This window comes from Mycobacterium sp. pW045, from assembly GCF_041287085.1.
Taxonomy (GTDB): Bacteria; Actinomycetota; Actinomycetes; order Mycobacteriales; family Mycobacteriaceae; genus Mycobacterium; species Mycobacterium algericum_A.
This window is the reverse complement of the sequence record NZ_JBGGKU010000017.1, coordinates 1-54,455: the sequence shown is the minus strand read 5'-3', so window position 1 is coordinate 54,455 and position 54,455 is coordinate 1. Positions and strand designations below refer to the sequence as shown.

Genomic DNA, 54,455 nt, shown 5'->3' with positions numbered 1-54,455 from the left:
AACGTCGAAACGCCCCGCCATCGCCCGCATCGCATCCGGGTCGGTCATAAAACGTGCTGCCACTTGTCTCTCCTTGTCTTGAAGTTCGTTGATCGGTTGGTTGACGTCGTTGTCTTAGGTCGCCGGCATGCCCGTCACCCCTGCTCGTTCAATCCGCTCAGCCGGCCGAAGCCGCGTTGGCCGCCTCGGTGGCTGCATAAGAGGTGGCGCTGTTGTTGAGCGTGGCGACGAACATCTCGTGGATCGCCGCGGCCTGAGCGCTCACCTGCTGGTACATCGTCGCGTGGGCGGCGAACTGCGCAGCGGTCAACGCCGAGACCTCGTCGGCGGCGGCCGGAACCACACCGGTGGTCGGAGCCGCAGCAGCGGCGTTCTGCGCGTTGAGCGCTGCTCCGATACCGCTGAGGTTCCCCGCAGCGGCGGCGAGCGCCTCCGGTTGCGTGTTCACGAACGACATTGACGTCCCTCCTCGGATCGCTGTCAGCAATCTTTCCGCCCCAAAGCCTAAGCGCTCGGAAAGGCCGAAACGGCCGATTATGCCTACTGTTCACCTGCCGACAGCAACTGTTCATCTGGTGACGCCCGCGAGGCGTGGCGCGGCCCACAAAACAGGGACGACCTGCCGAAACACGAGACTGTAATTCACCTGCGGGGTGGGTCTGCGGGCGTTTCGCCGGAGTAGCTGCAACGAGGCGCGCCGTTTAAATCTGGCCGCGGCGAATTGCCGGCGACGCCGCTGAAAGTTCCGCCGCCAGCAACCGCCGCGGCGCCGTTACTCGACGCCACGGCGGTTGTCGCGACGGGGCGGCTCAGCGCACCGGCGCAGCGGTACGTTCCTGGGTCGGTGCCCGCCGCAGCTCCGTGGCGGCGACCTGCACGAACACCCCGGTGTCCTCGGCCATCAGCAGGCCACGTCCGCGGGGCAGCGGACCGCCCTTCATCTTGCCGCGAATGAAGCCCTCGTCGGGGTCGGCGTCCATCACCAGCAGCGGCGCATTGGCCTGGTGGAGCGCCCGCAGCAGCGGATCGCTGCCCGCCGACGACCAGCCGCCGAAGCTGCGGGTGGCGATGACGTGCAGGCCGACGTCGGCCGCGCGGGTCACCCAGGGCGCGGCCTTCTGGAACGGCGAGTCGAAGCCCGGCGGGAACTGCTGGATGTCGTCGATGATCAAGAAGATGTCCGGCCCGCTCCACCAGGTACGCGACAGCAGTTCCTCGGCCGACAGACCCGGCGGTGGCTCACGGTTGGCCAACGTGGCGGCCAGCTCGTTGACGAGTGCCACCGCCCCGTCCATGTTGTAGGCGAACTTCTCCACGTAGTCCGAGCCCAGGGTGGTCAACAGCTGCCGACGGGGGTCGATCAGCCACACCTGCGCCGACCGCTGCGTGGTGGGCGGCGCGGTACTGGAGCCGGGCGCGTACAGCCGCTCGATCTCACTCATGATGGTGGCCAGCGTGGTGGTCTTGCCGGACTCGCGGCGCCCGGTCACCATCAGGTGCCCGTTCTCGGCGAAGTTCAGATAGACCGGCTGCAGGTCGAGTTCGGAGATGGCCCACGCGATGCCGCCGGCCCCCACGCCCTCGCGCTGGTCGTTGACCGCGACGGCCCGCACCTCGTCCAGCCCGAACCGCGCCGGCAGCCGCCGCACCGGGCGCACCCGGCCCACCGCCACCTGGCTGACCGCGGCACCCACGCTGTCGGACTCGAACACCTCATCGTCGGTGTCGGCCATCGCGGGCCGGGCGATCAACGTGTGCAGACCGGACTGGGGATCGCTGTCCAGGCGCACGTAGTTGACCGCGACCATGCCCCGGCCCGGTTTGACCGGGACGTCCTTGGCGAACCGGGAACGCACCAACTTGGCGTCCTCCACCGCGGCCAGCCGCAGCTCGACCCGGGATCCGAAGCCACTTCGGACCGGGGGCCGCAACTCCGACTCGCGGTCGGCGGTCACGACCACGTGCACGCCGAACGAGGGGCCCTGGTTGATGATCTGGTTGATCTGTTCGACGAGCACCTCGTTGTCCTCGGACAGCGCACGGTAGTTGTCGACCACCAGGTAGACGTCGCCGAAACCGTCGTTGGGCACGCTTCCGGGGGCGCCGTCGAACTTGCGGCGCCGGAAGACCTCCATCGAGGCCACATCGTTCTCGAGGAAGCTGCGTTTGCGGGTGCGCACCAGCGCCAGCAGTTCGGCCACCGTACGACGGACCCCGTCGGGGTCGGTCGGCCCGCAGACACTGCCCACGTGCGGCAGGCTGGCGACCGTGGTCAGCGAGGTGCCGCTGTAGGCCAGGCAGTAGAACTGGACCTGTTCGGGGGTGTGAGTCAGCGCCGCCGCAGAGATCAGCGTCTGCAGCGCGATCGTCTTGCCCGCACCGCCGGCCCCCAGGATCAGCACGTTGGCGCCGGGCCCGGAGGTGTCCACCGTCCACGGTGGCTGGTCGTGCTTGTAGGGCCGGTCGATGAGACCGATCGGGAACACCAGGTCGCGCCGGGTGCCGTAGTTCTCCTGCCACGGGTGGCCCAGGTAGCGGTTCACCAGCTCATCGATGGCCACCGGTTCGTCCAACGGCGGCTGCCACAACCGATACGGCTCGAAGTCGATCTGGCGCAGCTGATCGATGATCACCGTGCCCACCTTGGGAATCCGGATCCAGTCCTCTTCCTCGGCCGGGGGCTCCTCGGCGGGGGTGGCGGTGATGGCCGGCATCTCGTCGGCCGCTTCGATCTCGGTGCCGCTGACGCTCACCTCCAGCGGGGTGAACGCGGTGGTGAACAGCTGCGGCCGGATGTAGTCGATGGAGTGCACCTGCGGCAACTGTTCGTCGTCGAGCATGCCGCCACGCTGATAGTCGCGCCACAGGAACTCGGCCTGGAAGCGGATGACCTCTTCGCCGCTCTTGCGGAAATAGCCGAGGCCGGCCTTGGCGGGCAGGTTCACCGCGTTCGGCACGCCGGCGGCCTGTGCCGCACCGGCCGTCTGCGCCTTGAGCACCAGCCGGTAGCCCATGTTCTCCATCAGCTTCTCGGCGCGGCTCTCGATGGTTTGCGACGCCATCATCAGGTGCACCCAGTAGGCGCGGCCCTGCCGGCCGATCGAGTCCAGCACCTCCACCGCAGTCGGCATGATGCGGAACCACTCGTAGAACTCGTCGATCACCACCACGAGCATCGGCAGCGGCGGCAGACTGTGGTCCCCACGCGCGGCCATCCGGGACCGGATCTCGTTGTACTCCTTGGCGCCGTCAACGCCCGCGCTGTCACACATCGACTTGCGGCGGGCGATCTCGCCCCACATGGCTTCCAGGAAGCGCTCCATCAGCGCCTGGTCGTCTTCCAGGTCGGTGATGATCCGCGACACGTGCGGCACCCCGGAGAACGGCTTGACCGCCGAACCACCCTTGAGGTCGGCAAGCACGAATTGCAGCTCGTCGGGCGAATGGCCCAACAGCAGCGACTCGATCACGGTGCGCACCAGCGTCGACTTACCCGAGCCGGTGGTTCCCGACATGACGCCGTGCGGGCCGTCGCCGCCCTCGTCCAGTGACTTCATGTCGAGGAACAGCAGCTCGCCGTTATCGGAGCGGTTGCCGAACGGGACGCGCAGCCGAGCCCGGCTGCCCTCGTTCTGCCGGCTCGTCCACAACTGGTTGAAGTCGATGCGTCCGGCATCCTCGATGCCGTAGTAGGAAAGGATGTCGCGAGCCCCGATGTGGTGCGTCACGCGCTGGCCGATCTCTTCGTAGGCCTCGGCGAGCCGCCAGTGCGCCATCCGCTGCGCGAACTGCTCGGCGTCGGTCAGGCTGAGCTGATCGGCCAGGGCGAAGAACCACTCGTTGTCGTCGATGACCATCCAGGTGTCGCGGTCGCGCGGCAGGGCGTTGATGATGCCCTTGTCGTCGAAGCGCAGTACCCGCTGTGACACCCCGCGCCACTCCGGGGCGCCGGTCAGGTCGAAGAATGTGACCCCGTCGATGCCCTCGGTGGTGTTGACGTACTCCCACTGCGGATCGACGCCGTCGACGACGATCAGGTGGTGCGGCGTCGGCGTCTCCGCCGACGAGCTGGCGTGGCGCGGCATGAAGGAGCCGCGCCCGGAGAACAGGTCGCCGTGTTCGGCGGCGAAGTCGCGCACCGAGCCGTACACCATGCGGGCGTTACCGGCGGCGTCCTGCCGGCGGGGGTCGCCGAAGTGCGGCAGCCATTTCACCCAATCCCACTGCTCCACATCGGAAGTGACGACGACCATCCGCAGGTGGTCGGGCCCGTGGGAGAAGGCGAACTGGCAGATGATGGCACGCATCAGCCCGAGCACGTGCTCGCGGTCGCCGACCAGTGAATACCACGGCTCGACCAACAGCGAGACCATCTTCGGCAGGTTGTAGACCACGCTTTGGTAGCGCCCGAACTCCTGCAGCGCCTTGCCGGTCACCGGTTCCAGCTCGATGTCGGTCGGCATGTTCTGCGGCTCACCCCAGGTGACCTCCGGCCGCGTCATGCCCACCCCGACCCGGGCCAGCCCGAAGTTGAGGTCCTTGCCGTTGGGTTGACGCTCCCACATCCGCGACGACCCGACCGCCGCGGACAGCGTGGACGGCGCCGGGTGGTACCACCGGTAGTTGGCGTCCATGCTGTCTGCGGACTCCGCGGCCGACTCGCGCAGCCGGTCCAGCATGAGCATGAACTGGGCGCGCATCGCGTCGAGCTTGGGGCGGCTCAGTTGCTGGGCGCCACCGCCGAAGCGGCCGCCGAACATCATCATCGCGATGCCGCCGATCATGAAGATCGGGAAGATGGCGCCGGCGCCCAGGAACATCCGGGAGCCGTTGGCCACGGTCATCGAGACCATGCCGACCAGCAGGCCGACGACCAACACTCCGACCACCACCAGCCACCACGGCTTGCCCTCCGGCGGCGGCACGCTCAGCGGCGTGGGCAAGACGATGTTCTCCGGCTTGACCACTGGGGCGCGTTCCGGCGTCGGCCGGGCGAATCCACGTTTCACTTGGGCACCGCCAATTCTGCAGGGCTCATATCGGTCGGCAGGGTGTCATGACGTACCAAGGCGTCCTCGCGGGACAGCGTCGGGCCGTGCGCCAGCAGCCGCAACGCCACCGACGGCGCCAGTGCCGGTTCGCTGACCAGCCCCAGCGCCTTGCGCTCATCGTCGCCGGGCACCCCGAAGCGCACCCCCGACGCGGACAGCCACCACAGCGATTCCCGCGTGGAGGCGTCCGGATCGTTGCCGGTCACCGCGACGAAGTTGCCGTAGCCCGGACCGAAGTAGACCCGGTCGGCCTGCGGCATGTTGTTGTTATTGGTCTTCACCAGTGATACCACCCGGTTGAGTTGCTTCTGCGGCACGGGAATCGTGGGGCCGGACACCACCTGGATCCGGGCCCGACTGTCACCGTTGGACCGCTCCCACCACCAACAGGTGGACGGGTTCTCCTTCATGTCGACGACCTTGAGCGGTCCTTCGGGGTAGGCCGACAGGTCCAGCCCGGTGACCACGGGCATCTTCGCCAGCTCCGGCGGCGCCACCACCACTGGCGCGCCGCCGGCGGTCGCCCCGGCGTTCTGCAGGATGCGTGCCACCACCGGCGACACCGTCTGCACGCCGTTCATCAGCACCACCGAATATTGCTGCGGCCCAGCCAATTGCGGAGTGGTGAAGACGGTTCCAACCGGCCCGGGGGCGTTGGGGAAGGCCGGCGGACGGCCGGCCTCCGGGACGAACGGCACCGCCAGCTCCGGGCCGACCGGCAACGCGTCGAAAAGCGCCTGGCTCATCGGCCGTGCATGCTCGACCTGTTCGGGGGTGAGGCCCAGCGGCAACAGCACCGCCCGGTCGGCGGCATCGATACGCGACCTCCGGCCCTGCCGAACCACCCACGACTCATCGTTGTAGCGCAGCACGACGGCGTCCGGGCCGTCGAGCACCCGGCGGCGGGAGTTGAGGTCCGGGCTGCCGTCGATGACCGTCACCGTGACCGGCGACGGCGCTCCGACCCCCTGCACGTTGGCCACGGTGTCGCAGATCAACCACGACGACGACGACGGTGAGGTCGGCAGAATGTCCGAAGGCGCGCCCGGGATACCGACCAGCGGGCCGTGCGGCTGCTCGGCGATCTGCGCCGAGCGCACTTTGTGCGGATTGTCGGCGCGGCCCGCGATCAGCCGGGCCGATGCCAAATTCAGTGCCGGATATAAGGTGTCGCCGACCCGCACATACAGCGCCCCGGAGTCGCGGTCGGCGATGATCGGCGATTCATTCAGCTGACCCGATGGGCTCAGAAACGACCACAGCAGCGCACCCAGACAGATGACCGAGGCCGCCGATACCGAGGCGACCACGGCCAGCGCCTGGCGCCGGCCGGGTTCGACTTCCATCCGCACCTGCCAGCGGGTCAACGCCATCGCGGTCCGCCGCGCCAGGAATTGGTACCCGGTCATCTGGGTGCGTGTCGACAGCCCCAGGCCGTAACCGGGCCCCCGCTGTTCGTCAGCCACGGTGCGCCCCAGCCCCCGCCGGCCGGACTGGCCGGCGACGAAGCCGTTCCGGTGCCATATAGGTCGTCATTTACCCCTGCCTGATCACAAGTTTCTCCACTGCGCATGCTAGCCGTGTTGCGCAGTGACCGCCGTCCGCGCAGATTGCAATCCGGCGGCGATGGCGAATCCAGGTCCGCGATTCTGACTCGAATTATGAGGGCGTCAGGTGAACGGTCAGTTACGTGCGAGATACACCTGAGCGCAACGGCGCGCCGCTTGGCGGGATCCGGATCCCCGTCCGGAAAAAATCGTGCCGATCGAAAGCCGCCGGTCGGCGAATCCGGGCCGGTGACCGACTCGCGGACCAAAACCGCATCCGCGGCCGCGGCACCCGCTGCGCAGGACGAATCTGCAGGTCAGAGGTTGCTGCTAAGAACCTGTGCATTTGGTGTCAGACCGGCGGCCCGCGGCCCCGACGGCTGTACTGTCGCGAGCGTGACGACGTTCGACGGACAGGGCGCTGAAGGCCAGCTCGACCCTCGGGGGCCGGCCACTTCACCAGCGACGCAAGAGACCACTCACCGTGTGAACTACTCCACCGACGTCGTGGACGTCGAGCTGGAACTGGAGCAGGGCTACCGCACCGAGATTCACAAGAATCACGACGACACCGTCGACGTCGAGACATACGGGGGTGGTTTCGACCTGTCCCGGCGGGCGATCGCCCCGCACCTGCGGATCGGCCGTGACAGGTGGCTGAACCTGTTGTGGCTGATTCCGATCGGGTTCGTCGGGCTGGTCGCGGCGATCGCGGCCGGCAAGGGTATCCGCAACATCCCCGGTGTGGAGGAGTTCATCGCCGAATACCCCGGCAGCATGCCGTCCACGAAGGTCGAAAGCGGGCTGCCCGCGTGGCTGGGCTGGTCGCATTTTTTCAACCTGTTCATGATGATGTTCATCATCCGATCCGGAATCCAAATTCTCTGCGATCACCCGCGGCTGTACTTCAGCCGTAACTCGACGCCCGGTAAAGACGAATGGTTGCGGGTGGGCCCCCCGGTCCCGGACGACCCGTACTGGACGGCCAACGCCGATACCGTCGCGCTGCCGCGGCACTTCGGGCTGCCGGGCTTCCGGCATTCGATCGGGCTGGCCCGCTGGTGGCACCTGGGCCTGGACGTGCTGTGGCTGCTCAACGGTGCGGTGTTCTACGTCCTGCTGTTCAGCACCGACCAATGGCGCCGGATCATCCCCACCAGCTGGGACGTCTTCCCGCACGCCGCCTCGGTGATGATCCAGTACATGTCGTTGAACTGGCCCGACGACCACACCTGGACCAATTACAACGCGCTGCAGTTGATCTCCTACTTCGTCACGGTGTTCATCGCCGCACCGGCCGCGGTGATCACCGGCCTGGGTATGTCGCCGGCGCTGTCCCAGCGCCTCGGGCTGATCAGCAAGCACCTGCGCCTCAACATCCAGGTGGCACGCTCACTGCACTTCCTGGTGCTGGTCTACTTCCTGATGTTCATCCTGGTCCACGTCACGATGGTGTTCGCCACCGACGCGTTCGACAATCTCAACCACATGTTCGCAGCGCGCGGATGTGTCGAAGGCGCCGAGCCGGGATGCCACAGCGCCACGGGCTTCTATGTCTTCTGCGCGGCCGCCGCGGTGTGCATCGTCGCCTGGTTAGCCGCGACCCCGCTCACGATCAAATACCCGCGGGTGGTGCAGAAGGTGGGGTTCGCCCTGATCGGGCCCTTCCAGCGTTCGCTGGAGAAGCTCAACCCCGAGCCCGGCACCTTCACCGAGGACGACATCTCACCGTTCCACTGGCGCAACGGCCGGCTGCCCGAGACCGTCGAGTACAAGGAACACGAGGCCAGCGACTTCAAGGACTGGCGGCTCAAGGTGTACGGGCTGGTCGAGAACCCGATGGAATTCAGCCTGGAAGACCTCAAGGCGCTGCCCTACCACGACCAGATCACCCAGCACTTCTGCGTGCAGGCCTGGTCCGGGGTGGCCAAGTGGGGTGGCGTGCAGATGTCGACGATCATGGAGATCGTCAAGCCACTACCCGAGGCGAAATGGGTGGTGTTCTACTCGATGGGCCTGGGCGCCACCGGCGGGATCTACTACAACGCGCACCCGGTGGACCAGATGTGGCATCACATGTCGATGCTCGCCTACAACATGAACGACGAGCCGCTGCCGTACATGCACGGTCGCCCGCTGCGGCTACGCAACGAGTTGCAGCACGGCTACAAGCTGGTCAAGTGGATCAAGGGCATCGAGTTCGTGGCGTCCTACAAAGAGATCGGCAGTGGTCACGGCGGCTACAGCGAAGACCACAAGTTCTTCGGTCGCCACCAGACGATCTGACGTTCCCCAGCGCACGGAAGGGGCCGGCCCGTCGGGGTGCGGCCCCTTCCGTGCGTTCGACGCCGGTTCGCCGACGCCTTCAGGGACCCGGCATCGAATCCCCATCCGGCTCGCAGCCCCGCCGACTAATATTCCGCACCGTAATCCTTTTTATTGATGGGATCGGGCGAGGAATCGGGTTATGGCAGACATTGACGAGAACCACCGTCGCACGGCACTGGTGAGCCACCGCGACGAGCTCACACCGGCACACCATGTCGTCGACCACGAGACCTGGGCGGGCGGCCTGGGCGAGAAGATGGCCACCGCTCCGCGGCTGCGCGTCGGCAAAAACCGATGGTTCAACCTATTGTGGTTGCTCCCAATTGGTTTCGCGGCACTGGTTATCGCTGTCGCGGTAGCGAGGTATCTGGTGGGCTTCCCGGCGGTCGCCGCCTTCGTCCACCGGTACCCGGGTACCGTCGCGACCGGCGGAACCGCCGGAATACCCGCCTGGGCCGGCTGGCAGCACTTCTTCAATCTTTTCCTGATGACGTTCATCGTCCGGTCAGGCATCCAGATCCTGGCCGACCATCCGCGGTTGTACTTCAGCCGCAACGCCACCCCGGACACCGACGAGTGGTTCCGCATCGCCGGGCCGGTCCCGAAGGACCCAATGTGGACCGCCAAACAGGACTCGGTGGGCCTGCCCGACCAACTCGGCCTGCCCGGGATCCGGCACGCCATCGGGCTGGCCCGCTGGTGGCATCTCGGTGCGGACGTGTTGTGGCTGGCCAACGGTGCGGTGTTCTACGTGCTGCTGTTCACCACCGGGCATTGGCGCCACCTCGTGCCGACCAGTTGGGCCGTCTTCCCCAACGCCTTGTCGGTGGGCATGCAGTACCTGTCGCTGGACTGGCCCGACGACAACGGCTGGGTGGCCTACAACGGCCTGCAGCAGCTCGCGTACTTCACCACCGTGTTCATCGCCGCCCCGGCAGCGGTGATCACCGGGATCGGGATGAGCCCGGCGGTGTCCATGCGGCTGACCCGCATCAGCAAGCGGCTGAGCATACAGCTGGCCCGTTCGCTGCATTTCTTGGTGATGGCCTACTTCCTGGTGTTCATCCTGGTGCACGTGACGTTGGTGTTCGCCACCGACGCGGTGCGCAACTTCAATCACATGTTCGCCGCTCGGGACGGTTCCGGTCTCGCCGGCTTCTGGGTCTTCGCCGCGGCGATGGCGGTGACCGCCCTCGCCTGGGTGTGGGCGACCCCGTTCACCTACCGGCATCCGCGGGTGGTGCAGCGCGTCGGCTACGCACTGATCGGCCCGCTGCAGCGACTGTTCGAGCACGTCAACCCCGAACCCGGCGGTTTCACCGAGGAACACATCTCCCCGCACTTCTGGCACAACGGGACCTACCCCGAGACCGTCGAGTACAAGGAGATGTTCGCCGGGGATTTCGCCGACTGGCGGCTGCACGTCTACGGATTGGTGGAGCACCCGAGGGATTTCTCGCTGGACGAGCTGAAGGCCCTGCCCTACCACGAGCAGATCACCCAGCACTTCTGCATCCAGGGGTGGTCGGGGGTGGCCAAGTGGGGCGGGGTGGCGATGAAGACCGTCCTCGACATCGTCAGACCACTGCCGGAGGCCAAGTGGGTGGTGTTCTACTCCATGGCGCCCGGTTCCGAGGGCGGGCTCTACTACGACGCCCACGCCATCGAGCAGATGGACCACCATCTGACGATGCTGGCCTACCGAATGAACGACGAACCGCTCAGCTACGGCCACGGCGCGCCGCTGCGGCTCCGCAACGAATTGCAGCACGGCTTCAAAATGGTCAAGTGGCTCAAGGGAATCGAGTTCGTCGAACACTTCCGCGAGGTGGGCGGCGGCTACGGCGGCTACAACGAGGATCACGAGTTCTTCGGGTACCGGCAGACGCTGTAACTCGCGCGCCCGCCGGGCCGTCGTAGGGTAGATCCAGTCAACCGAGCGACGGGAGCGTCCATGCGGAATCGCGGTATCGGAAAGTCAGTCCTGTCGGTGGTGGCGGCCGGGATCGCGGTGGGCGCGATGGCGACCGGCTGCGGTGACTGCGAGAACGATTCAGACGACGCGGGCTACGGCGAGGTCACCACCGCGCCCGGCGCCCCGCTGGCCCCGATGACACCGATTGCCCCCGACGAAGCCGTGCCGGAGCAGACCGTCGGCCCAGAGGCCCCGCTGACCAGCGCGGCACCTGCCGTCGAGCACCCCGCGCCGCAGGGCGGAGCGACGCCCCAACCCGCGCCGGCGGCACCCCGGGTTCCGTCAGCGCCTGCGGTTCCCGCCATCCCCGCCATCCCCGCCATTCCGGCGATCCCGGCGATCCCGGCGATTCCTGCCATCCCCGCGATCCCCCACCCGTAGCCGGCCGGCCCGCGGCCTCGGTGACACTCGTCACCCGGTCAGATGCCCGTCCAGGCCGAGTCCAGCCGCTCGGCGACGTCGATGACCTGTGCTTGCTGCGACTGCGGGCTCTCGATTTCGTCGGCGACATAGCTGGCGATGAACCGTCGGATCTCCCCGTCGACCCCGGCGAAGATCCGCAGCAGCTCACCTCGGATGGACGTCGACGACACCTCCACGGTGATGTCGGACGGCCGCGGTTTCGGCACGTCGATGATCAGCAGCAACGGTTCGGCGGCCCGCGCCGTGGCCCGCAGCGCGATGTCACCGGCCACGGTGAACCGCTGCTTGTCCAGGCGCAGGTCGATAAGCAGGTCGATCTCCAGCGGAATGTGGATGGCGAACGTGAGCAGATCACCCAGGCCGCGAGTCACCCGGGGCTGTTGAATCCGCACCTTCGCGCTGACCCGGGCGATCCCGCCCGGCCCCTGCCGCATCGGGGGCATCTCGAACTCATCACCGGCGATCGCGGCGAACGCCGCTGCCACCCGCTCTTCGGTGACCGCGATCTCGAAGAACTTCCGCCCGAACTCTTCGTAAGTCAGGTAGCTGAGGTTCTGCATAGCTTGATACCGTCTCACGTCCACATCGGCAACGGCCGCTGATCGGCGTGCGCGTCGCCATCTTCTCACCCGGGCGCCTCGCGGCGCGCGGAACCGGGTCGGCGCGCCGATGCCGGCCGGGGGCGTGGCCGTCGCCGGACCGGCTCGGACGAGCATCGCGCCGGCGGTCGCCGGCAGGCCCGGATTTCCCCGCTTTGACGCCGTTCGGCTCCCGCGTACCGGCCGTGATCACCACCGCGACGGCTCAGGCCAAGCACCGCGCGGCGCCGAGCTGGCCATCGTTTCGAAAATCATTGAATAATGATGGATGGCAAGCAGTTTCATTGACACTGTGGGCCGAGAAATCGATACACGTTGCGCTGCAGATCTTCTCAATGCTTTTACCGGTATAACCAACGTAGTCGCCTGTCCACCAAGGCGATTGGTCGCGCAACATGAATCAAATTTACTAGCAACAACTCTCAACAGGCCGCCTACACCGCATCTACCAGTACTTCAACGTCGAAATCCGGTCTGCACGGCTTATTTTCGCCCCGCTACCTGGTGTTTTACGTTGTGGCGTAATGCCTAACAACTTCAACGTCAAACGTGATGCCTGCCACAGATTTTGGTTCGCTCAGTTAGCCATTGTTAATGTGCCTGGTCATGTTTGGTCTCGAAGCGCTGATGGCGCTCATCCAGCAGGTTTCGGGCACGCCGTACATCTCCGGTGGGGACAGCCCCGCCGGGACGGACTGCTCGGGTCTGGCGTCGTGGGTGTCGAACGTCGCCACCGGCCGGCCGGCATTCGGTGACCGGTTTCACACCGCCAACGAGGAGTCGGCTCTGCTGGCGCGCGGCTTCCAGTACGGCACCGCGCCGGGTGCACTGGTGGTGGGCTGGAACAGGAGCCACACTGCGGTGACGCTGCCCGACGGCACTCCGGTGTCCAGCGGCGAGCGCGGCGGCGTGAAGATCGGTGGTGGCGGCGCCTACCAGCCGCAGTTCACCCACCACATGTACCTGCCGATGCCTACCGAGGCACCCGCCGACGAAGCGGCGCCGGTGCAGTTCGCAGCCATGGTGGAGCCAGCTCCCGCCCCCGAGCCGGCCGCCGAGCCGATGGGCATGGAGATGGCCCCGCCGTTCGACGCACCGCCCCCGTTCGAAGCACCGCCCCCGTTCGAAGCACCGCCTCCCGAGGCGCCGCCCTTCGAGGCCCCGCCTGCCGAGGCGCCGCCGATGGACGCCCCGGCGTTCGGCGAGCCGCCGACCGAGCCCGGCCCCGAGCCAATCGAGCGCGACGCGCCGCCGCAGCCCTAACCCGCGCCGTCGACTCGGCGTCGTGCCAGCAACCACGCCAGCCCCTGCCCTTCGCCGTCCGCGATCACCTCGAGACCGGCGAATGCCTCGCGGAGCTCACCGGGCGCGGCACGGAACCGCCCGGCGACGCTGCCGACCTGGCTGAGCGCGGTCACGGCCAGCAGCCCGCCCGGTGTCAGGCGCTCCAGCATCGGTGCGTCCAGCCGGCGGTCCCGGAACCGGGCGCAGTAGATCACGTCAGCCGGCGGCCCGTCGGGCAGCCCACCGTCGAGGTCCACGACCTCGAAGCGGCACCGGTCGCCGACGCCGCTGCCTGCCGCCAGGGCGCGCGCCTGCTCGATCGCAACCGGGGACACATCGAAGCCCCGCACCGCTAGCCCCCTGCGGGCGAGCCAGACCGCAGCGGTGCCCTGCCCGCAGGCGACGTCAACCGCATGGCCCGCGGTCGGGAACTCGTGGCGGAACGCCGTGAAGACCGCTGCCGGGCCGAGCGCGTCCGGCGACGGCAGATCCCGGTCCGCGTATGTCGCATCCCAGCGGGTCCGGTCATCGTCGCTCACTCGATGGACGATACTGCGGTGGTGAAACTGCACCCCTGGATTGCGTTACTGCTGTTCGCGGTGGGCGCAGCGGCAGGCTTGGTCGGTGATCACTCCCATGTGGTCACCGGAACCACTGAATACCTTCCGCCGTCGCGTGCGGTGCCGTTCGTGTGGAGCAGCCCGATCTGGTTCGCGGTCATGGTCGGTGCCGGCACCGTGATCCTGGCGGAGCTGCGGCTACATCTGCCCGCGGTGCGGACCGAGGTCACGGTGCGCCAGGGAGTCGCCGGCGTCGCCGCCGTGTTGGGCAGCTACGTCGTGACCGCCATCGCGCACGCCGCACCGCAAGTGCCGATCACGACGCTGATCTGCGCATTCGCGGTGCTCACCTACTGCGCCCTGGGGGATCGTCCCGCCATGGTGTGCGGTGTGCTGGCCGCGGTGTGCGGCCCGGCCATCGAGATCGCGATCGCCGCGGCGGGCCAGTTCCGCTACGCCACAGATTCCGATGCGTTGTTCGGGGTGGCCCCATGGCTGGTTCCGCTGTACTTCGCCTTCGGGATCGTCGCTGCATTGATCGGCGAAATCGCCGCCGCCACAAGAGCGCCGAGGCCCTAGGATCTAGAGGCTGTGGACCCGCTCACACTCGGTGGATATCACGCCCAGCAGTGTGCCCGCGTCACCCACAACCTGTTCTCCCCCGTCGTCGTGGAACCGGTGGCACTCTCGCCGGAGCGGGTGGCATTGCGCGAGGCCGGCATCGCCTTCGAAGCGGCCGTCTTCGATGAGTTGCGGTCGCAGTACCACGATTCGGGGGCGCTGCTGGTGCTCGACGCCGACGTCGGCCGAAGCGAGCAGCAACGGGCGACCCGGGCGGCAATGGATGCCGGTGTCGATGTGATCGCCGGCGCGTGGCTGCCGGAGGTGAACAGCCGCGTCGGGCGGCCCGATGTGCTGATCCGTTACCGGAACGGCTATCTGCCCGTGGACATCAAGAACCACCGCACGCTGAGCGCCGCGAAAACCTCCGAAGTGCAGGTGTCGACGCTATCGGCGCCGGATCAGCTGCACACCTTCCCCGGTTACAGCGATCACGGCGCGCGCTGGCGCGACGACGTCATGCAACTGGCGCACTACACCCGGATGCTGCAGGAGTTGGGGTATCACCCGGGCCTGAACCGCGGCGGCATCATCGGCAGCTCCGATCTCACCGAGGTCATCGGGCAGGAGCATGCCATCACGTGGTACGACCTCGATGCCGAAGCCTTCCTCACCTACTCCGCCAGCGACCCCGAACACCGCAAGAAGCGCTCTGCTCTGCAGCGGTACGACCATGAGTTCACCTTCCGGCTGGACGTCGCGCGCGCCGCGGCGTCCGGGCGCGAACTGGTGCGGCCCTACCGGATCGCTGACTGCGATTCCTGTGATTGGTTCGAGCACTGCGCCACCGTGGCCGGCGAGGACGACGCATCGTTCGCCCTCGAGACCGGCCACCTCAACGTCCGGGAGTGGCAGTACCTCTACCGGCACTGCGGCGACGGCACGACGTTGAGCGTCGCGCAGTTGGCCCGGGTCGACCCGGACCACCACGCCGAGGCATTCCGCATCCAATCGGTGCGCACCCAGAAGCCGGAAGAGCGGCTGGCCAAGGCCGTGCGGCGTGCCCGGATGAGCTGCGCCGGCATCGATTACGAACAACACCGCCCCGGGCACCCGACGGTGCCGTCCGCCGACATCGAGGTTGACTTCGACATCGAGTGGGATGCCGACTCCCGGATCTACCAGTGGGGTCTGCGCATCCGGGATGGCCAGGACGACGCCACCGCGCACTACGACCCGGTGGTGTCGTTCGAGCCGCTCGACGAACACGGCGAAGCGCAGCTCGCCGACGAATTCGTCTCCCGCATACGGCAACTGCGTGAGCAGGCCGCACGGGAGGATAAATCGCTGGCCGTCTTCCACTGGCATCACGCCGAGCGGTCGAGGACCCGCAGGTTTCCCGGCGTCGTCGAAGTCCTCGACGGACTCACCCACGACCTGCATCAATGGTTCGAGGCCGAGTACTTCGCGCGCACCTCCTCGTCGATCAAAAGCGTCGCCGGGTATTTCGGCTTCGAGTGGGACGTCGACGACGCAGGCGGGCTCGCGTCCCAGCTGGCGATCGACGTCGCCCGCGGGTGTGGACCGGAGGCCGACATCGCGCGGCAGTGGTGTCTGCGATACAACGAGTGCGATGTCGCGGCGCAGGCGGCGATTCGCGACGGGTTGCGCTCCGCCTCCCGGTGAACCAGCTCAGCTTCGCTGCACCGACGGGCAAATTTCAGCGTGTGCGGCGTCGACGACCTGGCTGGCCGTCTGCTTGGGAACCTGAAGGTAGACCGAGATCTGTTCGACGATCAGGCTGGTCGGGTGCTTCGGGAACTCCAGGCACGCGGTCCGCCCGGCGGCCAGCCGCGGCGCTTCGCTGCCGGGCGGGAACTGCCCGCGGATGGCGTTGAGGTAGGCCATCTCCCCCGCGTTCGGGTAGGTCGACTGTTGCTCGGCGCAGAGCAGGATGTCGGCGCTGTTACCGCAGTAATCGGGATCGCGGGGATTGAGCGGGTCGGCGTGGGCCGACGACGCGGCACCGATCAGTCCGGCCAGCGCGGCGGCCGCCAGGGTCGGCAGCAGGGTGGTTGCGTTCACGTCCAGCGCCTTTCTGTTTCTCGCCGCTGACGCTAGCAGCTGTTCGGCCGCTATCGGGAGCTCTTGCTCCTCGCCAACCAAGCGGCCAAACCCCGTAACATCGCCACCATGAGTTGGGTCTCCCGGATCACCGCACCCCTGGCCGCCGGCTGCGTCTCGGCGGTGGCCTGGGTGCTCCCTGCCCCTGCCCACGCCGACGACAGCGGCTTCATGAAATACCTCAACAGCCACGGCTACACCGCTCGCTACGCCGGCGACGAACCGATATCCGAGCCGAGCGTGCGCGCGCTCGGGCACATGATCTGCGAGAACCTGCGCGTCGGCCGGAGCGTGGAAGCCCAGCAGCCGAATTATCCGGCGTGGCCGCAGTTCACCCTCATCGCCGAGGCCGCCCAGCACGAGCTGTGCCCGGGCGTGTAGACCACGCGGGATCCCGGCCCGGGTGTCAGCCGGGCGCGCCGGGGGTAATTCGGTGGCATGAGGTTGCGCAGGAGCCAGATCGGCGCCTCCGGAATCCGCCGGATCAAACGGGGCCGCGGCTTTTCCTACACCGACGGAAACGAGCCTGTCGACGACCCGGCGGTGCTCGCTCGGATCAAGGAACTGGCCATCCCCCCGGCCTGGCGAAACGTATGGATCTGCCCGCACCCCAACGGTCACATCCAGGCCGTCGGGACCGATGCCGCCGGGCGGCGCCAGTATCTGTACCACCAGCAGTGGCAGGCAGAGCGAGCCGAAGAGAAGTACGACCGGGTGCTGAACCTGGCCAAGATGCTGCCGCAGTGGCGCGCCGACCTCCTGACCGACCTGGGCGGCCGCGGGCTGACTCGCGGCCGGGTGCTGGCCATCGCCCAGCAGCTGATCGACCGGGGTTATTTCCGGGCCGGCGGCGAGGAATACGCCCAGGAGAACGGCAGCTTCGGGCTGGCGACCCTGCTACGTGACCACGTCCGGATACGCAGCGGTGGCGTGGACTTCGACTACCCGGCCAAGAGCGGCGTACGGCGGACGGTGTCCGTCGACGATCCGCTGGTGGTGCGGGCGGTGCGCGCGTTGTTGCGCGCCCCCACCGAGATTCCCCGGTTATTGGTGTACCGCACGCCCGAGGGCTGGTGCGAGGTGCGCGCCGACGACCTCAACGAGCGGTTCCGGGAACTGACCGATGAGCAGTTCAGCGTCAAGGATCTTCGGACCTGGCATGGCACCGTGCTGGCAGCCGAGAACTTCGCCACTGCTCGCGAGCCGACATCGAAAACCGTACGCCGACGGGAGATCGCCGCGGTAATGCGTTGCGTCTCCGAGGAGTTGGGCAACACGCCGGCGGTGGCCCGTGGTTCCTACGTGGACCCGCGCGTGGTGGAGGCCTACGAGCAGGGCATGACCATCCGCGCGGCGCTGAAGCGGGTGAAGCCCCGCGGGAAGGAGTCCGCCCGCCGGGCCGCCGCGGAGAACGCGACCGCCCGATTGATCCGGCGTATCGACCGGGCGCGGCGCTGAATTGCGCCGCCGGTTGCGGCTTTCGGCGGTTAGGATCGGTTGATGCGTCACGCGATCCACGTGCCCCTGTTCGGCACGCTCGCCGACCCGTGTGCGATCACCGATATCGCCTGCGCCGCTGAGCAGAACGGTTGGGACGCGCTGTTCGTATGGGATCACGTCCTGAGTCCGGTTGCCGGTGAATGGGATATCGCCGACCCCTGGATCACGCTGGCTGCCGCGGCGACGTCGACCGAGCGCATCCGGCTGGGACCGATGGTGACTCCGCTGCCCCGCCGCCGGGTGGTCAACGTGGCCCGCGAGACCGTCACCCTGGACCGGCTCAGCGGTGGCCGGGTGACTCTGGGGCTGGGCACCGGCCGTGACGTCTGGCGCGAGTATTCGGCCTTCGGCGACGACGGTGACCCGCGGCGGCTGGCCCGCGTCCTCGACGAGGCCACCGCGGTGCTGACCGCGTTGTGGTCCGGTGAAACGGTGACCCACCGCGGCGAGATCGTCGTCGACGGTGTCCGCCTCGCTCCGGGCTCGGTCCAGCAGCCGCGAATACCGGTGTGGTTCGGCACCAATCGGAGCGGTGGCGCGCCGATCGAGCGTGCCGCCCGCTATGACGGCATCTTTCCGCTGGGAATGGGTCCCGACGGGATCGCCCGCATCGCCGAGACGGTTGCGGCTACCCGCGGCGGTCTGGCCGGTTTCGACATCGCGGTGGCCGCCGGCCCGGACGCCGATCTCGATCGGCTGCGCGCGCTCGGCGCGACCTGGGCGGTGCGCGAATTCTGGCCGGGCGACTGTCCCGACAAGATCGTACGGGTCATCGAGCGGTGCGCCCCATGAGCAGCTGAGGAGGCCGGCGTGCAGATCCATCGCGGCAACATCGTGTTCACCCCGACGCCGCAGGACTTCGTCACGCTCGCCGACGGTTACGTCATCGTCGGCGACGACGGTCTCATCGCCGAGTGCGTTGCCGAACTGCCGGACCGGTACGCCGATGCGCCGGTCACCGACCACGGCGACCGGCTGATGCTGCCGGGCTTCACCGATGCGCATGTGCACGCCTGCCAACTGCCGATCACCGGATTGCAGGGCAGCACCGAGCTGATCGACTGGCTCCACACCCTGACCTTCCCTCAGGAGGCCGCGTTGCGCGACGCCGGCTATGCGGAAGCCGTCTACGGTGAGTTCGTCGAATGCCTGCTGCGCAACGGCATCACCAGTTCGATCGTGATGGGCACCATCCACGCCGACAGCACCGGCATTCTCGTCGACAAGCTCGTCGCGGCGGGACTGCGATCGTGTGTGGCCAAGGTGTCCCGGGACCGCAACGCACCGGCTGACTCCCGGGTGGACACCGCACAAGAGATCGCCGACTCCCGGCATTTCATCAAGCAGACGCTGTCCAAGTCGCCGCTGATCACTCCGGCCGTCGGCCCGAGTGTGGCCATGGTCTGCTCGCGCGAGCTGATGGCCGCCCTGGCGCAGCAGGCCGGCGAGTTCGGCATCCCGTGTCACATGCATCTGGCGGAGAACCGCACCGAGATCGAGAAGACCCTGCAGATGTTCCCGGACAGCGCCGACTTCGTCGACATCTATCAGCGCGCCGGTCTGATGGGCACGGCCGACACCGTGGTGGCCCATGCGATTCATCTCAACGACCGCGAAAAACGGGTGCTGCGTGACACCGGCATCCTGGTCGCACACTGCCCGCACTCGAATCTGAATCTGCTCAGCGGCGTGATGCCGCTGGCCGACTACCACGACATGGGTATCCGCGTCGGGCTCGGCAGCGACATCTCGGCCGGACATGCGCTGAACATGTTCCAAAACATCGTCGGCGCAATTCAATCCGGTGCCGTGAGCTATCTGGCCGAGCGCACCACACGGCCGGTGCGGGCCGCCGAGGCGTTCTACTGCGCGACCAAGGGCGGCGGCGGTTTCTTCGGCAAGGTCGGCAGTTTCGAGCCGGGTTTCGCGTTCGACGCGCTCGTCGTCGATGACTCGATGTGGACGCGGTTCAAGCGCATGACGCTGGCGCAGCGTGTCGAGAAGCTCATCTACTGCGGCGATGACCGCAACATCGAACGCGTCTACGTCTACGGTCGGCAGGTGAGATGAGTGAGGTGACGCGGTGACACCGCAGCAGCGCCGGGGTCAGGATCTGCTCTTCGATGCCCTGACCACCAAGGGGACCGCATTCAGCCACGAGGAGCGCCGTGAGCACGGCCTGCTGGGCCTGCTGCCCGTCGCGGTGAAAACCATTGCCGAACAGGCCGCGCACACCTACACCGAGTTCTCCACCCGCCGTGACGATCTGGACAAGCACATCTACCTGCGGGCGCTGCAGGACCGTAACGAGACGTTGTTCTATCGACTGCTCAGTGAACACATCGAGGAGATGCTGCCGATCGTCTACACCCCGACGGTCGGCGAGGCTTGTCGACAGTTCAGCGAGATCTACCGGCGACCGCGCGGGCTGTTCGTGTCGTATCCGGATCGGCAACAGCTACGGGAGGTGTTGCGCAACCGGCGAGAGCAGCAGATCAACGTCATCGTCGTCACCGACGGCCAGCGCATTCTCGGGCTGGGCGATCAGGGCATCGGCGGCATGGGCATCCCGATCGGCAAGCTCTCGCTGTACACCCTGATCGGTGGCATCGCGCCCGCCCGCACCTTGCCGATCATCCTCGATGTCGGCACCGACAATGTCGAATTGCTCGACGATCCGCAGTACCTCGGCTGGCGCCATCGCCGCATCAGCGACGAGGAGTACTACGCGTTCGTCGATGACTTCGTCGCGGTGGTGCACGAGGAACTGCCCGATGTGCTGCTGCAGTGGGAGGATTTCGCCACCACGCATGCACTTCCGCTGTTGGAGCGCTACCGCGACCGGTTACTGACGTTCAACGACGACATCCAGGGCACCGCCGCGGTGGCTCTCGGCGCACTGCACGGCGCCGTCCGGGCTGCCGGCCGGCCGCTGTCGCGGCAGCAGGTGGTGATGTTGGGTGCCGGTTCGGCCGGCATCGGCGTGCTGGAGATGATCCGCCAGGAGATGGTGGCGGAGGGGCTGACCGATGCGCAGGCCGCCGAAAGGATCTGGGCCGTTGATGTCGAGGGGCTGCTGACCGACGATCGCACCGATCTGTCCGACAGTCAGCGCCGGTTCGCGCAGCCCGCTTCCCGCCTGGCGGGTTGGGACGGCCGGGGCCTGGCCGATGTGGTGCGCCACGTCGACGTGGGGATCCTGCTGGGGCTGTCGACGGCGGCCGGCGCCTTCACCGAGGACATCGTGCGCGCGTTGGCGGCGAAGACCGACCACCCGATCATCTTCCCGCTGTCCAATCCGACGAGCCGCGCCGAGGCGCACCCCGCCGAGCTCGACGCGTGGACCGACGGACGCGCACTGATCGCTACCGGTTCGCCGTTCGCCCCGGTGCGCCGCGGCGGGCGGACCCGCCACATCGCGCAGTGCAACAACGTCTACATCTTCCCGGCGATCGGGCTGGCGGTGACCGCGGCGCGGGCGATCCGCGTCACCGACGCCATGATGCGGGTGGCGGCCACCACCCTCGGCGACACCTCCCCGGTGCTGTCCGACCCCGACCAGCCGCTGTTGCCGTCCTTCGCGGACCTGCCGGAGATCACCACCCGCATCGCGGCCGCCGTGGCGATCCAGGCGGTGCGCGACGGGGTCGCGCCGGGGGCCTCCGACGATGAGCTGGCAGCCGCCGTCCGACGGACACGCTGGGAACCGGAGTATGCGACTCGCTAACCGAGCTGGGCCACAGTCCTGCAATATGCGAGGTCAGTTCACTAAAGTGCTCGGGGTGGACAGAGGGAAGATCGCCCGGCAATGCGGTCGCGGCCTCGCCATCGTGGCGTCGCTGGCGGTCTCCGCCGCCCTCATCCATGCCCAGGGCACCCAGGATGCGGCGCCGAAACCCACCGAGACCGCCGAAGCGGCCCCGCCGCCCGCACCGCCGCCGCCCGCCGGCAAGATCCGCCTCGCCGACCCCGCCGAAGCCGCCGCGCTGGCCGCCAACGTGCCGATGCCGACCGAAGGCCAGCAGTTCACCTTCCCGCTGCCCGCCGGTGTCGCCCCCGAGAACGGACTGCAGGTCAAGACCATCTGGGCGGCCCGCACCATCGGCGTGCTGTTCCAGGAGATCAAGACCATCTACGGTTACCGGCAGGACCCGTTGCGATGGCATCCCGACGGGCTGGCCATCGACGTGATGATCCCGAACTATCACAGCGACGCCGGCATCCTGCTCGGCGATCAGATCGCCGGCTACGCGCTGGCCAACGCCAAGCGCTGGGGTGTCAACCATGTGATTTGGCGGCAGAAGATCTACCCGGGCGTCGGGGGCGGGAACTGGACGTCGGATTACGGCAACGAGACCGCCAACCACTACGACCACGTCCACATCGCCACCAACGGCGGCGGCTACCCGACCGGGCAGGAGACGTACTTCATCACCTCGATGACGCCGGCGCCGCCGGACTGAGTGCCGGCCAGCATCGGCGCGATCTCCCAGGATTGCGCTGGCTCCCCCGGCCGCGCTGGAATTGGTCCGCCGCACTCTTAGGGTGAACCCATGCAGATGTCCGCGCCGAAAGCGCATCAACCCGGTTCGCGGCATCTCGCCGCGCTGGTGGTCTCACTGGTCGCCGTCATCATCGTCGCGACGCTGGGAGGGCTGGCGTCCGCCGATGCCGCAGCCGACTACGGCAAGCTCGCCCAGCCCGGCTGGGCGCCGCCCAGCTACCTGTTCGGGCCGGTGTGGAGTGCCCTCTATCTGCTGATGGCGGTCGCGGCGTGGCTGGTCTGGCGCGTGAGCCCTCGGTGGACCAACCCGGCAGTCATCGCCTACGGCGTACAGCTGGCGCTGAACCTGGCATGGTCCCCACTGTTCTTCGGACTCGGCTGGCGGGGTCTGGCCCTCGTCGACATCCTGGTGCTGGACGTCGTCGTGGTGGTCACCATCGTCGCGTTCTGGAAGCTCCATCGCGTCGCGGCGCTGCTGATGCTGCCGTATCTCGGGTGGATCCTGTTCGCAACCGCGTTGAACTACTCGGTGTGGTCGCTGAACAGCTGAGAGGTGCGTGCAGGAGCGCTAACGGTGACGAACGTCGACGTATTCGGCGTACCCGCGGCTGTGCAAAGTGGTGTCGGCCGTGGTGATCTCGGCCCGATAGCCGAGAATGTGGCCGTGCCCGACGCCGACGCGTAGCGGGGTGCCGACGTGACCGCGCACCGTGATGCGACCGGGTGAGTCGATCGTGAAACCGGAGACGGCACCGTCAGCGCCGGTGTCGGCCGCGAACTCGACCGGTGAGCCACCGAATCCGGGCACATGCGATGTGCGCTCACTGGGGTGCCCGGAATAGGAGCGCAGGTCGAGGAATTCGCCGAGCAATTCCCCGGCCATCCCCACCCGCGCGAACAGCGCAAGACCGAAGCCGGGAACGTCGATCACGTGGTAGGTGAAGAAGTCGACGGGCAGCGCAGGCATCGGGCGACCCAAGCCCAAGCTGTTCGTTCCGACGCAGCGGGCGTATTCGAAGGTCCCGTTGCCCTCGAGGTCCACGGTGGTGCCGGCCGCGGTGAGCCGGCCGGTGAGTTGGCCGGGCAAGCTGAGATGGTGATAGCCCGGAATCCGCACAAACCACGAGGCGGCCCGCGGCTGCAGGTCGTAGCGCACCGATCCGGCCAGCTCCGGGGTGGCGATCCTGACCTCGACGCGCGGACGGGCGATACGCACCCGCACCTCGTCACCGAAGTGCAGCTCGGATCCGTCCGGACTCAACCGAAAGTCTCGGGAAGCAGAGCCGATCCGATAGAACGATCCGGCAGCGGTGGACACCGAAACGGTGCACACCTCGCGCGGCGCCGAGACCCCGGGCCCGTCAACGTCGAAGGCGGCCAGCCCCGGGCGTCCACGCATCACCATCAGTGACAGGTACCGGTGCGGCTCGGGCAAATTGGGCACCATCACGCCGTAGTGCGTCCAGCCGAACCGGCGTGAGTCGAGCAAGGGACGCAACCGGTAGGAGTCGGCGATGTTGTCCCGGTGCCCACGCCGTGACCCGCCGAGTAGACCCACCTGCGTCACCGCACGCGCCGCGCCCAGAAACGTCGAACCAACCAGCGCCACCGCCCCGCCCTCTCGAGATCGCTTCGATCGGTAATCGATTATCGCGGGCAGTCAGTGTAACCGGCGGTTCAGTCGACCTTCGGGCAGTAGAAGTGGGGGCTGTCGCGGTATTCGACCGGTGGCAGATTGCGCGCGGGGGTCTGCACCAGCGGGGCGTCGACGGGAAGCCGGCCCGAGGCACGGTCTAACGCCGAGCGCTTACGCGGGTGCATCAGTGCGCGCTTCGGCCCGTACTTGGAGACCAGCGTGATCGCCCTGCACAGATACCCGTGCAGCCGCTCCTGTCGCGCCGACCAGGTGTAGCCCATGAGTTCGCGCACCGGCGGGTCGTAGAGGGCCACCGTCATGAACGTCAGGAAGCGCTGCATCACCTTGAGGTTCAGCGCCCACAGCCAGTCGGGAATCCACTGCAGCGACGGGTGTTTGGGCATAGTCGACAGATCCATGACCTCGCGGGCGGCCCAGGTGTTCTCCAGCACGTTGGTACACATGTGGTCCCAGTACTCGCAGAACTCCTCCCAGGTCTTGGGCACCGGACGCATGCTCATGCCGTACATCCGGTACCAGGTGACGTGTTCGTCGAAGAGCTGGCGTTTGTCGTCCTCGCTGAGTCCGCCGGCGAACTTCTCGGCGGCCAACAGCGTCGACTTGAAGAACGTGGCGTGCGCCCAGTAGAAGACATCCGGGTTCAGCGCGTTGTAGCGGCGGCCCTGCTCGTCGACGCCCTTGATTCCGATGTGGTAGTCGCGGACCTCGGCGCCGGTCTGCGGGGCGCGGTAGCCGTCGAACACCACGCCGCCGATCGGGTAGATCGACCGCATCAGCCGCGGGATGCGCTCCATGAAGAAGATCGAGTGATCCTTGACCGCCGCGCCCAGCTGCGGGTGCATGTTCTGCATCGAGCCCGCCCAGGTCCCCTGAAACAGGCCCGTCCATTGACCGAAGTACTTCCAGGTCAGCGAGTCGGGGCCGAGTGGAACCGGTGGCGTGTCGTAGCCGCCGGTGCTCACCGGACAGCCCGGGGCCATCGCCGCATCGTCGGCCGCCGGACGGGTTTCCGACATGTCTTGAGTCACGAGCGCGCACTCCCAGTCAGTTTTGGACCATTTTGGACAACATGTGTTGTCAGTATCGACAGCTTAAAACGAGCCGGTGACCGCGGTCAACGGTCGGTCCGGCACGGTTGGCGGTCAGGGCGCGCGCGGTGTACCGCTTACCAGCGCATTTCCGTTGCCGCACGCGACTAGAACCGCCACAGGAACTGCGGGCACTGGCCCGCAACCACCGATCGGATGTACACCCGCGCGTCGGCGGCGGTGGCGTCCGGCCCGAGCACCTGCCGCACGGTCACCGAGTTCTCCAGTCCCTGGGGCGTATTGCCGGCGGCCAGCAGGCGGCAGATCGCGCTACCGGCCGGGTCAGCGGCCGCCGGGGCGGCGAACACGGTGATGCTCAGGGCCGTCAAGAGCACAACGTGACGGGCCAGTTTCCGCGATCTGGCGATGTGGTGACCGGTCCGCCGGACGACCGCGGTGTCCGATTTCCTCGGGTCTCCGACATACGGTCTGAATCTCGTGACGGCGTCCATATAGATAGCGTGGCAGCACTGTCCGACAGGCTCGCGAATACGGCCAGGCAAACCAACGCCGCGCTCACCCGTTCACCCCACGACAACGGACGCATCAGTCGCGCGCTGGTCCAAGCGAGTTGCGCAACAAGGGATTACGCGGAGGTTATCGTTCCGGTTTCGGCCGGGTTGTTGGCTGACACCGCGGGATACTCGCTGAACAGCAAGGCCGCGGCGACTGGCATGGGCGTCCGAATGGAGCCGGTGGTCAAGGTGATGATCGATCGGTGACGCGTTCGACGTTACCGCCGGGATCGACCTGCCATCGACGCCCGCGTTGGTCCGTGTACCGCAACGTGACCGATACCGCCTCGGCCCATGGGTTCAGCCTGGATGTGATGTAGAGCTTGTCATCAGAAGCGATGGAGCATTTCCGTGGATCATCCTCGGCATCAGGGTCGTTCAGGTCTGTCTTCGTCCATAGCTGCTTGACGGCCACCGGATTCGGCGCATCACCTTCTGCTGGCGGAGCCGCAACGACTCTCAGATCCAGGTCGGAGATTCGGTCCACTCGGTGGTTTCGGACCGTGACAGAGACTTCTCCGCCAGTAGGCGGTGGCTGACTGTGGTCGGGCGCCAGCGCTTGAGCCGCCGCCATGTACGGAACCTAGCCGAGACCCCGCAGGAGCCGCACTCGCGCCGCACTCGCGCCGCACTGGCCGTCGCACTGCGCTGGTCGCTCATCACATCATCTGAACCGTCCCCGACGCTTCTCGTCGCCGGCTTGCCATCCACCATGTCGTACCCCGCTGTCAGAATTTGGTCCGTGTTGCCGATCGCCCACAGCCCCTACGCGCGCGACGTCGCGCTGTGGGTCGCCGGTGGTGACCAGACGTCATTCACGTCGGCTCTGGCCGCGTACGAGAACGCCTCCTGGACGGGTAAATACACCGGCGGCGTCGACCAATCCTTGGCACGCTTCGACCACCAAGAGTGCTGGATCGCCCGCCGCCTCGCCCTGCAGGGACACAACGTCATCGCCCTACCTACACGACACCTCGCCGGTCTGCGCTCACCCGACGCTGCGGTGAGCGGTCTGCTGGTCGAGTTCAAGACATACACCGGTACGAATCCCAGGCAGTTGCTCAGCAGGGTCAGCCGCGCCCGGTTGCAGGCTGACCGGGTCGTGGTCAGCGTCGAGGCATCATGGGATCTGACGCAGGTGCGGCGTGTGTTCAGCGTGGCCATCGACTCGGCCCTCAGGTGCGGAATGCGGGCGGTGATGTTCATCGGCAACAACTTCCAGTTCGAGTGGGGCGATTGGAACGGGTACCTCGCGTCGTTCGAAAGCAGCCCAGCCGACTGCGGGAGTCGACTTCTAAGTGGTTGGCGATCACTCAGCATTCGACCCGACGCGGCGCTAAACCGATGGTGGTGCGTCCCTTGCTGAACACTTGTCCCCCATCCGTGCGAAGCTGGCTTCCATGACCCACACCGCCGAGCAAATGCAAGCCCTGATCACCAGCTGCGAGCAGTTCCGCGGCGCCAAGGCGCCGGCAGGCTACCGCGACGGCCTCGCCCTCTGCATCATCGACAGTGTGCAGTCCACCGGCGTCACGTACTCCAGCGTCGAAAGGGTCGTCGCCCGGTACCGGGCCTACCGCCGCGGCCGGAGCGGCGACCCGAACAGCGACGGCGTGCCCGAACTGCTCGCCACGTTCGAGGAACTGGACGGTCCTGACGGCTGGGCAGCGCAGATCGGCAACCGGAACCGGACCTCCACCCGCAACGGTGTGTTGAAGGCCGAGGCGATCCGGGACGCGGCGCAGACGCTCGCAACCGAGGGCATCAAAACGACTGCTGCCCTTCGTGACGCGGCCGGCGACGAGGACCGTCTCGCACGAGTGGGGGCGGCGTGGCGAGCCGTTACCGGTCAAATCTCCGGCATCACCTGGCACTACCTGCAAATGCTCGCCGGGATCCAAGGGGTGAAACCCGACCGGATGATCTGCCGGTTCGTGGCGGATTCGCTGGGGCTTCCGCGCAAGGATGTCACCACGGAGTTCGCCGGCGTGATCATCACGGCGGCGGCCACCGAGATGGGCATGTTGCCTACCGATCTTGACCATGCGATCTGGCAGTGGCAGCGGGTGCCGAAGTAGGTGCGGTGGGGCTTCGACTCGCGCGGTCGCGAGGTCTTGTCGTAGAGCTCTGCAATTCTGTTATCAGGTGGTCATCAACCGTTGGCTGTCAATGAATCGTCAGGTGTGCGGGGAAGGTCGATATGGCGTCAGATTTCGAATACACGGGTGTGGCCAACCAGCAGGCGGGCTTTCGGGAGAAGAACTCCGGCGTTCAGCACTGGCTCCAGACGGGCGGTGATATTGACGTGGAGCTGCGCGACGGGGACGAGGTCGTCATCACCTCCGGTGGGCAGCGGAACGTCTGGTCGATCCGGCAACAGCGCATCATCGGCTACGCCTAAACCGCAGCGCATTGCCCGATCAAAACTCGGAGCCACCCGGGGCGGTGCTCGCATCGCTTGATGCGATCGAGCCCGACAGCTTCCATGTCGCGGAACGCACGACTCGAGTTGATGTGGTCGCCCTGCTTACGCTCGCCCGTTTCGTGGTCGCCATGACGGCCGGTGCAGATGAGTCGTTGCCACCCCCGCCGCGGGCGCCCAGCAAGACGCGTGACGCGGCAATGCCAGCAGGCCCGCCCGACGGCGCCGGCGATGCGATCCGTCATTGCTGCGAGTTATTGACCGCACTTCGCGAGCGGGAGTGCAGTCGAAGTGATTGGCCAGACTCCGAACTGGGCCGCGCCGTTGCCGCCGCCGAGAACCTTCTCACACTGGCCACTGATGCATTCCCCTTTGGGAGCCGCTGGAACATAGCGCGGTTGCCGGAACCCTCGGTGGTCCCGGCGACCATAAAGCGTGGTGGACAGTCCGACGCGCAGCTGTGGTCAACGGTGTTCCATCTCGCGTCAATGCATACCCGCGCGAAGGCGCTGCTTGATCTCGGCCTCCTGGCGGAGGCGTAGGAGACGCGCAATCAGGTCTTCGCTGAGTATCGGGTTTTCGTTCAGCGGTTCCCGGATATCGAACTCCGGCAGGAATACCTCACCGTCGTATTGAGGTTGTGCGAGGTTCTGATCAAGCAGGACGGAGGCCAACAGGCGTCGGCCGTGCTGTCGGACCTCACCCACCGCTGTTGGCAGCATCCCGAACTGGGCGCGATCGCACGGCGGGCGGTCGAGTTACAGGACGAACTAACTTTCGACCGGGACGGCTTCCTGGACGAAATGGACGTGCTTGAAAGAGAACTCGACGTCGAGTTCTTGATCGGTGTCGTCCACGACATCTGGGACGCAACGACCGAGGCAGCGACCTTGACTATGAGTTGGTCCGGACCGGTATGGCGAGCCCCGATGAGAACACTGCCGCCGAAGATCCCGATGGGCCAGCCGATCCGGATACCGAAACACTGAGCCGTGGACAGCTGCTGGGCATGCTGGACCACTACCTCGGTGCTCGGGTGGTGCCTCGCGACCCGGCGTGCGGCGTCTAGCGCGGCAACGGTCTCTCGGCTACCCTCCCTGCATGGCATCAGCGACTTCGGCCGGCGGGCTTCGGAACACACCGTAGCCTCACCCCGCAGCGATCTGCGGATTCGGTGGGGCCGCCCCTGTTTTCCGAGGATCCGCATGTCCCGCACCGATGCTCATGCCCCGATCGATGTCCGTATTGCCCGACGGGAAATCGCCGTCGTCGCTGCCCACCGCTGCGGCGGCCCCGGCTGCGACCTGCCCGATCGGTTCGTCGGCCGCGCCGGCCGCTGTCACTGGCAACTCGTCTACACCGGGGTGAAGGTATGCAGCTGCTGGATGTGCCACTGGCACAGCCGCCCCGAAGAAGGCCGGTCGGCGGTACGCAGTCGGCTGCGCGACGAGGCCAGGGCCTGGAACGCCGGACTACGGGAGTTATGACGGTGCTGCAGCGTGCGGGGCGATGAAGCCGCGCTGGTTACCTCCGCGCCCGGTCCGTCGTCGGGCCGTAGCTGTCACACTTGCTCGCTACGGTCCCGCACATGTGCTCACGTCAAGAGGATCAGCCGAGCACCGGGTCGGTCCCGTGTCCACGGGTTTTCGGGAAATCGACGCAGCGCTCGACGGCGGACTCCAGCCCGGCTCATTTACTCTGATACTGACCTAGATGCGCGCCGGAGGCGGGGACGGCTGGGTCGATGGTGGTGGATCGGTGACGCGTTCGACGTTACCGCCGGGATCGACCTGCCATCGACGCCCGCGTTGGTCCGTGTACCGCAACGTGACCGATACCGCCTCGGCCCATGGGTTCAGCCTGGATGTGATGTAGAGCTTGTCATCAGAAGCGATGGAGCATTTCCGTGGATCATCCTCGGCGTCAGGGTCGTTCAGGTCTGCCTTCGTCCATAGCTGCTTGACAGCCACCGGATTCGGCGCGTCACCTTCTGCTGGTGGAGCCGCAACGACTCTCAGATCCAGGTCGGAGATTCGGTCCACTCGGTGGTTTCGGACCGTGACAGAGACTTCTCCGCCAGTAGGCGGTGGCTGACTGTGGTCGGTGTGCGGATCACCTCGGTTCGACAGATCGGTAAGTCGCACCAGCCCCGCTTCCCGGAGCAGGTCGGCTTCGAGCTGCGCCCTCTCGGCCTGGCGATCCGCTTCAAGCTGCGCCCGGTCGGCCCGGCGATCCGCTTCGACCTGCGCCCGGTCTGCCCGGCGATCCGCTTCAAGCTGCGCCCGGTCTGCCCGACGGTCCGCGTCTGCTTTCTTGCGGTCATTCGTCGCGATCCATAGAGCTGTCCCGGCGGCGAGCACCGAAACCGCAGCACCGAGCCACTGCCCCGCTCCCGCGTACCAATCGACATCGAGGTCAACACGGAATGCCGCGATGGTTCCGATGGCGAGTATCACGGTCGCAGTGACCACTGCAGCGCTGAACCAGAACCACGGGTTTCGACCCATGGCCCGACAATAGGACCACCGAGCCAAGGTGTCGGTTGAACCGCCTCAGCGCCTCAGTCGCCGATGGCGTGGCGTCGTCGATGGCGTCCGAACACCTTGCCACGAGCCGCGGCGGGCGAGAGTCCGATGCCTCGCTGTGACTGAAGTCACGTATCGAGGGCGGTTTGCGTTCGGCTCACAGACTTAAGTCCTCAACCGCAGTGACTGGGGCCACACTTGGGGTTCGCGCAGCCCGGTGCCGGAATATGTTGCGACACATGAAAGATCCGATACTCGTGCTCCCGGTAGTCGCAGCGATCCTTGGACTGAGCGTCTTCGGATTCCTGGTGCTTGAGGTTGTGTTCCACCTGGGCTGAGCGGCCGGCACCGGCAGCGGGCCGCGCCACGGTAGCCAGGGCGCTTCGTTGGTTCAGACCGGCCCCGAGAAAGATGAGCGTAATGCGGCAGAGCTGGAGACCTGTTGAAGTGATCTTGGCCGAGGATCTTTCCCACGACCGGGTCGTCGAGGAGATCAACGCCCAGATCCGCATCAACGCGGCCGAGGCCGGCGACTTTGTCACGCGCGTGCGTATCGGCGTCGGGCAGCCGCACTCACCGGGGCTGTTGCGCTGGGTGTCGGCTTATCTTGCCGGGCCGCCCGGCGCATTCCCTGCCGGCAGACCCGAGCGTGTCCAGTGAGCGTTGCGGCGCCGTACCCAGTGGCCTGTTGACGGCCGGGTGCGCGACGGTACGTCGCCACAGACGACGACCGACACTATCTGCAGCGCACGGATGTCAACTGCCCCGCCGAGGCCGGATCGGCGGCCAACCTGGATAACGCTCTGACCTGCTTAAACTCTGTCGGGCTGACAGGATTTGAACCTGCGACCACTTGACCCCCAGTCAAGTGCGCTACCAAACTGCGCCACAGCCCGCCACCGCCGAACAACCCCGGCAGCAGGTCGAAAGCCTACCGCAAGCAACACGGCGCACCGAACCCGCGTGAGGGCAGCAGCCGCCCGGATCGAGACGCGTAGGCTCGCCACGCGAGCGTGCCCCCTCCGCAACGCCCAGAACCCCAGGAACCGCGACTGATGCAGATCCCCTTCGTCGAAGCAATGCTCGGCATGGTCGATCGCCGCCCTGACCCGATGCACATCCTCGGAACCACCGAGGACGCCGTCACCGACGACGTCGTCGATACCGTCGACCCCGGTGACGCCGTCCTGCTGCTGCAGAAGATGGAGAACCGGCTGATCCGGCACTCGCTGCGCCATCCCGATGTGCTCTCCGCCGAACAGCTGCGCCGGCTGCGCTACCTGCTGAACTTCGCCCGGCTGGGTGATTTCGAGCCCGGGGCCGCCGGCCCGCACGGCAGCCGCGGACGCGGTGATGTCTCCGTCGGCGCAGAACTGGCCCCGTGGCGAGACAGGGTGAGCGACGCTCTCTACGGTCCGCTGCGCGACGAGCGCGACCCGGTGATCGCGCTGACCGCCGCGCGCGATGCACTCGGCGGGCTGGCCGCCGATCAGGACGAGCAGCGCGCGCAGCTGATCGAGCGTCACGGTGATGACTTCTCCCAACGCGAACTGGACGCCGAGGTGGGCCACAAGAAGCTGGTCACCGTGCTCGGCGGTGGCGGCGGGGCCGGATTCGTCTACATCGGCGGCATGAATGCACTGTTGGAGGCCGGACCGGTCCCCGACTATCTGATCGGCTCGTCGTTCGGTTCGATCCTGGGATCGGTGGTCAGCCGGACCCTGCCGGTGCCCATCGAGGAGTACGTCGCGTGGGCGAAGACGGTGTCGTTCCGGGCCATCCTGGGACCGGAACGGCTGCGGCGGCGCCACGGCCTGACCGGGGTGTTCTCCCTGAACTTCGATCAGTTCGCCGACGCCATGTTCCGCCGCGAGGATGGCGAGCTGATGCGGATGTCGGAGCTGGCCATCCCGTTCGACGCGGTGGTCGCCGGCGTGCGCCGCCAGCCCTTTGCGGCCCTGCCGGCGCGGTATCGCAATCAGCGGCTGGCCGCCCTGCAGCTGCGCTCATTCCCCTATCTGCCGATCGGGCTCGGCCCGCAGGTGGCCGCCCGGCTGTGGCAGACGGCCGCCTTCATCGACCCACGGGTGGTCAAACCGCTGGTCATCGGCGGCGACGACCCGGACCGCGACGTCAACGTCGTCGATGCGGCGTCGTTCTCCTCGGCGATCCCCGGGGTGCTGCATCACGAGACCAAGGACCCTCGGATGGTGCCGATGTTCGATGCGCTGCTCGCCGACAACGACGTCGGAGCGCTGGTGGACGGCGGCGCGGCCAGCAACGTCCCCGTCGAGCTGGCCTGGAAGCGGGTCCGCGACGGCCGGCTGGGCACCCGCAACGCCTGCTACCTCGCCTTCGACTGCTTCCAACCGCAGTGGGATCCGCGGCACCTGTGGCTGGTGCCCATCACCCAGGCGATCCAGCTGCAGATGGTGCGCAACGCCCCCTACGCCGACCACCTGGTCCGGTTCTCCCCGACACTGTCACCGGTCAACCTGGCGCCGTCGGCGGCCACCATCGAGCGGGCCTGTCAATGGGGACGCAAGAGCGTCCAGCGCGCGATCCCGGTGGTCTCGGCGCTGCTGGAACCGGTGTGGTGGGAAGGCGAGAAACCGGCGCTGGTCGAGCCCGAAGCCGCGCAACCGGTGCAGCACAAGGCCGCACCGATGAGCACGGTGATGTCGGCGTTGCGCCGACCGCGCAGCCGCTGGGAACGGTGGCGCAACCGCGACGCGATCTGACGCGCTCAGACCGCCAGCAGCCGATACAGCCCGATCAGGCCGACCACGAGGATCACCACCCGCAGTGCGTTCGGCGACAGCCGCCGCCCGTAGTGACCGCCCAGATACCCGCCGATCAGTGATCCGACGGCGATCAATGCCGCTGCCTCCCAGCTGATCCGGTCGAATGCCGTGGCGATGTAGGCCAGCGCGGCGACCACGTTGACCAACAACGTCAGCAGCACTTTCGCCGCGTTCATCCGCTGCATCGACTCGGGCAGCAGGACGCCCATCACACCGATCAGCAGAATGCCCTGCGCTGCAGAGAAATAGCCGCCGTAGACGGCGACCGCGAAGGTACCCAGCGTCAAAGCCACCATCCGGCCACGACTCAACTGGTCAAGCGAGCGACCGGCCTGCTCGGCCCGGCGCTGGGCGTTCGCCTGGATCTTCGGACCGACCACCACCAGCACCAGCGCCCCCACCAGCAGTACCGGGACCACGCGGTTGAAAACGGCTTCGGGCAGGTGCAGCAACAGGTAGGCGCCGAAGAGGGCACCGATCAGTGATCCCGGGACTTGCCAGCGCAGCCGATCCCACTGCCCTCGTAGTTCCCGGCGGTACGCCCAGGTGCCGGACACCCCGCCGGCCACCAGGCCGATCGAGTTGGAGATGGTCGCGGTCAACGGCGGAAAACCCAGCGTCACCAGTGTCGGGAAGGTGATCAGCGTGCCGGAACCGACCACGGTATTGACGGCCCCGGCGCCGACCCCGGCCAGGATGATCAACACCATCTGCGAAACCGGCACCGGCTCCCCCTTCTCCGAGCCTCAACGGGTGCGCTTGGCGCCCCGCTTCTCTCGCACCCGCACATTGATCCGGATCGGGCTGCCCTCGAATCCGAACGTCTCGCGCAGCCGTCGCTCCAGGAATCGGCGGTAGCCGGCCTCCAAGAATCCGGTGCTGAAAAACACGAATGTCGGCGGGCGAGCGGTGGCCTGGGTGGCGAACAGGATTCGCGGTGCGCGGCCGCTCCGCGCCGGCGGCGGCGTCGCGGCGACGACTTCTTTGAGCCAGGAATTGAGCTGGCCGGTGGAGATCCGGGTATCCCACGATGCCAGCGAGGTCTCCAGCGCGGGCACCAACTTCTGCACGGCGCGACCGGTTTTGGCCGAGATGTTCACCCGTGGCGCCCAGGCCAGCCGGGCCATGTCCCGGTCGATCTCTTTGTCCAGCAGGTAGCGGCGATCCTCGTCGACCAGATCCCACTTGTTGTAGGCCAGCACCACCGCGCGGCCCGCCTCGACCACCATCGAGATCACTCGTTGGTCCTGCTCGGTCAGTGGCTGCGACGAATCGACCAGCACGATCACCACTTCGGCGGCATCGATTGCGCCGTGGGTGCGCACCGAGGCGTAGAACTCGTGTCCGCTGGCTTGCCCGACCTTGCGGCGCAGCCCGGCGGTGTCGACGAAACGCCAGATCTTGCCGTCCATCTCGATCAGCGAGTCGACGGGGTCGACGGTGGTGCCGGCGACGTCGTGCACCACGGAACGCTCATCGCCGGCGAGCCGGTTGAGCAGCGAGCTCTTGCCGACGTTGGGCTTGCCGACCAACGCGACCCGTCTCGGGCCGCCGCTGCCCGCCGACACCTCGGCCACCTCGGGCAGCTTGGCGACCACCTCGTCGAGCAGATCGGCCACCCCGCGACCGTGCAGCGCGCTGACCGTGAACGGTTCGCCCAGCCCCAGCGACCACAGCGCCGCCGCGTCGGCCTCAGCGCGTTCGCTGTCAACCTTGTTGGCGGCCAAGAACACCGGTTTGCCGGAGCGGCGCAGGATCTTGGCGGCCGCCTCGTCGCCGGCGGTAGCACCAACCACCGTGTCCACCACCAGGATCACCGCGTCAGCGGTGCGCATCGCCACCGCCGCCTGCTCGGCGACCAGCTGCTGCAGGCCCTTGGCGTCGGGTTCCCAGCCGCCGGTGTCCTGCACCACGAAACGGCGTCCGGTCCACAGTGCGTCATAGGAGACCCGGTCGCGGGTCACGCCGGGCAGGTCCTGCACAACGGCTTCGCGCCGCCCCAGGATGCGGTTGACCAGTGTTGACTTCCCGACGTTGGGCCGGCCCACCACGGCCACCACCGGCGGCGGCCCGGAGTCCTCGACATTCGCATCGAAACCACCGTCTTCGCCGATCTCCCAGTCGGTCTCGTCGAACCAGGTGCCGTCGGATTCCGAAGTGCTCATCGGATCGCCCCGCAGCGTTGCTCGACCAGGTCGCGCAGGTGGTCGATCACCTGCTGCTGGCTCATCTCTCCGGTGTCCACGATCACCGCGTCGTCGGCGGGCCGCAGCGGTGATATCGCCCGGGTGGAATCCAGTTCATCGCGCCGCCGCACATCGGCCAGCACACCGGGGTAATCGTCGCGCAGGCCCGCTGCGATGTTCTGGTCGTTGCGGCGCTGGGCGCGTGTCTCGGCCGAGGCGGTCAGGAAGATCTTCACGTCGGCACCGGGCAGCACCACAGTTCCCACGTCGCGGCCTTCTACCACCACGCCGCCACCGGCAGCAGCCAGTTGCTGCTGCAGCGCCACCAAGCGGGTACGCACTCCGGGTACCGCCGACACCGCCGACACCGCCCCGGTCACCTCGTCACCGCGAATCTCTCTCGAAACATCTTCTCCACCAAGATAAGTGCGGTCACCATCGGGCTGGGAATCCACCGATACCTCGACGCTCTGGGCGACAGCGGCGATACCGTCGGCGTCATCGAGGGCGACGCCTGCGCGCAGCGCCGCCAGTGTGACGGCCCGGTACATGGCACCGGTGTCGATGTAACGCGACCCCAGCGCTTTCGCCAATCCCCGTGCGACCGTCGACTTTCCGGTTCCGGCCGGTCCGTCGATGGCGACGACGGCCAGACGGCCCGCGCTCATAGTCCGACCGCCGTATATAGTTCGCCGATCTCCTTGCGGTTCAGCACCCGAATGGTTCCGGGCCGCTGCTCCCCCAGCGCAACCGAGCCGATGTCGGTGCGTACCAACTCCTGGACCGGGAACCCGACGGCGGCCAACATCCGGCGGACGATACGCTTGCGGCCCTCGTGCAGGGTCACCCGCACCATTGACTTGCCGGGCACGGCGTCGACCACTGCGAAGTCGTCGACCTTCGCCGGCCCGTCGTCGAGTTCCACGCCCTCGCGCAGCTTCTTTCCTAGCCCGCGCGGAACGGATCCGAGCACGGTGGCCACGTAGGTTTTGGGCACCTGATACGACGGGTGCATCAGCCGGTGCGCCAACTCACCGTCGTTGGTCAGCAGCATCAGCCCCTCGGTGTCGGCGTCGAGCCGTCCGACGTGAAAAAGCTTGGCATCACCGCGAACCCGATGCTCAACGTAGTCGCCGATGCACGGCCTGCCGCGGTCATCCGACATCGTCGAGTGCACACCGCGTGGCTTGTTCAGCGCCAGGTAGACCCGGGTGTCATCGACGCTCACCCGCGCCCCGTCGACGCGGATCATCGAGGTCGCGGGATCAACCCGGGTGCCCAGTTCGGTCACCACCTGACCGTCGACCTCGACTCGGCCGTCGCGAATCATCTTCTCGGCGACCCGCCGCGAGGCGACCCCGGCCTGCGACAGCACTTTCTGCAGGCGCACGCCCTCGGCGTCCGGCCAGGCCATCAGAGGTGGTCCACATCGAACGTCAGCGGCTGATCAGCCGCCGGCGCACCACCGAGTTTCATGAAACGCGGTTCGCTGTCCAGGGATTCGCTCAGATCGTCGATCACGTCGACGTCCGGCAGCAGCGGCGCGATATCGGGCAGGTCGGCCAGCGACGACAGTCCCAGCCGCTCCAGGAACAGCTCTGTGGTGGCGAACGTCACCGCGCCGGTGTCGGCGTCCGCGCCGGCTTCGGTGATCAGGCCGCGCGCCAGCAGCGTGCGCATCACCGCGTCGACGTTGACGCCGCGCACCGCGCTGACCCGGGCCCGCGTCACCGGCTGCCGGTAGGCGACCACCGCCAGGGTCTCCAGGGCGGCGCGGGTCAGCTTGGAGCGAGCGCCGTCGAGCAGCAGGCGCTCAACGTAGGGGGCGAACCGGGCGCGGGTGTAGAACCGCCAGCCGCCGCCTGCCTCGCGCAAATCGATGCCGCTGTCGCGGTCGGCGAGTTCGTCGGCCATCGCCCGCAGTTTGGCCGTGATCCGGTAGACCGGCTGATCGGTGGCGGCCGCCAACGACTCGACGGTCGCCGGGGTGTCAACCACCAGCAGCAAGGCCTCAAGCACCGCTCCCAGCTCGGCGTCCTCGAGTTCGGGGGCCAAGGCGACGTCGATACCCAGGTCGGAGCCCGAGCCGCCGGAAGGCTGCGGTTGGCCGGTGTCGGGGTCGTGCACCGTTTCCGCAGCCGCGGCGCCGTCGGACACCTCGGGTTCGGGCATGTGGTCGGTCATCAACTCGTCTCGCACTACTCGGCCGATTCTGCTTTCACCAGGTCTTCATTGCTGGGACGTTCACCGGTCCACGACACCTGGAGCACACCAAGTGGTTCTGACTGATCGAATGCTACCGCCCGCGCTCGATACAGCTCGAGCAGCGCCAGGAAGCGGCCGACGATCTCGATCGGCGCTTCGCAGTCGGCCACCAGCTCCGAGAACGACGCCCACTGACCGGTGCCGCGCGCCTCCAGCATCGCCAGCAACACACCGGCCTGCTCGGGCACCGACACCATCACCTGATGCAGATGCTCGGTGCCCACGGTCGGCACCGGGCGCGGGGTGAACGCCGCCGCCGCGATCTGGGCGAACGACTCGGCATCGACGCCCAACATCACCTCGGGCAGCAGGTTGGCGAAGCCGTCCTCCAGCGAGACCGCGCGCGGATAACTGCGCAGCGCGGCGGCCTCCAGTTCGGCGAACATCTGCGCCACATGCTTGAACGCCCGGTACTGCAGCAGCCGGGCGAACAGCAGGTCGCGGACCTCCAGCAGCGCCAGGTCCTCTTCGTCGTCGACCTGTCCGGCCGGCAGCAGCCGGGCCGCCTTGAGATCGAGCAGCGTGGCGGCGATCACCAGAAACGCCGTGGTCTCCTCCAGCTCCAGCTGCGCGCCGACGGCACGGGTGTAGCCGATGAAATCATCGGTGACCTGGTGCAAGGCCACCTCGGTGACATCGAGGCGATGCGCGAAGATCAACTGCAGCAGCAGGTCGAACGGACCCTCGAAGTTGGTCAGGCGAACGCGGAAACCGGTGGCGGCCGTTTCGGTGTCGGTCTGGGCGTCGGTACTCACGCGCCGAATCGGTCGATGACTTCGCGGGCCAGCGCGCGGTAGGCCTGTGCGCCGCCGGATTTGGGTGCCCAGGTGGTGATGGGCTCGCCGGCCACGGTGGTCTCGGGAAACCGGACCGTGCGGGTGATCACCGTGTCGAACACCAGGTCGCCGAAGCGCTCCACCACCCGCGCCATCACCTCCCGGGAGTTGACGGTGCGCGGATCGTAGCGGGTCAGCAGGATGCCGCTGATCTCCAGCTTCGGGTTCAGCCGGTCGCGGACCTTCTCGACGGTGTCGGTCAGCAACGCCAGCCCGCGCAGCGAGAAGTACTCGCATTCGGTCGGGATCAGCACCCCGTCAGCGCAGGCCAGCCCGTTGACCGTGAGCAGCCCCAACGACGGCTGACAGTCCACCAGCAGGTAGTCGTAGCGGTCCAGCACCGGGCGCAGCGCCCGCGCCAGCGAATGCTCCCGCCCCACCTCGTTGACGAGCTGGATCTCGGCGGCCGACAGGTCGATGTTGGAGGGCACCAGGTCCAGGTTCTCGACGCGGGTCTGCATCAGCACGTCATCGATCTCGACCCGCGGCTCCACCAGCAGGTTGTGGACGGTATGCGCCAGTTCGTAGTGCGGCACCCCCAGGCCGGCCGACAGCGCGCCCTGCGGGTCCAGGTCCACCAGCAGCACCTTGCGGCCGTATTCGGCCAGCGCCGCACCGAGGTTGATGGTCGAGGTGGTCTTGCCGACGCCGCCCTTCTGGTTGCACATCGCGATGACCTTGGCGGGGCCGTGTGTCGAGCGGGGCTGCGGCTCGGGGATGTCGCGCGGGGGACGCCCGGTCAAGCCGACGGCGGAGCTGTCGTCGTCGCTCATGGCCGAGTCGGCGTGGTCGTGGCGAACATCCGAAGAAGTCTAACCGGTGACCGACGCCCATACCTGCTACATGAGCAGTCCGCCACGGCGTGCCGAGCGCCATAAGATCGCAGCCATGAGCCTGAAACGACGCCTCCCCTTCCTGCGGTGGTCGTTCCTGCGGATGGCGACCGGTGCCCGCAACATCACCACCACCGGCCAGATCGGCGACGGCCGCGAAGCCGCCGCCGTCGACTACGTGCTGGCCCATGCCCGAGCCGGCGATATCGACGACGTGCTGGCCCGCATCGACGAGTTCGCCTACGAGAAGTCGCTGCTGATCAATATCGGCGACGAGAAGGGCGCTCTGCTCGACGCCGCGGTGCAGCGGGTCAACCCCGCGCTGGCCCTGGAGTTGGGCACCTACTGTGGCTACAGCGCCCTGCGCATCGCCCGCGCCGCTCCGGCCGCCCGGGTCTACTCGGTCGAGCTCGCGGAGGCCAATGCCGACAATGCCCGGCAGATCTGGGCACACGCCGGGGTGGCCGACCGGATCACCTGCGTGGTGGGCACCATCGGTGACGGCGGGCGCACGCTGGATGCACTGACCGCACGACACGGCTTCGCCGCCGGTGCGCTGGATTTCCTGTTCCTCGACCACGACAAGGACGCCTACCTGTCGGACCTGCAGAGCATTTTGGACCGCGGTTGGCTGCATCCGGGGTCGGTCGTGGTCGCCGACAACGTCAAACTGCCGGGAGCGCCGCGCTACCGCGAATACATGCGGGCGCAGCAGGGGACGCACTGGGACACGGTCGAACACAAGACCCAGGTCGAGTACCAGAGCCTGTTGTCCGACCTGGTGCTGGAGTCGACGTACCTGGGGTAGGTCTCACCCGTACCGAGCTTTTTGGCGGCCGTGTTGTGTCCGCTGCGAACCGAGCCAACTGTGGATTCGGGCGGCCACCGCGTACCAGCCCGGTTCGAGCATCATGTCGTGGCCCATATCCGGGAAGAATTCCGCATCGGTGCCATAGGCGCGCGCTGTTGCGTGTACGTCCTTGGCCAGGATCAGACCATCGTTTTGAGCGCCCAGCACCAGCATGGGAGCCGTCACCCGCTGCGGCCGTGGAAGTTCCCGGAACATCAGACCCAGGAACAACGCGCGGGCACTTTCCTCCTGTAGCCGCGCCGCACACGCGGTGACCACCTGTTCGGGAGTGCGTGCGCAGAAGAAGTGTTCGCGGGCCAGCCTGGGCGTGTTCACGTTCCGAACGGTCCTACCGGTGACCATGCCGCGTGCCGTGAGCCAGGGGTGGTGCTGAATCGCTTTCCCCACCGTTCCGATGGCTCCGCCCGGAGGGGCCGAAGCCAACAGCACCCCGCCAGGTGCATCACGCGATTCCAGGTACTTCTGCACCACGAAGCCGCCCATCGAGTGGCCGATCAGCACCGGTGGGGTGGGCATCGCGTCGGCGACGGCCGCGACATCGTCGACGTAATCAGCGATCGAACACCGCCTCAACGGCTGAGAAACGGTGCTTGCGCCATGCCCGCGCAGGCTCACGGCGACGGCCCGGTAGCCGTTGTTGGCAAAGAAGTCCAGGAAGTGGTCGTTCCAGCACCACGCCGCGTGCCAGGCGCCGTGCACGAAAAGCAGCGATACCGGGTGAGCGTCGCCGCGCGGACGCCGCTCGAGCACCTCAAGCACGGGTCGGTTCCCCAGCTGTCGGGACAACGACCGCAGGAGATCTACGGCGTCGCTGGGCGGCTACGGTTCGGAACACGACCTTCGGCCGTAACAGCCTGCTCGGCGGGTCGATCAGGTTCATGGCCCGGAAGAACGCCTCGGTGATGACGATGTCGGATTCGGCTGCGGCGAGCAGTCGTTGGGTATAGCGGTTCGCCAGCCGGGTCCGCGCCGACCGTCGGCCCTGGACCTGGGGCAGCGCGAGGTCGGCGCCCGACGCCATCTGCCATGCCGCGTTGACCGGCCTGGCCGAAGCTCGGAAGAACCGGGCGGCCAGGCCTTCGCTGCCGCGGGAAAGACAGTCGCGCAACGCGATCGCCTCCAAGGCTGCCACCGACATGCCTTGCCCGTAAACCGGGTTGAAACTGCACATGGCATCACCGCACACCAACAGACCGGCCGGAAACCGGGCCATCATTTCGTAGCGGCGACGCACACTGGCCGGATAGCGGTAGCGCGATACCTCGGTCAGCGGTTCGCCGGCTTGCAATGCGGCGATCATCGGTGGCGGCGCGAATTCTGCGGCGAAGCAGAGCATTCCGGCGCGATCCGTGGGCGGTTCGTGGCCGGCCAGCCCGGCCAGCGTGAGCATCCAGGTGTCGTGCTCGCAGGCGAACAACGCCCCACCGGTCGGCCGCTCCGGCACCGCACCGACCAGTATCAGTTTCTCGGTGAGCGTGCCTGTCGGTATCCGCAGCAACTGGCTGGCATAGGCCACCACCACCGTGATGTGTTCCTCTGCTGGGCGCCCATAGCCGTGGGCGTCCAGAAACGCCGGTGTGCGCCCGGCCCGGCCCATCGCGTCGATCACCAGATCCGCGTCCAGCTCGTGTTCAGCGCGCGTAGCACGATTCGCGACCCGCACGCCGCTGACCCGGTTTGTGGTGGGCGCAACCAGTTCCACCACATCGTGGCCATCCATAACGGAGACATTGCGAAGAGAACGCACCCGCTGGCGAACGTGGGCCTCCAGAAACGGACGGGTGGCCAGATACGACACGAGCGGCTCGCCGAATGCACCCGACCGGTTCAAGTCGTGTCCGCCGAGGCGCATCCAGACTTGCGAGAGATTGCTGCCGTCGAGTGCTTGCCCGCCGGCGGCAACAAGGTCGTCGAGCATGCCGGGAAACAGTGTGTTCAAGGCGGCCGCGCCGCCGGCCAACAGGCCGTGCACATGCCGCCCCTGCGGGACGCCGCGCCGCTGTGCGGATTCGTCGGGCAACTCGTCTCGTTCGACCACGACCACGCTGCGGTAGAAGTCGGCCAGGACGCGAGCCGCCAACAATCCGCCCATGCTGGCGCCTAGCACGATTGCGCGCTCACCTAGGGGTGCCATCTCGATCCTCCACGACCCGACCCGGCAGCGGGTGCCGGGCTGTCTTGAGGATTCCGTCGAGCCGATTGCGCTGCCTAGAGTAGACGGCTACTCGATTTCCGCCGAGCAGTCGCGAAAGCCCCCTGCGCGGGATGTTTTTGGGGGCTTACGCGTCTGCTCGCGCAAAAGGTCGCGCCGACTAGCGGGCGCGGGGGTGGGCGCCGGCCCAGACCTCACGCAACGCGTTCACCGTGACCAGCGTGTAGATCTGGGTGGTGCTCACCGAGGCGTGACCGAGCAGCTCCTGCACCACCCGCACGTCCGCGCCACCGTCGAGCAGATGGGTCGCGAACGAGTGCCGCAGCGTGTGTGGTGACACCTTCGCGGTGATGCCGGCGCGTTCGGCGGCGTCCTGCAGCACCTGCCAGGCGCTCTGCCGCGACAGCCGGCCCCCGCGGGCGTTGAGGAACACCGCCGCGGTGCCGCGTCCGCGCCTCGCCAGGTCCGGGCGGCCCCGCACCAGGTAGGCGTCCAGCGCCGCCACCGCCGGCCGGCCCACCGGCACCAGCCGCTGCTTACCGCCCTTGCCGCGCAACAGCACCGACCGATCACTGACGTCGACGTCGTCGAGGTCCAGTCCGACGGCCTCCGAGATCCGCGACCCGGTGGAGTACAGCATCTCCAGCAACGCCCGGTTGCGCAGTGTCAGTGGACCGTCCGAGACGCTTTCTCCGCCGGCGCCGGCCAGCAGCGCCGACACCTCGTCGATGGTCAGGCTCTTGGGCAGCCGCCGCCCCGGTGTCGGCGGCTTGACGCCGCGCGCCACATCCATCGGCGCCATGCCCTCGGCGGCGGCGAAGCGGTGCAGGCCCCGCACCGCGATCAGGGCGCGCCCGGCCGAGACCGCCGACAGCGCCGGTATGCCGTTCTCCGGGTCGCCGCGCCGCAGCGCCACCAGGAAGTCGGTGACGTCGGTCTCGCCGGCACGTGCCAGGTCGTCGACGCCGCGGGCCAGCAGGTGCTCGGTGTAGCGGCGCAGATCCCGCCGGTAGGAGCTCAAGGTGTTGGCGGCGACGCCCCGCTCGACCGTCAGATGATCCAGGTAGCCCTGCAGCTGCCCGCTCAGCGGATCGACCGGCTGCGCCGCCGCCGTCATGACGGGTTCTTCCTGGCGGCGAACGCGGTAGGCCGGTCGACCCACTCGGCGTCCACCGGACGTAACGTCGTGAATCCCTGATGGTGCAGATAGGCCGCCAGGATCCCTGCCACCGCAAGGGCGTTGACGATCTCACCGCTGAACACCAGCTTGGCGGCCTCGGCGATCGGATACCAGCGCAGCGTGAGATCCGCCTCCTCGTCGTGCGCCTCCGGGCGGTCGACCTCTGAGAGGCCGGTGGCCAGATACACCCGCACCGACTCGTCGCTGAACCCCGGCGTGGAGTCGAGGTCGACGAGCACCTGCCAGGTGGTTGCCGTCAATCCGGCCTCTTCGACGAGTTCGCGGGCGGCGGTCAGGTGCGCCGCCTCACCGCCGAGATCCAACAGTCCGGCGGGCAGTTCCCACAGCCGCCGGCCGAACGCGTGGCGGTACTGGTAGATCAGCGGAATGTTGCCGGCATCGTCCATGGCGACGATCCCGACGGCACCGTAGTGTTCCACAACGTCGCGGGTGGCCGTCGTGCCGCCCGGCATCCGCACCTCGTCACGGCGCAGCGCGAAAATCTTGCCGCTGTGCAGCAGCTGCGACGAGGTGGTCTCGAAGACGTGGTCAGCCACGGGTTACATGTTCCGGCAGGGCTTCTTGCAGCGGGTCGGCCAACGGCTGGGCGCTGCCGCCGCGCCCGTCGGCCCGGGGCTGGAGATCGGCGGGCTCGTGGTGTTCGTGGTGCTGTTCGGGGATCTCCACCGGCAGCCGCTCGGCGGCCTTGTAATCGATGGCCGCCCCGACGAACGCGGCGAACAGCGGGTGCGGCCGGGTCGGCCTGCTCTTGAGCTCCGGGTGTGCCTGGGTGCCCACCAGGAACGGGTGCATCTCGCGCGGGTACTCGACGAACTCCACCAGCTTGCCGTCCGGGGAGGTGCCGGAGAACCGCAGCCCGCTTTCGGCGATCCGGTCCCGGTAGGCGTTGTTGACCTCGTAGCGATGGCGGTGCCGTTCGGAGACTTCGGTGGCCTGGTAGGCCTCGGCCACAATCGAATCGGCTTCCAGCACCGCCGGATAGGCGCCCAGGCGCATGGTGCCGCCCAGGTCCGCCGCCCCGGCGACCGCGTCCTGCTGGTCGGCCATCGTCGCGATGACGGGGTCGGGGGTGTCCGGATCGAACTCCGCCGAGCTGGCCTCGGTGATCCCGGCGGTGCGGGCGGCGTCGATCACGATGCACTGCAGGCCCAGGCACAATCCGAGCACCGGCAGCCCGTGGGTGCGGGCGTAGGCGATGGCGCCGATCTTGCCCTCGATGCCCCGGATCCCGAAGCCGCCCGGAATCAGCACGCCGTGCATCTCCCCGAGCGCGGCGGCCGCCCCGGCGGGGGTGTCGCACTGATCGGAGGCGATCCAGTTGATCTCGACCCGCGCGTAATGGCTGAACCCGGCGGCCCGCAGCGCCTCGGTCACCGACAGGTAGGCGTCGGACAAGTCGATGTATTTGCCCACCAGCGCGATTCGCACCGTCTCGTGCGGCTCGTGGACCCGGCGCAGCAGTTCGTCCCACTCGGTCCAGTCGACGTCCTTGAACGGCAGGTTGAGCCGGCGTACCACGTAGGCGTCCAGTTCCTCGCGGTGCAGCACCTTGGGAATGTCGTAGATCGACGCCGCGTCCGGGGTGGAGATCACCCCGTCGACGTCGACGTCGCACATCAGCGCGATCTTGTTCTTCAGCGGCTCGGGCACATCGCGGTCGCAGCGCAGGATCAAGGCGTCGGGGGTGATACCGATGCTGCGCAACGCGGCCACCGAGTGCTGGGTGGGCTTGGTTTTGAGCTCGCCCGAGGGGGCAAGGTAGGGCACCAGCGACACATGCAGGAAGAACACGTTGTCCCGGCCGACATCGTGGCGGACCTGGCGGGCAGCCTCCAGGAACGGCTGCGACTCGATGTCGCCGACGGTGCCGCCGATCTCGGTGATGACCACGTCGGGGCGCCGGCCGTCGGCGTCCGGATCGGACATCGCCAGGATGCGCCGCTTGATCTCATCGGTGATGTGCGGGATCACCTGCACGGTGTCGCCGAGGTATTCGCCGCGGCGTTCCTTCGCGATCACCGTCGAATAGACCTGCCCGGTGGTCACATTCGCCGACCCGGACAGGTCGCGGTCGAGGAATCGCTCATAGTGGCCGACGTCGAGGTCGGTCTCGGCGCCGTCCTCGGTGACGAAGACCTCGCCGTGCTGGAACGGGTTCATCGTCCCGGGGTCGACGTTGAGATAGGGGTCGAGCTTCTGCATGGTGACCTGCAAGCCGCGGGCGATCAGCAACTGACCGAGGCTGCTCGCGGTCAATCCCTTACCCAGTGAGGAGGCAACTCCACCGGTGACGAAGAGGTGCTTCGGCTCGGCTTGCGGATGCTTTCGCAGTGGTGGCAACACCAACCTCCGTGACGACGGCGCAGGGATTGAGGGCCTGCCGACCCACGGAATCTCACCCTAACATCGACGGCGCACGCCGGCCCGGGACACGCCCGGCCCCACCGACCGCGGCCGGCCCGCTATTGCGCGATGGTGACCGAGCCGGCGCCGTACCCGATGCCGTACTGACCCGGGTGACCGCCCTCGATGAGGCTGCTCACCGCCATCACCGTGGTGATCCGGCCGGACTCGACGTCGACGTCGTCGACCGTGCTGACCGCCGCGGCCACCGAGGAATCGGTGCGGGCCATCGCGACCGCCGCAGTCCCCGACGCACAGCCGTCCCGGCCGGCCAGCACCGTCGCCGAGCCGTGCGGGGCCAGCGCCGCGGCGAACCGGGCGACGCTCACCCCGGCGCTGCCGGCATCGTCGGGCAGGCCGCCACCGGTGATGACCACGGCCGCGTTGGCCGGCCCGAATCGCTGCTCGCGGTAGGTGATGAAGCCGGTGTCGCGCAGCGCGGCCAGCACCGTGGCGCGCTGCGGGTCATCGGCGGGCACGACGGCCGGGTCGCGATTGATCAGCAGCGCGAGACCGAGCAGATCGCCGGCCTGCGCGCCCGAGTCGATGAGGTTACTGCTCAGCTGGGCGCCGGCCGGGACGATTCCGGACTCCATCACCGCGCGCAGTTTCTCCTCGGAGTTGCCGTCGACGAACTGCGCCGTCAACGCGACCGTTCCGGTGACGGTTCCGCCGGCCTGGCCGATGATCCGCGCCACCGCGTCGACGTCTTCGTCGGCGGAGTCGGGAGTCCGGAAGACGACCGCGGACTTGCCCTGCAGCGCGTCGCGCACGATGCGGGGTGCCATGGCCGCATCGAAATCGTTTGCGTGGCTGAGCCGCTCACCGAGCGCGTTCTGCTGTTGGTGCAGCGTGTCGATCTGGGCGCGCAACTCCTGCTTATCGGACTGCAGGCCGCCCATCAGCGGGCCCGACAGCAGCCCGGAGCCCAGCACGACACCCAACACCAGCGCCAGCAGCACGGCGGTCAGCGACATCGCGTGGTAACGAGGGGTGATCATCGCGGTACCCCGATCCCGTTACGTCACCCAGTGCCGCAGCCACTGCGACAGGTCGTGCCAGTAGTTGCTGAGCCATTCGAGCACCAGGGCGTCGGTCTGCGACACCCAGAGCGCGACGATGACCGCCAGCAGCATCGACAGCACCAGCAGCGCGATCGCGCCGGCGGAGATCCGGCTGCGGTACAACGTGGCGACCGCGCGGGCGGCCACCAGCTTCTCGCCGACCTTGAGGCGGGTCAAAAACATCGACGGATTCGTCAGCTGGCGGGTCCGGTCGAAGAACGTCTCGATGTTGGCGGTGTGCCCGGCCGTCACGAGCAGCGCCGCGCCGTGATGATCGGCCAGCAGCAACGCCAGGTCCATCGCGGACCCGGCGGCCGGGAACGTCATCGCGCCGACACCGAGGTCCTGGATGCGCTCCAGCCCCGGTGCGTGGCCGTCGGCGTCGGCGGGCAGCACCACTTGCGATCCGCACCGCAGCACTTCGGCGCTCATCTGATCGGGGTCGCCGACGATCAGCTGCGGCCGGTAGCCGGCCTTGCGCAACACATCGGCTCCGGAGCCGACGCCGATCAGCACCGGCTGATACTCCTTGATGAAGGGCTTGAGGCATTTCAGGTCGTCGGCGGCGTCGGGTTCGTCACCGACCAGCACCACGTGCCGGCGCCGCAGATCGACATCGATCTCGGGAATTCCGATCCCGTCGATCAGCAGCGGACTCTCGCTGCGGATGAACTCGATGGTGTTGCCGGCGAAGGACTCCAGGTGCGCCACCAGCCCGCTCTTGGCCTCCAGCATCAGGTCGGCGATCTCGATGTCGCTGCGCTCGACACCTCGCGCCAGCCGCCGGTCACCGGAGTAGACGGCGCCGTTGTGCAACCGGATTTTGGCGCCGTCGCGGATCTTCTTGAACACCGTGGGTCCGGCTTCATCGATCAGCGTGACGCCGTTGGCGACCAGCACCTCGGGCCCGAGGTTGGGGTAGCGCCCGGAGATGGACGCCGAGGCGTTGACGACGCCGGCGATCTCGGCCTCCACCAAGGCGTCGGCGGTGATCCGGTCCAGATCCAGAATGTCGAGCACCACGATGTCGCCCGGGCCGACCCGCCGCAGCAGGCGATCGATGTCGTGATCAACCCGGGCCGTGCCGACGACACCGGGCCGGGAGGTGTTACGAGACAGCAGCGCAGACATCTTCATGGCGGCGATTCTGTCCTCGAAACAGCTCAAAACCCGGGAGGCGCGCCGCACCAATAGCCTCAGAAGTTCATTTGCGTCACAGTTGTCACACGGTCTTGGCGGCTTGTCCGCCGGCGTCTGCCCCCCGATCATCCCGGGCGGCGTCCAGCAGCTCTCGCGCGTGCGCCCGCGCCGTGTCTGTCTCCCCCAGGCCGGCCAGCATCCTGGCCAGTTCGCCGACCCGGTCCTCATCGGTCAGCCGCCGCACTCCACTGGCGCCGTTACCGCCGGTGGGCTCGACCATCAGGTGCACATCGGCGTAGGCGGCCACCTGCGGCAGGTGGGTCACCACGATGACCTGGTGGGTGCGGGCCAGCCGCGCCAGCCGACGCCCGATCTGCACCGCCGCGCGACCGCCGACGCCGGCGTCGACCTCGTCGAACACCATCGTGGTGCCGGCCGAGTCACGCGACGAGGCCGACAAGGACGAGGTGGCCAGCACCACCTCCAGCGCCAGCATCACCCGGGACAGCTCACCCCCCGAGGCGCTCTTGGCCAGCGGCAGCACCGTCATGCCCCGATGCGCGGCCAGCCCGAACTCGACGTCGTCGATGCCGTCGGCGCCGGCGTGCACCACCTGTCCCGAGGGCAGCCGCAGGGCGGCCGGGTCGTCGTCGGCTGCCGGGCTGTGGTGCACGCCGACGGTGAACTCGGCGTCGGCCATGGCCAGCCCGGACAGCTCGGCGCTGACCGCCTTGGCCAGCGAACCGGCCGCCTTGCCGCGCGCGGCGCTGAGATCGGTGGCGGTCTTGACCACCCGCTGCCCGAGCTCCTCGACGTGATCGGACAGCGCCGCCAGAGTTTCTTCGGAGACGTCGAGTTGGGCCAGCCGCTCGCGCGACCCGGCCGCCCACGCCAGCACGCCGTCGACGTCGGCGGCGTACTTGCGGGTCAGCGAGCGCAGCTCGGCCTGCCGCGCCAGCTTGGCGTCCAGCGCGTCGGCGCCGGTAGGCAGCTCGTCGAGGTAACCGCCCAGTTCGCGGGCCACGTCGCCGACCACCGTGAGCGCCTCACCGAGTTGGTCGCCCAGCGCCTGCAGGGCGGCGTCGTCGGTGGCGCCCAACGCCGTCCTCGCCTGCCCGAGCCGGTCGGTGGCCGAGGTGGGCGCGTCGGCGACGTCATCGTCAGCGCCGCCTGCCAGGGCCGCCCGCGCGCCGGCCGCCGCGGCGCGCAGCGCGTCGAGCTCGGAGAGCCGGCGAATCTCGACGGTCAGCGCGTCGTCCTCACCGGGGCGCGGGTCGACGTCGTCGATCTCGCGCAGCGCGAAGGTGAGCCGGTCCGCTTCCTGGGCCAGTTCCCGGGCGCGGTTACGGCGGTCGATGAGGTCGCGCCGCGCCGACAGCCAGGCCTCTCGCGCGCTGCGGTAGCGCTCCAGCCGGGCGCCGACCGCGGCGAACCGGTCCAGCGCGCCGCGCTGTTCATCGGGGCGCATCAGCCGCAGCTGGTCGTTCTGGCCGTGCAGGGTCAGCAGCCCGCCGGTGAAGCCGCTCAGCGATTTGGCGGGCACCCCGCGGCCACCCAGGTAGGCGCGCGACGGCCCGTCGCGGCTGACCGACCGGGCCGCGATCACGCTGCCGTCCTCGTCGCGCTCGGCCCCGGAGGACTCCAGCAGCTCGTCGATCTGCGCGGCCGAGGCCGGTGCCAGGTCGGCGGTGCAGAACCGACCTTCCACCACGGCGCGGGCGGCCCCCGAGCGCACCCGGTTGGCGTCGGCGCGCGCACCGCCGAGCAGGTGCAGGCCGGTGACGACCATCGTCTTGCCGGTGCCGGTCTCCCCGGTGAGCACGGTCAGGCCGCGGTCGAATTCGGCGGTCGCCGCCTGGATCGCGCCCAGCGACTCGATGCGGATCTCAGTCAGCAACGGCCGGCACCGTCGTCACTGTCCCCGCCAGCCGGTCACCGGCAGCCGGAATTTGCGCACCAGCCGGTCGGTGAACGGGGAGCTGCCCAGCCGCGCCCACTTGACCGGCTTGCCGCCGCGCTGCACCTCGAGCCGTCCGCCGGCCGGCACCAACATCTTGCGGCGGCCGTCGCAGAACACCAGCGCGTTGTGGCCGTCGCTTTCCACCTCGATCGCGATCGTCGAGTCGGGGCTGGTCACCATCGGCCGGGCGAACAGCGCGTGAGCGTTGTTGGGCACCACCAGGATGGCGTCCAGATCGGGCCAGAGCACCGGCCCGCCCGCGGAGAACGCGTAGGCGGTGGACCCGGTCGGCGTCGACACCAGCACGCCGTCGCAGCCGAAAGTCGACACCGGCCTGCCGTCCACCTCGACGACGACACCGAGGACCCCGAGCCGGGGACCCTTCTCCATGCTGGCCTCGTTGAGCGCCCATCCGCGGTCGACGATCTCCCCGTTGGCGCGCACCACGACGTCGAGCGTCATCCGGTCCTCGACTCGGTAATCGCGGGCGATGACGTGGTCGAGAACCCCGTCGATGTGGTCGGCCTCGGCCTCGGCCAGGAACCCGATCCGGCCGAGGTTGACCCCCAGCACCGGGATGTCGGCGGTGTGGGCCAGCTCGGCGGCCCGCAGGAAGCTGCCGTCTCCGCCGAGCACCAGCACCAGCTCGCAGCCCTCGGCGGCCCGGTTGTCCGGGTCCACCAGATCGATCTCGACTCCGAGCTCGCGGATGTCGTCGGGAGCCAGGTGCAGCGAGCCCTTGTCGACGGCCTCGGCGGTCAGCACCCGCAGCGTGATGCCGTGGTCGCCCAACACCTTCTCGACACGGCGGGCGGTGTCGGTGGCCTCTTCCCGCCCGGTATGCACCACCAACAGGACGGTGCGCTCGCCGTTCCCGCTATTCACTGGGGTCCCTTCGCGACGGCATCGTGGACAACTGCATCCAGCGCGTCACCGCTCAGTGGTGCGGCGGCGCGCAGGTGCAGAAAGTACTCGACGTTGCCCGACGGCCCGGGCAGCGGACTGGCGGTGACCGCGACGGCGCCCCAGCCGAGCTCGGCCGCACGGTGCGCCACCGACAGCACCGCGTCGGCCCGCAGCCGCGGGTCCGACACCACCCCGCCGGCGCCCACCTGCGCTCGTCCCACCTCGAACTGCGGCTTCACCATCGGAACCATATCGGCGTCGGGTGACGCACAGCCAGCCAGCGCGGGTAACACGGTGGCCAGCGAGATGAATGACAGGTCGGCGACGATCAGCTCGGCGAGCCCACCGATCAGCTGCGGCGTCAGCCCTCGGACATTGGTGCGTTCGACCACCACGACGCGCGGATCGGTGCGCAGCGACCAGGCCAACTGGCCGTAGCCGACATCGACGGCGACCACCCGGGCCGCGCCGCGGTCCAGCAACACTTCGGTGAACCCGCCGGTCGAGGCGCCCGCGTCCAGGCATTGGCGGTCGGCGACGTCGATCCCGAAGGTGTCCAGCGCGCCGATCAGCTTGTGCGCCCCGCGCGACACCCAGCCACGTTCGCCGTCGTCCGCGACGGCCAGGGCCGCCGAGAGCGTCACGGCGGTCGCCGGTTTCACGGCGGGGATGCCGTCGATGGTGACCTTGCCGGCGCCGATCAATTCGGCGGCCTGCTGGCGGGAGCGCGCCAGTCCGCGCCGGACCAGTTCGGCGTCAACACGCGCGCGCCGCGACATCGCTGCCCTCAGCCCTTCTCCACCGACTCCAGCGCGGCGACCAACACCTCGTGGGCCTCTTCGAGCCGCTGCGCCAAGGCCTGGAGATCACCGAGATCACTGTGAGCCGGTAGTTCGGCCAGCTCGGCTTCCCCGGGCAGCTCGGCCAGCAAGGCCGCGATGCGTTCCCGGACGTCATCAATCTCACTGTTCATGGGTGCCACCAACGCTAGTCCATGCCGGCCGGGCCCCGTCAGGGCCAGCTGCCGAGCAAGGACCAGTGTTGCAGGGCCCGCGCGGCGGTGTCATCGGCGGACTCGACGGTGAACGGGCGCCCGGCCAGATCGGCCTCGGCGACCGCGCCGGCCAGGGCCCGCACGATCGACAGGCCATCAGCGTCGTCTTCCTCGGGTTGCGCCGCGGCCACGGTGAGCGTCGTGCCGTCCACGCTGATCTGCCATTGCGGCTGCGGACCGATCGCCAGCTCGTCGGCGTCGCGATGCAGGGCCCGCAGGTCGTGGCCGATGTAGGTGGGCCGCTGCTCGGCGACCGCGCCGACCGCGTCGTGCGCCGAGTTGACGCCGGTCAGCACCATCAGGCTGGGCAGCGCGGCGGCGTTGGCGGCGGCGATGTCGGTGTCCAGCCGGTCACCGACCACCAGCGGCGCGTAGAACTCGCCGCGGGTCAGCGCCTCGGTGAGCAGCGCCGGACCGGGTTTGCCGGCCACCTGCGGTTCGGCGTCGGTCGCGGCTTGCAGGGCGGCCACCATCGAGCCATTGCCGGGCAGCAGACCGCGTTCCGACGGCAGCGTCTTGTCGACGTTGGTGGTCATCCACATGGCGCCGGCCCTGATCGCCAGCGCCGCCTCGGCCAGCTGCGCCCAGCCGGTCTCGGTGGACAGCCCCTGCACCACCGCCGCCGGCTCATCGGAGGCCAGCCGCACCGGTTCCAGCCCGGCGGCGGCGATCTCAGCGGCCAGCGATTCGGTACCCACCACCAGCACTCGGGATCCGGCGGGAAGCTGCTCGGCCAGCAGGTGCGCGGCGATCTGGGCGCTGGTGGCGACATCCTCGGCGGCGGCGGTGAAGCCCAGCTGGTTCAGGTGTGCCGCGACCTCGTCGGCGCCACGCGAGGAATTGTTGGTGATGAACAGGGCGCGGCTCGGCAGCTCTGCGAGGGTCTCGACGGCGCCGGCGGTAGGTTCACCGCCGCGGAACACCGTGCCGTCGAGATCCAGCAGCAGACAGTCGTATTCGTCTGCCAGGGCCGCGCTGCCACCGAGCTCGGCGATTCGGTCCTCCACGTCGGTGACCCCGTCGACGTCGGCGGCGGCGGCCCGCAGGAACCACTCCACCGCCTCGGACTCGCGGCCCAGCGCCACCAGCGTCTCGGCACGCGCATAGTGCAGCCGCGCCACCGTCGACCCGGTGCGGTCGGGATCGACTGCCGGGGTCGAGAGCACCGTCAGCGCCTGCTCCAGCTGGCCCAGGTCGGCGCGGGCCCCGGCGACGACGATCCGCAGTTCGTCGGCCTCGTCGCCCTCCAGCTGGGCGGCGTCGTCGCCGGCGGCCAGCTCGATCGCCCGCTGCGGCCGGCCCATGCCGCGCTCACAGTCGGCGATCAGCGGCAACAGCGCGGACTTGCTGCCCATGCGGCGTGCCGCCCGCAACTCGGCCAGCGCCTGCGCCCAGTCGCCGCAGTGATAGGCGGCGATGCCGACCGCTTCGCGGACCGCGGTGATCCGCGTCGAGCGAGACCGGGCGGCTCGGGCGTGCCGAAGCGCCGCCTGCGGGTCGTCGTCGAGCAGCATCCCTGCGGCCACCAGATGACAGGCGACACCGTCCGCGGTGGCCCGGTTCAGCGTGCTCAGTTCCCGGCGCACCTCCGGCGCCAGTTGCTTGGGTTCGACCCCGTCGGGAAGCGGTGGATCGTCGTAGCGCGCAACCGGTTCCGCCGCGCCGGTATGCGGCGGCCGCGAGCCGCCGTCGTGGTCGCGCCGCGGTTGGCTGCGCCGATCCCGATCCCGATCCCGATCCCGATCCCGATCCCGATCCGGTCCGCCGCCCCGGGGTGTGCGCCGCTGGTCGCCGGTGGGCGTGCGCCGCTGGTCACCGGTGGATGTACGCCGCTGCTCACCGGCTCCCCGCCGTTGCTGCGGACCGCGTGGGTCACGCCCGGTGCCCCCGCGCGACTGACCACGTCCGCCACTTGCTCTGTTGTCGACCACGGAAACCTTTCACCGTAAAACCTCGTGTAAGGATACGGCCCGCCGCTAATAGTCCGGCTGCTGCACCGACCCGCGCTCTGGTCACGCGTTTCGGCTCGGGCTGTTGGAAATGCCTGTGGCCCCCAATTGTTTTGGGGGCCACAGGGCTTGATGTTGTGTTCGGCGGTGTCCTACTTTTCCACCCGG

Annotated in this window: 52 protein-coding genes and 1 tRNA gene; 23 read left to right on the top strand and 30 right to left on the bottom strand. The window is 68.1% G+C overall.

Translation table 11 applies throughout. The features are described from left to right. Positions 1-157: 157 nt before the first annotated feature. The 3 genes from ACAG20_RS20645 to eccB form a co-directional block, all read right to left on the bottom strand. Complete coding sequence (locus ACAG20_RS20645; RefSeq protein WP_112687843.1) at positions 158-457, bottom strand: PE family protein; 300 nt, start codon at positions 455-457, stop codon at positions 158-160. Between the two features lie 352 nt (positions 458-809). Then, positions 810-5,009: a type VII secretion protein EccCa gene (gene eccCa / locus ACAG20_RS20640; RefSeq protein ID WP_112687841.1), complete on the bottom strand. Its 4,200-nt coding sequence runs from the start codon at positions 5,007-5,009 to the stop codon at positions 810-812. Continuing rightward, a complete protein-coding gene (gene eccB / locus ACAG20_RS20635) occupies positions 5,006-6,517 on the bottom strand; it encodes a type VII secretion protein EccB (RefSeq protein WP_370493942.1) in 1,512 nt (503 codons plus the stop codon). Before eccB ends, eccCa begins: the two co-directional genes overlap by 4 nt. 567 nt (positions 6,518-7,084) lie before the next feature. Here eccB and ACAG20_RS20630 point away from each other — a divergent pair. From ACAG20_RS20630 to ACAG20_RS20620, 3 genes are all read left to right on the top strand, one after another. Then, positions 7,085-8,884 (top strand): molybdopterin-dependent oxidoreductase, encoded by a 1,800-nt coding sequence (locus ACAG20_RS20630; protein WP_112687837.1) that lies wholly within the window; start codon positions 7,085-7,087, stop codon positions 8,882-8,884. 181 nt (positions 8,885-9,065) lie between these two features. After that, on the top strand, positions 9,066-10,820 hold the full coding sequence (locus ACAG20_RS20625; RefSeq protein WP_370493941.1) for a molybdopterin-dependent oxidoreductase: 1,755 nt from the start codon (positions 9,066-9,068) through the stop codon (positions 10,818-10,820). Between the two features lie 60 nt (positions 10,821-10,880). Next, positions 10,881-11,282, top strand: a complete 402-nt coding sequence (locus tag ACAG20_RS20620; RefSeq protein WP_370493940.1) for a hypothetical protein — start codon at positions 10,881-10,883, stop codon at positions 11,280-11,282. 38 nt (positions 11,283-11,320) lie between these two features. On the opposite strand, the gene ACAG20_RS20615 is transcribed toward ACAG20_RS20620, so the two are convergent. Continuing rightward, the gene (locus ACAG20_RS20615) at positions 11,321-11,884 is read right to left on the bottom strand and encodes a hypothetical protein (protein WP_370493939.1); all 564 of its coding nucleotides are present in this window, start codon (positions 11,882-11,884) and stop codon (positions 11,321-11,323) included. 645 nt (positions 11,885-12,529) lie between these two features. On the opposite strand from ACAG20_RS20615, the gene ACAG20_RS20610 reads away from it, so the two are divergent. Continuing rightward, positions 12,530-13,186 (top strand): peptidoglycan endopeptidase, encoded by a 657-nt coding sequence (locus ACAG20_RS20610; RefSeq protein WP_370493938.1) that lies wholly within the window; start codon positions 12,530-12,532, stop codon positions 13,184-13,186. Here the strand turns inward: ACAG20_RS20610 and ACAG20_RS20605 are convergent. Beyond that, entirely contained in the window at positions 13,183-13,695 is a 513-nt protein-coding gene (locus ACAG20_RS20605; protein ID WP_370493945.1) for a cyclopropane-fatty-acyl-phospholipid synthase family protein, read from the bottom strand. The two genes, ACAG20_RS20610 and ACAG20_RS20605, sit on opposite strands and share 4 nt — an antisense overlap. 54 nt (positions 13,696-13,749) lie before the next feature. Here ACAG20_RS20605 and ACAG20_RS20600 point away from each other — a divergent pair, with 54 nt between their 5' ends. Beyond that, positions 13,750-14,346, top strand: a complete 597-nt coding sequence (locus ACAG20_RS20600) for a hypothetical protein (protein ID WP_370493937.1) — start codon at positions 13,750-13,752, stop codon at positions 14,344-14,346. A gap of 12 nt (positions 14,347-14,358) precedes the next feature. After that, positions 14,359-16,014: a recombinase RecB gene (locus tag ACAG20_RS20595; protein WP_370493936.1), complete on the top strand. Its 1,656-nt coding sequence runs from the start codon at positions 14,359-14,361 to the stop codon at positions 16,012-16,014. 6 nt (positions 16,015-16,020) lie between these two features. Here ACAG20_RS20595 and ACAG20_RS20590 read toward each other — a convergent pair whose 3' ends face one another. Then, complete coding sequence (locus ACAG20_RS20590) at positions 16,021-16,413, bottom strand: DUF732 domain-containing protein (protein ID WP_112685255.1); 393 nt, start codon at positions 16,411-16,413, stop codon at positions 16,021-16,023. 108 nt (positions 16,414-16,521) lie between these two features. Here ACAG20_RS20590 and ACAG20_RS20585 point away from each other — a divergent pair, with 108 nt between their 5' ends. The 7 genes from ACAG20_RS20585 (at position 16,522) to ACAG20_RS20555 (ending at position 23,006) form a co-directional block, all read left to right on the top strand. Further along, positions 16,522-16,833 (top strand): DUF732 domain-containing protein, encoded by a 312-nt coding sequence (locus ACAG20_RS20585; RefSeq protein ID WP_370493935.1) that lies wholly within the window; start codon positions 16,522-16,524, stop codon positions 16,831-16,833. A 57-nt stretch (positions 16,834-16,890) separates the two neighbouring features. Then, positions 16,891-17,910 (top strand): DNA topoisomerase IB, encoded by a 1,020-nt coding sequence (locus ACAG20_RS20580; RefSeq protein WP_370493934.1) that lies wholly within the window; start codon positions 16,891-16,893, stop codon positions 17,908-17,910. A gap of 42 nt (positions 17,911-17,952) precedes the next feature. Further along, positions 17,953-18,744, top strand: a complete 792-nt coding sequence (locus ACAG20_RS20575; RefSeq protein ID WP_370493933.1) for an LLM class flavin-dependent oxidoreductase — start codon at positions 17,953-17,955, stop codon at positions 18,742-18,744. Positions 18,745-18,762: 18 nt separating this feature from the next. After that, complete coding sequence (locus ACAG20_RS20570) at positions 18,763-20,022, top strand: amidohydrolase family protein (protein WP_370493932.1); 1,260 nt, start codon at positions 18,763-18,765, stop codon at positions 20,020-20,022. Between the two features lie 13 nt (positions 20,023-20,035). Further along, the gene (locus ACAG20_RS20565) at positions 20,036-21,679 is read left to right on the top strand and encodes an NAD-dependent malic enzyme (protein WP_370493931.1); all 1,644 of its coding nucleotides are present in this window, start codon (positions 20,036-20,038) and stop codon (positions 21,677-21,679) included. Positions 21,680-21,704: 25 nt separating this feature from the next. After that, positions 21,705-22,415 carry a glycoside hydrolase gene (locus ACAG20_RS20560; protein WP_370493930.1) on the top strand — a complete coding sequence of 237 codons (711 nt, stop codon included), beginning with the start codon at positions 21,705-21,707 and terminating at the stop codon, positions 22,413-22,415. 90 nt (positions 22,416-22,505) lie between these two features. Beyond that, positions 22,506-23,006, top strand: a complete 501-nt coding sequence (locus ACAG20_RS20555) for a TspO/MBR family protein (protein WP_370493929.1) — start codon at positions 22,506-22,508, stop codon at positions 23,004-23,006. Positions 23,007-23,024: 18 nt separating this feature from the next. Here the strand turns inward: ACAG20_RS20555 and ACAG20_RS20550 are convergent, their stop codons facing one another. From ACAG20_RS20550 to ACAG20_RS20540, 3 genes are all read right to left on the bottom strand, one after another. After that, entirely contained in the window at positions 23,025-24,065 is a 1,041-nt protein-coding gene (locus ACAG20_RS20550; RefSeq protein WP_370493928.1) for a DUF6670 family protein, read from the bottom strand. Between the two features lie 68 nt (positions 24,066-24,133). Further along, positions 24,134-25,129: an oxygenase MpaB family protein gene (locus ACAG20_RS20545; protein ID WP_370493927.1), complete on the bottom strand. Its 996-nt coding sequence runs from the start codon at positions 25,127-25,129 to the stop codon at positions 24,134-24,136. A gap of 179 nt (positions 25,130-25,308) precedes the next feature. Then, on the bottom strand, positions 25,309-25,530 hold the full coding sequence (locus ACAG20_RS20540; protein WP_133258919.1) for a hypothetical protein: 222 nt from the start codon (positions 25,528-25,530) through the stop codon (positions 25,309-25,311). A gap of 132 nt (positions 25,531-25,662) precedes the next feature. On the opposite strand from ACAG20_RS20540, the gene ACAG20_RS20535 reads away from it, so the two are divergent. The 7 genes from ACAG20_RS20535 (at position 25,663) to ACAG20_RS20505 (ending at position 29,625) form a co-directional block, all read left to right on the top strand. Continuing rightward, positions 25,663-25,923 (top strand): hypothetical protein, encoded by a 261-nt coding sequence (locus tag ACAG20_RS20535; RefSeq protein WP_370493925.1) that lies wholly within the window; start codon positions 25,663-25,665, stop codon positions 25,921-25,923. A gap of 535 nt (positions 25,924-26,458) precedes the next feature. Then, positions 26,459-27,082 (top strand): hypothetical protein, encoded by a 624-nt coding sequence (locus ACAG20_RS20530; protein ID WP_370493924.1) that lies wholly within the window; start codon positions 26,459-26,461, stop codon positions 27,080-27,082. A gap of 34 nt (positions 27,083-27,116) precedes the next feature. After that, on the top strand, positions 27,117-27,794 hold the full coding sequence (locus tag ACAG20_RS20525) for a hypothetical protein (RefSeq protein ID WP_370493923.1): 678 nt from the start codon (positions 27,117-27,119) through the stop codon (positions 27,792-27,794). 122 nt (positions 27,795-27,916) lie between these two features. Beyond that, a complete protein-coding gene (locus tag ACAG20_RS20520) occupies positions 27,917-28,117 on the top strand; it encodes a hypothetical protein (RefSeq protein ID WP_370493922.1) in 201 nt (66 codons plus the stop codon). 11 nt (positions 28,118-28,128) lie between these two features. Further along, positions 28,129-28,680 carry a hypothetical protein gene (locus ACAG20_RS20515; protein WP_370493921.1) on the top strand — a complete coding sequence of 184 codons (552 nt, stop codon included), beginning with the start codon at positions 28,129-28,131 and terminating at the stop codon, positions 28,678-28,680. A gap of 96 nt (positions 28,681-28,776) precedes the next feature. Next, positions 28,777-29,127, top strand: a complete 351-nt coding sequence (locus ACAG20_RS20510) for a hypothetical protein (protein WP_370493920.1) — start codon at positions 28,777-28,779, stop codon at positions 29,125-29,127. Between the two features lie 216 nt (positions 29,128-29,343). After that, on the top strand, positions 29,344-29,625 hold the full coding sequence (locus ACAG20_RS20505) for a hypothetical protein (RefSeq protein ID WP_370493919.1): 282 nt from the start codon (positions 29,344-29,346) through the stop codon (positions 29,623-29,625). A gap of 222 nt (positions 29,626-29,847) precedes the next feature. Here ACAG20_RS20505 and ACAG20_RS20500 read toward each other — a convergent pair whose 3' ends face one another. Then, positions 29,848-30,645 carry a hypothetical protein gene (locus ACAG20_RS20500; RefSeq protein WP_370493918.1) on the bottom strand — a complete coding sequence of 266 codons (798 nt, stop codon included), beginning with the start codon at positions 30,643-30,645 and terminating at the stop codon, positions 29,848-29,850. Between the two features lie 438 nt (positions 30,646-31,083). Here ACAG20_RS20500 and ACAG20_RS20495 point away from each other — a divergent pair, with 438 nt between their 5' ends. Next, the gene (locus ACAG20_RS20495) at positions 31,084-31,323 is read left to right on the top strand and encodes a hypothetical protein (RefSeq protein WP_370493917.1); all 240 of its coding nucleotides are present in this window, start codon (positions 31,084-31,086) and stop codon (positions 31,321-31,323) included. A 162-nt stretch (positions 31,324-31,485) separates the two neighbouring features. On the opposite strand, the gene ACAG20_RS20490 is transcribed toward ACAG20_RS20495, so the two are convergent. Then, positions 31,486-31,559, bottom strand: a tRNA-Pro gene (locus ACAG20_RS20490). A gap of 159 nt (positions 31,560-31,718) precedes the next feature. Between ACAG20_RS20490 and ACAG20_RS20485 the strand changes: the two genes are divergently transcribed. Next, positions 31,719-33,404, top strand: a complete 1,686-nt coding sequence (locus ACAG20_RS20485) for a patatin-like phospholipase family protein (RefSeq protein WP_370493916.1) — start codon at positions 31,719-31,721, stop codon at positions 33,402-33,404. A gap of 5 nt (positions 33,405-33,409) precedes the next feature. On the opposite strand, the gene ACAG20_RS20480 is transcribed toward ACAG20_RS20485, so the two are convergent. Genes ACAG20_RS20480 through ACAG20_RS20450 form a run of 7 tightly spaced genes read right to left on the bottom strand, consistent with a single transcriptional unit; the run spans position 33,410 to position 39,527 of the window. Further along, positions 33,410-34,177 (bottom strand): sulfite exporter TauE/SafE family protein, encoded by a 768-nt coding sequence (locus ACAG20_RS20480; protein ID WP_370493944.1) that lies wholly within the window; start codon positions 34,175-34,177, stop codon positions 33,410-33,412. 36 nt (positions 34,178-34,213) lie between these two features. Next, positions 34,214-35,632 (bottom strand): ribosome biogenesis GTPase Der, encoded by a 1,419-nt coding sequence (der, locus tag ACAG20_RS20475; protein ID WP_370493915.1) that lies wholly within the window; start codon positions 35,630-35,632, stop codon positions 34,214-34,216. After that, positions 35,629-36,321, bottom strand: coding sequence for a (d)CMP kinase (gene cmk, locus ACAG20_RS20470; protein ID WP_370493914.1), 693 nt, complete (start codon positions 36,319-36,321; stop codon positions 35,629-35,631). Before cmk ends, der begins: the two co-directional genes overlap by 4 nt. Beyond that, positions 36,318-37,067: a pseudouridine synthase gene (locus ACAG20_RS20465; protein WP_370493913.1), complete on the bottom strand. Its 750-nt coding sequence runs from the start codon at positions 37,065-37,067 to the stop codon at positions 36,318-36,320. Before ACAG20_RS20465 ends, cmk begins: the two co-directional genes overlap by 4 nt. Then, the gene (gene scpB / locus ACAG20_RS20460) at positions 37,067-37,837 is read right to left on the bottom strand and encodes an SMC-Scp complex subunit ScpB (RefSeq protein WP_370493912.1); all 771 of its coding nucleotides are present in this window, start codon (positions 37,835-37,837) and stop codon (positions 37,067-37,069) included. Before scpB ends, ACAG20_RS20465 begins: the two co-directional genes overlap by 1 nt. A 14-nt stretch (positions 37,838-37,851) precedes the next feature. Beyond that, the gene (locus ACAG20_RS20455; RefSeq protein ID WP_370493943.1) at positions 37,852-38,682 is read right to left on the bottom strand and encodes a segregation/condensation protein A; all 831 of its coding nucleotides are present in this window, start codon (positions 38,680-38,682) and stop codon (positions 37,852-37,854) included. Continuing rightward, positions 38,670-39,527, bottom strand: coding sequence for a ParA family protein (locus tag ACAG20_RS20450; protein WP_370493911.1), 858 nt, complete (start codon positions 39,525-39,527; stop codon positions 38,670-38,672). The genes ACAG20_RS20455 and ACAG20_RS20450 overlap by 13 nt, the downstream gene beginning before the upstream one ends. 115 nt (positions 39,528-39,642) lie before the next feature. On the opposite strand from ACAG20_RS20450, the gene ACAG20_RS20445 reads away from it, so the two are divergent. Continuing rightward, the gene (locus ACAG20_RS20445; protein ID WP_370493910.1) at positions 39,643-40,395 is read left to right on the top strand and encodes an O-methyltransferase; all 753 of its coding nucleotides are present in this window, start codon (positions 39,643-39,645) and stop codon (positions 40,393-40,395) included. 3 nt (positions 40,396-40,398) lie between these two features. On the opposite strand, the gene ACAG20_RS20440 is transcribed toward ACAG20_RS20445, so the two are convergent. The 12 genes from ACAG20_RS20440 to ACAG20_RS20385 all read right to left on the bottom strand — a co-directional run bounded on the left by ACAG20_RS20440 (position 40,399) and on the right by ACAG20_RS20385 (position 54,269). Further along, entirely contained in the window at positions 40,399-41,217 is an 819-nt protein-coding gene (locus tag ACAG20_RS20440; protein WP_370493909.1) for an alpha/beta hydrolase, read from the bottom strand. Next, positions 41,210-42,550 carry an FAD-dependent oxidoreductase gene (locus tag ACAG20_RS20435; RefSeq protein ID WP_370493908.1) on the bottom strand — a complete coding sequence of 447 codons (1,341 nt, stop codon included), beginning with the start codon at positions 42,548-42,550 and terminating at the stop codon, positions 41,210-41,212. The genes ACAG20_RS20440 and ACAG20_RS20435 overlap by 8 nt, the downstream gene beginning before the upstream one ends. 220 nt (positions 42,551-42,770) lie before the next feature. Next, the gene (xerD, locus tag ACAG20_RS20430) at positions 42,771-43,727 is read right to left on the bottom strand and encodes a site-specific tyrosine recombinase XerD (protein WP_370493907.1); all 957 of its coding nucleotides are present in this window, start codon (positions 43,725-43,727) and stop codon (positions 42,771-42,773) included. After that, positions 43,724-44,347 carry an NUDIX hydrolase gene (locus ACAG20_RS20425; RefSeq protein WP_112689415.1) on the bottom strand — a complete coding sequence of 208 codons (624 nt, stop codon included), beginning with the start codon at positions 44,345-44,347 and terminating at the stop codon, positions 43,724-43,726. Before ACAG20_RS20425 ends, xerD begins: the two co-directional genes overlap by 4 nt. After that, the gene (locus ACAG20_RS20420) at positions 44,340-46,142 is read right to left on the bottom strand and encodes a CTP synthase (protein ID WP_112689417.1); all 1,803 of its coding nucleotides are present in this window, start codon (positions 46,140-46,142) and stop codon (positions 44,340-44,342) included. The genes ACAG20_RS20425 and ACAG20_RS20420 overlap by 8 nt, the downstream gene beginning before the upstream one ends. A 131-nt stretch (positions 46,143-46,273) precedes the next feature. After that, positions 46,274-47,215, bottom strand: a complete 942-nt coding sequence (locus ACAG20_RS20415; protein WP_370493906.1) for a copper transporter — start codon at positions 47,213-47,215, stop codon at positions 46,274-46,276. 18 nt (positions 47,216-47,233) lie between these two features. Then, positions 47,234-48,415 (bottom strand): putative cytokinetic ring protein SteA, encoded by a 1,182-nt coding sequence (gene steA / locus ACAG20_RS20410; RefSeq protein WP_370493905.1) that lies wholly within the window; start codon positions 48,413-48,415, stop codon positions 47,234-47,236. A gap of 85 nt (positions 48,416-48,500) precedes the next feature. Continuing rightward, on the bottom strand, positions 48,501-50,315 hold the full coding sequence (recN, locus tag ACAG20_RS20405; RefSeq protein ID WP_370493904.1) for a DNA repair protein RecN: 1,815 nt from the start codon (positions 50,313-50,315) through the stop codon (positions 48,501-48,503). A 15-nt stretch (positions 50,316-50,330) separates the two neighbouring features. Then, positions 50,331-51,263: an NAD kinase gene (locus ACAG20_RS20400; protein WP_370493903.1), complete on the bottom strand. Its 933-nt coding sequence runs from the start codon at positions 51,261-51,263 to the stop codon at positions 50,331-50,333. Then, entirely contained in the window at positions 51,260-52,063 is an 804-nt protein-coding gene (locus tag ACAG20_RS20395; RefSeq protein ID WP_370493902.1) for a TlyA family RNA methyltransferase, read from the bottom strand. Before ACAG20_RS20395 ends, ACAG20_RS20400 begins: the two co-directional genes overlap by 4 nt. An 8-nt stretch (positions 52,064-52,071) precedes the next feature. Further along, the gene (locus ACAG20_RS20390) at positions 52,072-52,257 is read right to left on the bottom strand and encodes a hypothetical protein (RefSeq protein WP_112689399.1); all 186 of its coding nucleotides are present in this window, start codon (positions 52,255-52,257) and stop codon (positions 52,072-52,074) included. 38 nt (positions 52,258-52,295) lie between these two features. Further along, a complete protein-coding gene (locus ACAG20_RS20385; RefSeq protein WP_370493901.1) occupies positions 52,296-54,269 on the bottom strand; it encodes an HAD-IIA family hydrolase in 1,974 nt (657 codons plus the stop codon). Positions 54,270-54,455 lie beyond the last annotated feature (186 nt).

Excerpts from the sequence above, each read along its gene's own strand:
- ACAG20_RS20645 (WP_112687843.1), bottom strand. The coding sequence starts at position 457 with ATGTCGTTCGTGAACACGCAACCGGAGGCGCTCGCCGCCGCTGCGGGG.
- ACAG20_RS20625 (WP_370493941.1), top strand. The coding sequence starts at position 9,066 with ATGGCAGACATTGACGAGAACCACCGTCGCACGGCACTGGTGAGCCAC.
- ACAG20_RS20620 (WP_370493940.1), top strand. The coding sequence starts at position 10,881 with ATGCGGAATCGCGGTATCGGAAAGTCAGTCCTGTCGGTGGTGGCGGCC.
- ACAG20_RS20615 (WP_370493939.1), bottom strand. The coding sequence starts at position 11,884 with ATGCAGAACCTCAGCTACCTGACTTACGAAGAGTTCGGGCGGAAGTTC.
- ACAG20_RS20610 (WP_370493938.1), top strand. The coding sequence starts at position 12,530 with ATGTTTGGTCTCGAAGCGCTGATGGCGCTCATCCAGCAGGTTTCGGGC.
- ACAG20_RS20600 (WP_370493937.1), top strand. The coding sequence starts at position 13,750 with ATGGACGATACTGCGGTGGTGAAACTGCACCCCTGGATTGCGTTACTG.
- ACAG20_RS20585 (WP_370493935.1), top strand. The coding sequence starts at position 16,522 with ATGAGTTGGGTCTCCCGGATCACCGCACCCCTGGCCGCCGGCTGCGTC.
- ACAG20_RS20580 (WP_370493934.1), top strand. The coding sequence starts at position 16,891 with ATGAGGTTGCGCAGGAGCCAGATCGGCGCCTCCGGAATCCGCCGGATC.
- ACAG20_RS20575 (WP_370493933.1), top strand. The coding sequence starts at position 17,953 with ATGCGTCACGCGATCCACGTGCCCCTGTTCGGCACGCTCGCCGACCCG.
- ACAG20_RS20560 (WP_370493930.1), top strand. The coding sequence starts at position 21,705 with ATGCGAGGTCAGTTCACTAAAGTGCTCGGGGTGGACAGAGGGAAGATC.
- ACAG20_RS20555 (WP_370493929.1), top strand. The coding sequence starts at position 22,506 with ATGCAGATGTCCGCGCCGAAAGCGCATCAACCCGGTTCGCGGCATCTC.
- ACAG20_RS20545 (WP_370493927.1), bottom strand. The coding sequence starts at position 25,129 with ATGTCGGAAACCCGTCCGGCGGCCGACGATGCGGCGATGGCCCCGGGC.
- ACAG20_RS20525 (WP_370493923.1), top strand. The coding sequence starts at position 27,117 with ATGACCCACACCGCCGAGCAAATGCAAGCCCTGATCACCAGCTGCGAG.
- ACAG20_RS20520 (WP_370493922.1), top strand. The coding sequence starts at position 27,917 with ATGGCGTCAGATTTCGAATACACGGGTGTGGCCAACCAGCAGGCGGGC.
- ACAG20_RS20505 (WP_370493919.1), top strand. The coding sequence starts at position 29,344 with ATGTCCCGCACCGATGCTCATGCCCCGATCGATGTCCGTATTGCCCGA.
- ACAG20_RS20500 (WP_370493918.1), bottom strand. The coding sequence starts at position 30,645 with ATGGGTCGAAACCCGTGGTTCTGGTTCAGCGCTGCAGTGGTCACTGCG.
- ACAG20_RS20495 (WP_370493917.1), top strand. The coding sequence starts at position 31,084 with ATGCGGCAGAGCTGGAGACCTGTTGAAGTGATCTTGGCCGAGGATCTT.
- ACAG20_RS20485 (WP_370493916.1), top strand. The coding sequence starts at position 31,719 with ATGCAGATCCCCTTCGTCGAAGCAATGCTCGGCATGGTCGATCGCCGC.
- ACAG20_RS20480 (WP_370493944.1), bottom strand. The coding sequence starts at position 34,177 with ATGGTGTTGATCATCCTGGCCGGGGTCGGCGCCGGGGCCGTCAATACC.
- der (WP_370493915.1), bottom strand. The coding sequence starts at position 35,632 with ATGAGCACTTCGGAATCCGACGGCACCTGGTTCGACGAGACCGACTGG.
- cmk (WP_370493914.1), bottom strand. The coding sequence starts at position 36,321 with ATGAGCGCGGGCCGTCTGGCCGTCGTCGCCATCGACGGACCGGCCGGA.
- ACAG20_RS20465 (WP_370493913.1), bottom strand. The coding sequence starts at position 37,067 with ATGGCCTGGCCGGACGCCGAGGGCGTGCGCCTGCAGAAAGTGCTGTCG.
- scpB (WP_370493912.1), bottom strand. The coding sequence starts at position 37,837 with ATGACCGACCACATGCCCGAACCCGAGGTGTCCGACGGCGCCGCGGCT.
- ACAG20_RS20450 (WP_370493911.1), bottom strand. The coding sequence starts at position 39,527 with ATGAGCGACGACGACAGCTCCGCCGTCGGCTTGACCGGGCGTCCCCCG.
- ACAG20_RS20445 (WP_370493910.1), top strand. The coding sequence starts at position 39,643 with ATGAGCCTGAAACGACGCCTCCCCTTCCTGCGGTGGTCGTTCCTGCGG.
- ACAG20_RS20435 (WP_370493908.1), bottom strand. The coding sequence starts at position 42,550 with ATGGGCGGATTGTTGGCGGCTCGCGTCCTGGCCGACTTCTACCGCAGC.
- xerD (WP_370493907.1), bottom strand. The coding sequence starts at position 43,727 with ATGACGGCGGCGGCGCAGCCGGTCGATCCGCTGAGCGGGCAGCTGCAG.
- ACAG20_RS20415 (WP_370493906.1), bottom strand. The coding sequence starts at position 47,215 with ATGATCACCCCTCGTTACCACGCGATGTCGCTGACCGCCGTGCTGCTG.
- steA (WP_370493905.1), bottom strand. The coding sequence starts at position 48,415 with ATGAAGATGTCTGCGCTGCTGTCTCGTAACACCTCCCGGCCCGGTGTC.
- ACAG20_RS20395 (WP_370493902.1), bottom strand. The coding sequence starts at position 52,063 with ATGTCGCGGCGCGCGCGTGTTGACGCCGAACTGGTCCGGCGCGGACTG.
- ACAG20_RS20390 (WP_112689399.1), bottom strand. The coding sequence starts at position 52,257 with ATGAACAGTGAGATTGATGACGTCCGGGAACGCATCGCGGCCTTGCTG.